Annotated in this window: 42 protein-coding genes (2 of these 42 running past the window's edge); 23 read left to right on the top strand and 19 right to left on the bottom strand. The window is 71.8% G+C overall.

Annotated features, from left to right (window positions below):
- Positions 1-315 carry the 3' portion of a phosphatase domain-containing protein gene (locus AMK10_RS32850; protein ID WP_073752688.1) on the top strand. 174 nt of this gene lie to the left of the window's left edge, so 315 of the gene's 489 nt are visible here — the last part of the coding sequence; the start codon falls outside the window, past its left edge; its stop codon occupies positions 313-315.
- Positions 316-405: 90 nt separating this feature from the next.
- On the opposite strand, the gene AMK10_RS32845 is transcribed toward AMK10_RS32850, so the two are convergent.
- The gene (locus tag AMK10_RS32845) at positions 406-621 is read right to left on the bottom strand and encodes a dodecin (protein WP_073752687.1); all 216 of its coding nucleotides are present in this window, start codon (positions 619-621) and stop codon (positions 406-408) included.
- 204 nt (positions 622-825) lie between these two features.
- Here AMK10_RS32845 and AMK10_RS32840 point away from each other — a divergent pair, with 204 nt between their 5' ends.
- From AMK10_RS32840 to AMK10_RS32830, 3 genes are all read left to right on the top strand, one after another.
- Positions 826-2,079, top strand: a complete 1,254-nt coding sequence (locus AMK10_RS32840; protein ID WP_073752686.1) for an extracellular solute-binding protein — start codon at positions 826-828, stop codon at positions 2,077-2,079.
- Between the two features lie 265 nt (positions 2,080-2,344).
- Positions 2,345-3,154 (top strand): GNAT family N-acetyltransferase, encoded by an 810-nt coding sequence (locus AMK10_RS32835; protein WP_073752685.1) that lies wholly within the window; start codon positions 2,345-2,347, stop codon positions 3,152-3,154.
- Positions 3,151-3,990, top strand: a complete 840-nt coding sequence (locus tag AMK10_RS32830) for a lysophospholipid acyltransferase family protein (RefSeq protein WP_073752684.1) — start codon at positions 3,151-3,153, stop codon at positions 3,988-3,990. The genes AMK10_RS32835 and AMK10_RS32830 overlap by 4 nt, the downstream gene beginning before the upstream one ends.
- Here AMK10_RS32830 and egtD read toward each other — a convergent pair.
- Genes egtD through egtA form a run of 4 tightly spaced genes read right to left on the bottom strand, consistent with a single transcriptional unit; the run spans position 3,933 to position 8,285 of the window.
- Positions 3,933-4,895, bottom strand: coding sequence for an L-histidine N(alpha)-methyltransferase (egtD, locus tag AMK10_RS32825; RefSeq protein ID WP_073752683.1), 963 nt, complete (start codon positions 4,893-4,895; stop codon positions 3,933-3,935). The two genes, AMK10_RS32830 and egtD, sit on opposite strands and share 58 nt — an antisense overlap.
- Entirely contained in the window at positions 4,892-5,647 is a 756-nt protein-coding gene (gene egtC / locus AMK10_RS32820) for an ergothioneine biosynthesis protein EgtC (RefSeq protein WP_073752682.1), read from the bottom strand. The genes egtD and egtC overlap by 4 nt, the downstream gene beginning before the upstream one ends.
- Entirely contained in the window at positions 5,647-6,987 is a 1,341-nt protein-coding gene (egtB, locus tag AMK10_RS32815; RefSeq protein WP_073752681.1) for an ergothioneine biosynthesis protein EgtB, read from the bottom strand. Before egtB ends, egtC begins: the two co-directional genes overlap by 1 nt.
- A complete protein-coding gene (gene egtA / locus AMK10_RS32810; protein WP_073752680.1) occupies positions 6,984-8,285 on the bottom strand; it encodes an ergothioneine biosynthesis glutamate--cysteine ligase EgtA in 1,302 nt (433 codons plus the stop codon). Before egtA ends, egtB begins: the two co-directional genes overlap by 4 nt.
- Positions 8,286-8,432: 147 nt before the next feature.
- Between egtA and AMK10_RS32805 the strand changes: the two genes are divergently transcribed.
- Positions 8,433-9,269 (top strand): TIGR02452 family protein, encoded by an 837-nt coding sequence (locus AMK10_RS32805; RefSeq protein ID WP_073752679.1) that lies wholly within the window; start codon positions 8,433-8,435, stop codon positions 9,267-9,269.
- On the opposite strand, the gene AMK10_RS32800 is transcribed toward AMK10_RS32805, so the two are convergent.
- On the bottom strand, positions 9,254-9,721 hold the full coding sequence (locus tag AMK10_RS32800) for a type II toxin-antitoxin system PemK/MazF family toxin (protein ID WP_073752678.1): 468 nt from the start codon (positions 9,719-9,721) through the stop codon (positions 9,254-9,256). The two genes, AMK10_RS32805 and AMK10_RS32800, sit on opposite strands and share 16 nt — an antisense overlap.
- A gap of 71 nt (positions 9,722-9,792) precedes the next feature.
- On the opposite strand from AMK10_RS32800, the gene AMK10_RS32795 reads away from it, so the two are divergent.
- The 3 genes from AMK10_RS32795 to AMK10_RS38810 all read left to right on the top strand — a co-directional run bounded on the left by AMK10_RS32795 (position 9,793) and on the right by AMK10_RS38810 (position 12,550).
- On the top strand, positions 9,793-10,905 hold the full coding sequence (locus tag AMK10_RS32795) for a glycosyl hydrolase family 18 protein (protein ID WP_073752677.1): 1,113 nt from the start codon (positions 9,793-9,795) through the stop codon (positions 10,903-10,905).
- Between the two features lie 91 nt (positions 10,906-10,996).
- On the top strand, positions 10,997-12,025 hold the full coding sequence (locus AMK10_RS32790) for a LacI family DNA-binding transcriptional regulator (RefSeq protein WP_073752676.1): 1,029 nt from the start codon (positions 10,997-10,999) through the stop codon (positions 12,023-12,025).
- Positions 12,026-12,097: 72 nt separating this feature from the next.
- Positions 12,098-12,550, top strand: coding sequence for a hypothetical protein (locus tag AMK10_RS38810; RefSeq protein WP_382563760.1), 453 nt, complete (start codon positions 12,098-12,100; stop codon positions 12,548-12,550).
- A gap of 109 nt (positions 12,551-12,659) precedes the next feature.
- On the opposite strand, the gene trxA is transcribed toward AMK10_RS38810, so the two are convergent.
- Positions 12,660-13,049: a thioredoxin gene (gene trxA, locus AMK10_RS32780; RefSeq protein ID WP_073752675.1), complete on the bottom strand. Its 390-nt coding sequence runs from the start codon at positions 13,047-13,049 to the stop codon at positions 12,660-12,662.
- A 115-nt stretch (positions 13,050-13,164) separates the two neighbouring features.
- Between trxA and AMK10_RS32775 the strand changes: the two genes are divergently transcribed.
- Positions 13,165-14,610, top strand: a complete 1,446-nt coding sequence (locus AMK10_RS32775; RefSeq protein WP_073752674.1) for a dihydrolipoyl dehydrogenase family protein — start codon at positions 13,165-13,167, stop codon at positions 14,608-14,610.
- Positions 14,611-14,790: 180 nt separating this feature from the next.
- On the opposite strand, the gene AMK10_RS32770 is transcribed toward AMK10_RS32775, so the two are convergent.
- Genes AMK10_RS32770 through AMK10_RS32755 form a run of 4 tightly spaced genes read right to left on the bottom strand, consistent with a single transcriptional unit; the run spans position 14,791 to position 30,414 of the window.
- Entirely contained in the window at positions 14,791-21,507 is a 6,717-nt protein-coding gene (locus tag AMK10_RS32770) for a type I polyketide synthase (protein WP_073752673.1), read from the bottom strand.
- A 43-nt stretch (positions 21,508-21,550) separates the two neighbouring features.
- On the bottom strand, positions 21,551-27,598 hold the full coding sequence (locus tag AMK10_RS32765) for a type I polyketide synthase (protein WP_073752672.1): 6,048 nt from the start codon (positions 27,596-27,598) through the stop codon (positions 21,551-21,553).
- 56 nt (positions 27,599-27,654) lie between these two features.
- Positions 27,655-29,238, bottom strand: a complete 1,584-nt coding sequence (locus tag AMK10_RS32760) for a PfaD family polyunsaturated fatty acid/polyketide biosynthesis protein (protein WP_073752671.1) — start codon at positions 29,236-29,238, stop codon at positions 27,655-27,657.
- Between the two features lie 33 nt (positions 29,239-29,271).
- A complete protein-coding gene (locus AMK10_RS32755) occupies positions 29,272-30,414 on the bottom strand; it encodes an SDR family oxidoreductase (RefSeq protein WP_079180964.1) in 1,143 nt (380 codons plus the stop codon).
- A gap of 839 nt (positions 30,415-31,253) precedes the next feature.
- Here AMK10_RS32755 and AMK10_RS32750 point away from each other — a divergent pair.
- The 7 genes from AMK10_RS32750 to AMK10_RS32720 all read left to right on the top strand — a co-directional run bounded on the left by AMK10_RS32750 (position 31,254) and on the right by AMK10_RS32720 (position 38,219).
- Positions 31,254-32,603, top strand: a complete 1,350-nt coding sequence (locus AMK10_RS32750; protein ID WP_073752670.1) for a WS/DGAT domain-containing protein — start codon at positions 31,254-31,256, stop codon at positions 32,601-32,603.
- 285 nt (positions 32,604-32,888) lie between these two features.
- Entirely contained in the window at positions 32,889-33,503 is a 615-nt protein-coding gene (locus AMK10_RS32745) for an ABC transporter ATP-binding protein (protein ID WP_073752669.1), read from the top strand.
- The gene (locus AMK10_RS32740) at positions 33,500-34,360 is read left to right on the top strand and encodes a hypothetical protein (RefSeq protein ID WP_073752668.1); all 861 of its coding nucleotides are present in this window, start codon (positions 33,500-33,502) and stop codon (positions 34,358-34,360) included. The genes AMK10_RS32745 and AMK10_RS32740 overlap by 4 nt, the downstream gene beginning before the upstream one ends.
- Positions 34,361-34,431: 71 nt before the next feature.
- Complete coding sequence (locus AMK10_RS32735; RefSeq protein ID WP_073752667.1) at positions 34,432-34,953, top strand: hypothetical protein; 522 nt, start codon at positions 34,432-34,434, stop codon at positions 34,951-34,953.
- 244 nt (positions 34,954-35,197) lie between these two features.
- Positions 35,198-35,686 (top strand): TetR/AcrR family transcriptional regulator, encoded by a 489-nt coding sequence (locus AMK10_RS32730; RefSeq protein ID WP_073752954.1) that lies wholly within the window; start codon positions 35,198-35,200, stop codon positions 35,684-35,686.
- A gap of 118 nt (positions 35,687-35,804) precedes the next feature.
- The gene (locus AMK10_RS32725) at positions 35,805-36,557 is read left to right on the top strand and encodes a dienelactone hydrolase family protein (RefSeq protein WP_073752665.1); all 753 of its coding nucleotides are present in this window, start codon (positions 35,805-35,807) and stop codon (positions 36,555-36,557) included.
- 219 nt (positions 36,558-36,776) lie between these two features.
- Positions 36,777-38,219, top strand: coding sequence for an aldehyde dehydrogenase (locus AMK10_RS32720; RefSeq protein WP_073752663.1), 1,443 nt, complete (start codon positions 36,777-36,779; stop codon positions 38,217-38,219).
- Positions 38,220-38,224: 5 nt separating this feature from the next.
- Here the strand turns inward: AMK10_RS32720 and AMK10_RS32715 are convergent, their stop codons facing one another.
- Positions 38,225-39,424: a PP2C family protein-serine/threonine phosphatase gene (locus tag AMK10_RS32715; protein WP_073752661.1), complete on the bottom strand. Its 1,200-nt coding sequence runs from the start codon at positions 39,422-39,424 to the stop codon at positions 38,225-38,227.
- A gap of 399 nt (positions 39,425-39,823) precedes the next feature.
- Here AMK10_RS32715 and AMK10_RS37550 point away from each other — a divergent pair, with 399 nt between their 5' ends.
- The 3 genes from AMK10_RS37550 to AMK10_RS32700 are packed head-to-tail and all read left to right on the top strand — an operon-like array spanning position 39,824 to position 43,517.
- Positions 39,824-40,249, top strand: a complete 426-nt coding sequence (locus AMK10_RS37550; RefSeq protein ID WP_073752659.1) for an effector-associated constant component EACC1 — start codon at positions 39,824-39,826, stop codon at positions 40,247-40,249.
- A 2-nt stretch (positions 40,250-40,251) separates the two neighbouring features.
- On the top strand, positions 40,252-42,165 hold the full coding sequence (locus AMK10_RS32705; RefSeq protein ID WP_073752657.1) for a caspase, EACC1-associated type: 1,914 nt from the start codon (positions 40,252-40,254) through the stop codon (positions 42,163-42,165).
- Positions 42,162-43,517: a serine/threonine-protein kinase gene (locus AMK10_RS32700; protein WP_274535364.1), complete on the top strand. Its 1,356-nt coding sequence runs from the start codon at positions 42,162-42,164 to the stop codon at positions 43,515-43,517. Before AMK10_RS32705 ends, AMK10_RS32700 begins: the two co-directional genes overlap by 4 nt.
- Before the next feature lie 162 nt (positions 43,518-43,679).
- Here the strand turns inward: AMK10_RS32700 and AMK10_RS32695 are convergent, their stop codons facing one another.
- The 6 genes from AMK10_RS32695 to AMK10_RS32670 all read right to left on the bottom strand — a co-directional run bounded on the left by AMK10_RS32695 (position 43,680) and on the right by AMK10_RS32670 (position 52,405).
- The gene (locus AMK10_RS32695) at positions 43,680-45,107 is read right to left on the bottom strand and encodes an MFS transporter (RefSeq protein ID WP_073752653.1); all 1,428 of its coding nucleotides are present in this window, start codon (positions 45,105-45,107) and stop codon (positions 43,680-43,682) included.
- Between the two features lie 267 nt (positions 45,108-45,374).
- The gene (locus AMK10_RS32690; protein WP_198959848.1) at positions 45,375-46,538 is read right to left on the bottom strand and encodes an amidase family protein; all 1,164 of its coding nucleotides are present in this window, start codon (positions 46,536-46,538) and stop codon (positions 45,375-45,377) included.
- Positions 46,539-46,945: 407 nt separating this feature from the next.
- Positions 46,946-47,350, bottom strand: a complete 405-nt coding sequence (locus AMK10_RS32685; protein WP_073752650.1) for an FKBP-type peptidyl-prolyl cis-trans isomerase — start codon at positions 47,348-47,350, stop codon at positions 46,946-46,948.
- Between the two features lie 296 nt (positions 47,351-47,646).
- Complete coding sequence (locus AMK10_RS32680) at positions 47,647-48,894, bottom strand: DUF6357 family protein (protein ID WP_073752647.1); 1,248 nt, start codon at positions 48,892-48,894, stop codon at positions 47,647-47,649.
- Positions 48,895-49,257: 363 nt separating this feature from the next.
- A complete protein-coding gene (locus tag AMK10_RS32675) occupies positions 49,258-50,358 on the bottom strand; it encodes a Gfo/Idh/MocA family protein (RefSeq protein WP_073752645.1) in 1,101 nt (366 codons plus the stop codon).
- Between the two features lie 784 nt (positions 50,359-51,142).
- Positions 51,143-52,405, bottom strand: a complete 1,263-nt coding sequence (locus AMK10_RS32670) for an MFS transporter (RefSeq protein ID WP_241839745.1) — start codon at positions 52,403-52,405, stop codon at positions 51,143-51,145.
- Positions 52,406-52,727: 322 nt separating this feature from the next.
- On the opposite strand from AMK10_RS32670, the gene AMK10_RS32665 reads away from it, so the two are divergent.
- The 3 genes from AMK10_RS32665 (at position 52,728) to AMK10_RS32660 (ending at position 54,157) form a co-directional block, all read left to right on the top strand.
- Positions 52,728-53,021: a glycosyltransferase gene (locus AMK10_RS32665; protein ID WP_143195001.1), complete on the top strand. Its 294-nt coding sequence runs from the start codon at positions 52,728-52,730 to the stop codon at positions 53,019-53,021.
- A gap of 108 nt (positions 53,022-53,129) precedes the next feature.
- Entirely contained in the window at positions 53,130-53,270 is a 141-nt protein-coding gene (locus AMK10_RS37545; protein ID WP_158070917.1) for a hypothetical protein, read from the top strand.
- A gap of 452 nt (positions 53,271-53,722) precedes the next feature.
- Positions 53,723-54,157 (top strand): VOC family protein, encoded by a 435-nt coding sequence (locus AMK10_RS32660; protein ID WP_073752639.1) that lies wholly within the window; start codon positions 53,723-53,725, stop codon positions 54,155-54,157.
- Positions 54,158-54,230: 73 nt separating this feature from the next.
- On the opposite strand, the gene AMK10_RS32655 is transcribed toward AMK10_RS32660, so the two are convergent.
- Positions 54,231-54,926 carry a 2-phosphosulfolactate phosphatase gene (locus AMK10_RS32655; protein WP_073752637.1) on the bottom strand — a complete coding sequence of 232 codons (696 nt, stop codon included), beginning with the start codon at positions 54,924-54,926 and terminating at the stop codon, positions 54,231-54,233.
- A gap of 364 nt (positions 54,927-55,290) precedes the next feature.
- Between AMK10_RS32655 and rph the strand changes: the two genes are divergently transcribed.
- Positions 55,291-57,671, top strand: the 5' portion of a protein-coding gene (rph, locus tag AMK10_RS32650) for a rifamycin-inactivating phosphotransferase (protein ID WP_073752635.1). 214 nt of this gene lie beyond the right edge of the window; only the first 2,381 of its 2,595 coding nucleotides appear in the window; the start codon lies at positions 55,291-55,293; the stop codon falls past the right edge of the window.

The raw sequence follows: 57,671 nt of genomic DNA, 5'->3' as shown, positions 1-57,671 counted from the left end.
GGGGAGTGCGAGGTCGTCTATCTGACCGGCAGGCCCGAACGATGCCGCAGGGACACCCTGGCCTGGCTGGAGAAGCAGGGTCTGCCGAAGGGCGCGGTCCACATGCGTCGCAACGACGACCGCCGTCCGGCCCGCCGTACCAAGCTGGAGATCCTGCGGCGGCTGAGCCGGACCCGTGAGGTGCGCGTGCTGGTCGATGACGACGAGCTGGTGTGCGACGAGGCCGAGCTGGCCGGTTTCACGGTCGTACGGGCCCGCTGGGCGGTCGCCTCGCCGTCGCTGAAGGACGCGCAGGAGCGCGAGGGCCGCACCTGACCCCTGCCGGCGCCCGTGCCGTCCCGTGACGGTGGCCGCGGGGCTCCTGATGACGGCCGTGCGTTCTCGTGAGGGAGGGGAAGGGCCTGGTCAGGCCTTCTCGTCGAGCCGGAAGCCGACCTTGAGCCCCACCTGGTAGTGGGCGACCCGGCCGTCCTCGATGTGGCCGCGGACCTCCGTCATCTCGAACCAGTCGAGATTGTGCAACGTTTCGGAGGCTCTGGCGACGCCGTTTCGGATCGCCGCGTCGAGGCCCTCCTCGGAGGTTCCTACGATCTCGGTGACCCGGTAGGTGTGATTGGACATCAAATGTCTCCTTTCGTCATTCCGCGGTGCCTCACTCCGGGGAGGAGCGCGAGGCATGCCGCCCGTGATGTGCGAGAGGGTCGGGCTTGACCTGCCCATTGGTCCATACCAAACTCCGACCCAACACGCCCGTGCGAGCGCCGCCCGCAGTCCCCCCACCCGGGTCCTGTCATGTCGTCGTGCCGTTTCGCAGAAGGTGGCCCCGTGAAGATCCGCATACTGGCTGGAGCCCTCGCGCTCGTTTCCTCCGTCGCGCTGAGCGGCTGTGGCGTCCTCCCCGGCGCGGGCGCCGACCGCAGCACCGTGACGGTGTGGCTGATGAAGGGCAGCGCCTCACAGAGCTTCCTGGACCGCTTCAAGGAGTCGTACGAGGCCGAGAACCCCTCGGTCGAACTGGAGTTCATCCTCCAGGAGTGGGGCGGTATCGGCCCCAAGGTGCTGAAGGCGCTGGAGGGCGACGACGCACCGGACATCATCGAGGTCGGCAACACCCAGGTCGCCCAGTACGCCGAGAGCGGCGAACTGCGCGACCTCACCCTGGAATCCATCCGCGACCTGGGCGGCGAGGACTGGCTGCCCGGACTCGCGCAGCCGGGCAAGGTCAACGGCGCGCAGTACGGAATTCCCTGGTACGCGGCCAACCGTGTCGTGATCTACAACAAGGACCTCTTCGCGCAGGCGGGCATCACCGAACTCCCCAGAACCCGCGAGGAGTGGGTGGAGATCAGCGAGCGGCTGAACACCGGGGGGCAGCAGGGCATCTATCTCGCCGGACAGAACTGGTACGTGCTTGCCGGGTTCATCTGGGACGAGGGCGGCGAACTGGCCGAGGAGGGCGGCGGTGAGTGGCAGGGCGCCCTGGACTCGCCCGCCGCACTGCGGGGCATGGACTTCTACAAGACGCTCCAGGCCAACGGCGACGGCCCCAAGGACGCCGACGAGCAGACACCCCCGGAGACCGACGTGTTCGCCGAGGGCGACGTCGCCCAGATCATCTCCGTCCCGGGCAGCGCCGCGCTCATCGAACAGCAGAACCCCGAACTCAAGGGGAAGCTCGGATACTTCCCGATCCCCGGCAAGAGCGCGGCGAAGCCCGGCTCGGTGTTCACCGGGGGATCGGACCTGATCGTGCCGGAGAGCGCCGACCAGCGGAGCGAGGGCATCGAGGTCGTCAAGGCGCTCGCCGGCGAGAAGTGGCAGACCGAGCTCGCCCGGGCCATGAGCTACGTGCCGAACAAGCCGGCTCTCGCGAGCGTGGTGGAGGGCCAGGAAGGGACCTCGGCCATGGCGCAGGGCGCCACCGAGGGCCGGGCCACCCCCAATTCGCCGTACTGGCCCGCCGTCGAGGCGGAGAACCCGATCAAGCCGTACATGACGGCGGTGCTGGAGGGCGGCGACCCGGCGGAGGAGGCCAGGAAGGCGTCGGAGCTCATCAGCTCGAAGCTGATCAGCGGCTGACCGGACGCCGGGGGCGGCCGGGACGGGAAGGCGTCCCGGCCAGAGGCGGCCGGACCGCGGCGGAGGGGCGCCCCGGTCACGGGTGGCGGGCGACGGGACCGGGGGCGGCCGGGGGCCGACCCGGGGGATTCAGCCGTCGCACATCCCCGCGCTTCGCGGCGGTCACGTCGATTCCAGCCGGTCACGGAAGAAGTAGGGGGCCGGGCCTTCGCGCTCCGCGAACGGCCCGGCAGCCGCCCCAGCTGATCCGTCTCCGGAGACTGCCATGACCGTGCTGCCCCTCGCCACTCCCACCCCCGTCGGCGTACCCGCTCCCCGCCGGCCCGCTCTGCCCGCCCCCTCGGGCTACCGTGTCTCCCTGGCCGCCGACGAGGACGACGTACGGGCCGCCCAGCGCCTGCGCCACCTGGTGTTCGCCGGAGAGCTCGGCGCCCGGCTGGAAACCACCGAACCCGGCCTGGACAGCGACGCCTTCGACGCCCACTGCGACCACCTGCTGGTGCGCGAGGAGGCCACCGGCGAGGTCGTCGCCACCTACCGGCTGCTGCCGCCCGCGGGCGCACGGGCGGCCGGCGGGCTCTACGCCGAGGGCGAGTTCGACCTCGGCCGGCTGCATCCGATCCGCGACGACCTCGTCGAGGTCGGCAGGTCCTGCGTCCACCCCGCCCACCGCGACGGCGCCGTCATCGCCCTGATCTGGGCCGGACTGGCCCGCTACATGGAGCGCACGGGCCACAACTGGCTCGCCGGCTGCTGCTCCGTGCCCCTGGCCGACGGGGGCGCCCTGGCCGCCAGGACCTGGGACACCGTACGGACCCACAACCTCGCCCCCGAGGAGTACTGGGTGGCCCCTCACCGCCTCTGGGACACCACGGGCCACCCCGGTGGCGGAGCCGGGGGCCGGGCGGGACTGCCGCCGCTGCTGCGCGGCTATCTGCGCCTCGGGGCCTGGGTGTGCGGAGCGCCCGCCCACGACCCGGACTTCGGCGTCGCCGACCTCTACGTCCTGCTGTCGATGCGGCGCACCGACCCGCGCTACCTGCGCCACTTCCTCTCCCTGGCACCGCTGCGATGAGCGCCTGGCTGCCCGTCGCCCCCTGCACCCCGCGCGACTGCGCCGCGCACGAGGGCGCCAGGCGCGCACCGCTGACCGCCGCCGCCCTGCTGCTCGCCGGGTGCGCGATCACCCTGCTCGGGGTGGCGTGCGTGCCCGGGGTGCGGCTCCTCGCGCCCTCGCTCCGCGACCGGCTGGTACGGGGATGGGCGTACGCGGTGGTGCGGGCCTTCGGCGTACGCGTACGTGTCACCGGGTGCCGGATGGAGCCCGGCCGGCCGGCCACGGGTGAGCTCGTGGTCGCCAACCACGTCTCCTGGCTGGACATCCCGCTCGTGGCGGCCGTGCTCCCGGCCCGGATGGTCGCCAAGAGCGAGATACGGCACTGGCCGGTGGTCGGGCGGTTCGCGGCGCTCGGCGGAACGCTCTTCATCGAGCGGGACCGGCTGCGCGCCCTGCCGGGCGCGGTCCACGGCCTCGCCGGGGCGCTGGCCGCCGGATCGCGGGTGGCGGTCTTCCCGCAGGGGAGCACCTGGTGCGGCCGTGACGGCGGCGGCAGCTTCCGGCCGGCCGCCTTCCAGGCCGCGGTCGACGCGGGCGCCACCGTGCGGCCGCTCCGCATCGCCTACCGGACGGCGGAGAGGGACCCGGCGGGGGCCGCCGCCTTCGTGGGCGACGACCCGCTCGCCGCGTCGCTGTGGCGGGTGGTGACCGCCGCCGGGCTCACCGCCGAGATCCGCGTCCTGCCGTCGATCCCCGCGGGCGGTGAGCCCGACCGGCGTGCTCTGGCGCTGGCCGCTCAGTCGGCCGTCGCCAGCGAGAGCGCGAACCGGCCCGCCGCGTCGGTCCACCACTGATCCAGCCGCAGTCCCGCGGTGGCCAGTTCCTGCCGCACCTTCTCCTCGCGGAACTTCGCCGAGACCTCCGTGCGCAGCTCCTCGCCCTCCTCGAACTGCACCACGAGATCCAGCTCCCGGATCTTGACCGTCAGCGCCCGGCGGGCGCGCAGCCGCATCTCGATCCACTCGTTGTCCGGGTCCCAGAGGGCCACATGGTCGAATTCACCGGCCGGGAAGTCCGCCCCCAGCTCACGGTTCACCACCGTCAGCACGTTCTTGTTGAACGCGGCCGTCACCCCTGCCGCGTCGTCGTACGCGGTGACGAGTGTCGCCTCGTCCTTCACGAGGTCGGTGCCGAGCAGCAGCCCGTCCCCGGGCGCGAGCCGTGCCCGTACGGACTTCAGGAACGCGGCACGCTCGTCCGGGAGCAGATTGCCCAGCGTTCCGCCCAGGAACACCACCAGACGCGGGCCGGGGCTGTCGGGCAGCTCCAGCACATGGGTGAAGTCCGCGACGAGCGCGTGCACGGAGAGCCCATCGCGCTCGGCCAGCAGCGCCTCGGACGCCCCCTTGAGCGCGCTCTCACTCACATCGACCGGGACATAGGTGTGCAGCTCCGGCAGCGCGTCCAGCAGATGCCTGGTCTTCTCCGAGGAGCCCGAACCCAGCTCGATCAGCGTCTTCGCCCCCGACGCCGCCGCGATCTCACCGGCGCGGGCGATCAGGATCTCCCGCTCCGCACGCGTCGGGTAGTACTCGTCCAGCCGGGTGATCTCCTCGAAGAGGTCGCTGCCGTGCGCGTCGTAGAACCACTTGGGCGGCAGCGTCTTCGGCTGCGCGGTCAGACCGCTCAGCACGTCGGCGCGCAGCGCCGCGTCCGTCGCGTCCGCAGGCAGGGTGCGGGTCAGCAGAAAGGGACTCACGCGGTGGGCTCCTTGAGCGGGGTCAGCAGAAGATCGGTGCGTGTCGCGGCCAGCAGGGTGCGGTCCGGGACCTCGCGCCAGTACGGATCGTCGTCGTACGGCTCCGAGGCCACCACCGTGCGGTGACCCGGTTCGTGGAGGTACCAGAGGGAGTCGCCCCAGGTGGTCGCCACGACGGCGGAACCGTCGGTGAGCAGCAGATTGAGGCGGGAACCGGGGGCGGCGGCGCCGACGTCGACGACCGTGTCGGCGACCGCCTGCGCTATCTCGTCGCCCTGCGCCATCCGGTGGAGCACCAGCGCCCAGATCAGCGCCGAGTCGCTCCGCGCCGCCAGGGTCAGCATCCGCTCGGGCGGCAGGGTCCCGGCCAGCGGCGCCAGGGAGCCGGGCCAGCCACGCACCGCGCCGTTGTGGCTGAAGAGCACGGTGCCGTCGGCGAAGGGCGCGGCGGCGGCCTCACCGTCCGCGCCCGCGAAGGTCGCGTCCCGTACGGCGGCGAGCAGCGCGGTGGTGCGCACCACGCGGGCCAGATCGGCGAAGGTCTCGTCGCCCCAGACGGGCCCGCCGCGCCGGTAGCGGCCCGGCACGGGGTCACCCTCGGCGTACCACCCGACGCCGAACCCGTCGGCGTTCACCGTGCCGTGCCGCTGACGCCGGGGTTCCCAGGACTGGCGTACGAGTCCGTGGGCGGGGGTGACGAGCACCTCGCCCAGGGCCACCGGCGGACCCAGGTATGCGATATGACGGCACATCAGGCATCCCTCGCCGTACGGAATCCGGAGAAGATCTGGCGCCGCACCGGAAGGTCCCAGTTGCGGAACGTGCCGCGGCAGGCCACCGGATCGACGCCGAAGGAGCCGCCGCGCAGCACCTTGTGCTCCGGGCCGAAGAACACCTCCGAGTACTCGCGGTACGGGAACGCGACGAAACCGGGATAGGGCAGGAAGTCGCTCGAGGTCCACTCCCACACGTCGCCCATCAGCTGGCCCGCGCCCGAGGGGGCACGGCCCGCCGGGTACGCGCCGGCGGCGGCGGGCCGCAGATGGCGCTGGCCCAGATTGGCGTGCTCGGGCGCCGGGTCCTCGTCGCCCCAGGGGTAGCGGCGGGAACGCCCCGACGCCGGGTCGTGGCGGGCGGCCTTCTCCCACTCGGCCTCGGTCGGCAGACGCCTGCCCGCCCAGCGGGCGTACGCGTCCGCCTCGTACCAGCTGACGTGCAGCACCGGCTCGTCCGCCCGCACCGGCTCCGTCACCCCGAAACGCCGCCGCAGCCACTGGCCCGCGTCGCGGTGCCAGAACAGCGGTGCCACGAGGTCGTGTTCGCGGACCATCGCCCAGCCCTCGGGCGCCCACCAGCGCTCGTCGGTGTATCCGCCGTCCTCGATGAAGCGCGCGTAGGCACCGCAGGTGACCGGGGCGGTGTCGATGTGGAACGGGGCCACCTCGCGCCGGTGCGCGGGCCGTTCGTTGTCCAGGGCCCAGGGCTCGGTGGAGGTCCCCATGGTGAAGGGGCCGCCGGGAACCAGGACGTCGGCGGGCAGCGGGAGGGCGTCCGAGGGCTCCGGGGGCTCCGGAGCGCCGAGCACGGCGGGACCGGACCGCAGCTGATGGGTAATCAGCATGGTCTCGTCGTGCTGCTGTTCGTGCTGGGCGACCATGCCGAAGGCGAAGCCCGCCCGCTCCAGCGGCCGGCCGGAGCCGTGCAGCGGGGCGCCTCCGAGGACGTCGAGTGCCCGGCCGCGTACGTCGGACGCGTAGGCCCGCGCCTCGGCGGGGGCCAGCAGGGGCAGGGAGGGCCGGCTCGCCCGGGAGTGCTCGAAGGCGTCGTACAGCCCGTCGATCTCGGGACGCAGCGCGTCGTGGCCGCCGACGGCGCGGAGCAGCCACAGCTCCTCCTGGTTGCCGATGTGCGCCAGGTCCCAGACCAGGGGTGACATCAGAGGTGAGTGCTGTGCGGTCAGGTCGTGGTCGTCGACGCTGTCGGTGAGCAGAGCGGTCCGCTCGCGGGCGGCGAGGAGTGCGGCCAGGGCGCGCTCGCGCAGCGCCTCGGGATCGTGTTCCTCAGTGGTGTGCGGAGCAGGAGTGTCGGTCATCGGACCAGGCCCTTTCCGTGCAGCGGCGCCGTGTCCGGGTCGAACGGATCGTCGGCCGGACATCGGCCCCGGGCCACATAGCGGTCATGGAAGGCGGCGACCGTGCCGAGGACGTGGTCGCTCGCCCCGATCCTGGGCAGCGCCTCCAGCGCGGCCCTGAAGCAGGCCGCCGCGGCGGTCGCAAGCTCCGGATCGCTCAGCCCGTCCCGGGCGGCGGTGGCCCAGAGCGGGTTACGGGGCGCGGGCGCCGGGCCCGCGGTCTCCGCCAGCGGTTTGACGGCGCGGTACACGGTCTCCGCCGCCTCCGGGTCGTCGAACAGTGCGGTGGTGACGGCGAGCGGGACCAGCCAGCCGTCGGTACCCGACTGGGCGTCGATCATGCGCAGCTCCAGGTGCCCGCGCGGGCGCACCGGCGGGAACAGCGTCGTGACGTGATAGTCGAGATCGGCCCGCACCGGCGGCCTGGGACCGCCGCCGCGGATCCAGTCCCGGAACGACAGACCCACCGGTACCGCCCAGGGCGCGTCGCCGTTCCGTACACACATCACCGAGGTGTCGAGGACATGGGCGGCCCAGGCGTCGCGGGGCGAGAGACGGCTCTGCGGCGCCAGCGACCTGGCAGGATCCAGATCCGCCCACAGCGCCTGCCGGGTCGACTTCCAGCCGGTGCGCCGGCCCTGCCGGTACGGCGAATTGGCGAACGCGGCGACCAGCACCGCGCCCAGCAGATGCCCGAGCTGCCAGCGTCGCCCGTAGCCCAGCGGCCCCGGCTCCTCCTCACCGGCGTCCAGGCAGACCTGGACCGACGCTGAGGTGCACATCATCGCCCGCCCGGCGGAACCCGAGCGGTCGAGCGCGGCCTCCATGGCGTCGTAGCGGGGCTCCTGGAGCAGACGGCGGGGAACCTGCCACGGATCGACCCCGAGCCCGGCCAGGGTGAGCCCCGCCCGGCCGAGGGTCTCGCGTACGGAGACGAGATCGGCGGCCGTGGCGTCGACACAGGCCATCAGGGAGCCCGCGGGCTGGGAGCTGAGCTCCAGCTGGCCTCCGGGCTCGAAGGTCAGGGCAGCGTCCAGCGGGGTCGCGCGCACGGCTTCGGCCGCGGCGCGGAGACGTTCGTGCGAGACAGCGGTCTCGGGGTGTTCACGATCGTGAATGAGCCATTCGAGCTCCACACCGACCGTCCGGGGCGGTCCCGTCTTGAAACATATGCCGCGCAGTAGATCCTCCGCCTCTTCCTCACCGAGTGGTGCCGCCTCGAGGGGCGGGCCGTGCCGGCCGAGAGCGTCCGGGGGCATGCTGGGCCTCCTTTTCGGGTGCTTCCCTACCACCCAAACCCGTACCTGGATTTCGCACAAGGGTGCCCCTGAGCCACGGAAAACCGGTTGCGTCCATGCCGCCGGGGTGCCCAGCATGCCCCGTATGAACCACACGGGGGCACGACCATGAGCGCACGGCTGAGAGGGATCGCGAGAGAGACCGAGGACATCGTGCGGGCCGGGAAGTACCGCACCCCGGCCGGACGCGAGGTCACGATCGGGCGAGCCGTCGCCGCGGCGCTCTCCGGCACCCGACTCCACGGGCCCGAGCCCGTACCCGTCGCCGCCCTGGACACCGGCCGCAGCCCGGTGATCGAAGTGACGGACGAAACGAGCCTGGGCGCCGCACGGCGGATGACCGGCGCGTCCGAGGCCAGGGTCGCCGTGCTGAACTACGCCTCCGCCCGCAACCCCGGCGGCGGTTACCTGAACGGCGCGCAGGCCCAGGAGGAGTCGCTCTGCCGCGGCTCGGCCCTGCACGCCACGCTGCTGCGCGCCCCCGAGTTCTACGCGCACCACCGCGCCGAACGCAGCGTTTTTTACACGGACATGGTCATCCACTCACCCGGTGTGCCGGTCTTCCGCGACGACCGGGGGAGGCTGCTGGACACCCCGTACACCGTCGGGTTCCTCACCTCGCCCGCGCCCAACGCCGGGGTGATCCGCAGCCGCGAGCCCGGCCTGGCCCACCGCATCCCGGCCGCACTGGCCGACCGGGCCGAACGGGTGCTCGAAGTCGCCGCCGTCCATGGCTACCGCCGGCTGGTACTGGGCGCGTGGGGCTGCGGCGTCTTCATGAACGACCCGGCCCAGGTGGCGGGCGCGTTCCGTGCCCTGCTCACCGACGGCGGGCGCTTCGCAGGCCACTTCGAGCAGATCGTCTTCGGCATCCCGGACCGCGACCCCGAATCGGCCACCCGGGCGGCCTTCACCAGCGCGTTCGCCGGTCAGCTCCAGTCGTAGCGCTCCCGCAGACGCCCCACGACCAGGTCGAACCTGTCCCGGTCCAGCGCACAGGCCTCGCGCCGCATCCCGTCCTCGCTGACCCGCAGCACCCGGTCCAGATCCACCCAGGACGGGCGTCCTGAGCTGTCCCACGGTCCGGCACCCAGGGCGACCCACTCGTGGTCCCTGTCGTGCTGCTTGCTGGACAGCTGTACGGCGAGGAGCGTCCCCTCCTGCTCCCGCGCAACGACGAGAACCGGCCGGTCCTTGCCGCGCCCGTCGTTCTCCTCGAAGGGCACCCAGGTCCACACGATCTCCCCGGGGTCGGGATCGCCGTCGCGGTCCGGGGCGTACGAGGTGCGGACGCGGCCCACCTCGCGGGGGTCGGCCTGGGCGGTCGCGGCGGGGCCGCTGCGGCCGGGGAAGTCGGTCGTGCCGTCACTGCTGTGGTTCATCCGCTGGAACGTCATCGCAACACCGTAGAACCTGTACGGCCCAGTCCATGGAGCGGGTCGGGTGAACGACCCTCAGGCTCTACCTCATGGTCACCCCCTTCGCCGGTCCCCGGCTCACCCGTGCCCTCATGGTCACGGCCCTCCTCGCGGCAGCCGTGCTGCCCACGGCTTCTGGCGCGGCGTCAGCACCGCGGCCGGACGCTCCGCCCTCGACCTCGGCCACAGCTCCAGGTCCGCCGGCAGGCCCTCGTACGGTGTCGGCGTGGCTGCCCTACTGGGACCAGGAGGGCGCCTATCAGGACGCCTTGAGTCACGCCGGGCAGCTGCACACCGTCAGCCCCTTCTGGTACCAGGCCGTCTCGGCCGGCCGGATCGACGGACACCCCGGCGCGGGCGAGCGCCGCGTCATCGACGGGCTCCACCGGGCCGGGGTGAAGGTCGTCCCCACGGTCATGGAGACGATGGAGCCCGGCGCCCTCGCGGCGATCCTCACCAGCCCGGCCCGCCGCACGGAACACGCCGACGCGCTGATGCGCACGGTCGCGAGCCGTGCCTACGACGGCCTCGACCTGGACTACGAATCCATCGCCACCACCGGCGACGCGACGTACGCAGCCGTGCGGGACGGATTCACCGCACTGGCCACCGACGTCTGCCACCGTCTGGACCTCCTCGGCAAGCAGTGCGTCGTCACGGTCTTCCCGAAGACCGCCACCACCGGACGGGTCTGGGACTACGCGGCACTCGGGCGTGTCGTGGACCGGCTCCGCATCATGGGCTACAACCTTCACCACGCGGCCGGTGACCCCGGACCTCTCGCCGACACCCGCTGGTACGACGACATCCTGACCCGCGCCACCGCGCTCGTCCCGGCCGCCAAGCTGGAGATGGGCCTCCCGGCGTACGGCTGGAACTGGCCCGCCGACAGCGCGAGCAAGGCACCCACCCAGCACGTCACCTGGAAGGAGGCCGAAGCGCTGCGTGTCCAGGAGGACGCCGCCTACCGCTTCGACGAGGTCTCGGGCACCCCGCACTTCACCTACGACGACGGCACGGAGTCCCGCGAGGTCTGGTACCAGGACGCACGCGGCGTGGCCACCCACCTGCCGCTGCTGCGCGGGCACGGAGTGGCCGGCACGGTGCTCTGGGCGCTCGGCTTCGAGGACCCGGGGATCTGGCCGGTGCTCGCCGGGGACTGACACCCGTCCGCCGGGGCCCGTCCCGTGACGGGCCCGACAACCCCCCCGGGCCGCCGACGGGGCGAGCTGGTCTGGAAGACTGCCGGACGCCATGAGCCAGTTACCCGAGCAGCCCGCAGGCGTCTCCGTTCCGACCAGCGCCGATGTGGCGCGGCTCGCCGGAGTCTCACGGGCCACCGTGTCCTACGTACTGAACAACAACACCACTGTTCGCATCAGCGAACCCACCCGCCTCCGGGTCAAGGAGGCCGCGGCGGACCTCGGCTACGTCCCGCACGCGGCGGCCCGGAGCCTGCGCGCCGGGCACACCAGAATGGTGCTGCTGCCCGCCGCGCACGCGCCCGGAGGGCCCCTGCACCAGCGCTTCTTCACCGGCCTGGAGTCGGACCTGCGCCGTCTCGACTACACCGTCGTGCAGTACGGGAGCGTCGGCCTCGACGCCGACGAGGCCGCGAGGGCATGGGCCGAGCTCCGCCCCGTCGCCGTGGTGTCACCCAGCGGCATCGCCCTCACCCCGCACGGGATCGGCGTGCTCACCCGCTCCGGCGCCAAGGCGGTGATCACCCTCGGCCCGCAGCCCGTCGAAGGGGCGCACGCCCTGGTCATGGACCAGGGGGAGGTCGGGGGCTGTGCCGTGCGGCATCTGCTCTCCCGCGGGCGGCGCGCCATCGGCGTGGTCATGCCCGGGGAACCCGGCCTCGCCCTGTTCGCCGAACCACGCCTGGCCGGCGCGGTCCGCGCGGCCGAGGACGCGGAGGTGGACGCCCGTGTCCAGCCACTGCCGCTGCACTACGACGAGGCGTCGGCCCAGGACCTCGCCTCCCGCTGGCACACGCTCGGCCTGGACGCGGTGTTCGCCTACGACGACGCGTACGCCATGCTCCTGATGAGAGCGCTCCAGGACGCCGGGATCCGCATCCCGTCGGAGGCAGCCGTGATCGGCGCCGACGACCTGATGCTCGGCAGGCTCCTGCGGCCCCGGCTCAGCAGCGTCAGGACGGAACTGGCGACCGAGCAGCCACTGGCCGAGATGATCGACCGGCTGGTGCAGAACCCCGGCGGCGCGCCGGAACGCCACTACCTGCTCCGGGCCCTCGCGGTGCGGCGCGAATCCACCTGACCGGGCGGTCCCGGCGCCCGCGCCCGCCGCCACGACATGCGCCACCGGCGGCGGATGTCTAGCGTCGTCGGCATGAGCCATCCGCAGAGCTACGAGATCCTGGTGTTCCCGGAACCCGAGGAGACCGCGACCGGCGTCCCCGAGCCCAGTACCGCGATCCGCTCCGCGGTCGTGGCGGCCACCGGGCAGACCGGGACCTCGGGCTACCCGCGTTACGCGGGAGACGGCCTGGTGGCGGACATCGACCCGGCCTCGCACACGGTGGAAGCCCTGCTGGTGGACGGGCACGAACTGGACTACGGCCTCACGGTCAGGATCGCCGAGCGGATCGGCGGTACGGAGGAACCGGTACGGCACGACGAGAGCCCTGGAGAGCCGCAGGCGGTGGACCAGGCCACGGGCGGGCCGGAGGCGGACCAGGGCGGGGCAGAGGAGGACACGCGCGACGCGTCGGACGCGGTTGAAGCCCCTGACGCGCCGGGCGCGGTGGAGAAGGGGAGCGGCGGGCTGCCCGCCGCCGGCTGAGCCCGCACACCCTGAGGGCCGGGACAGGCGATCCGGTTCCCGTCCGCGCACGAGGAAGGCCCGGCCGTTCCGGCCGGGCCTCGTCACGTGTGCCGCACGCGCGAAGGGACTACTGCTGCTCCTGCTGTGCTTGCTGAGCCTGCTTCTGCTCCTCGACCGACTTGCGGACCTCATCCATGTCGAGGTTCCGCGCCTGCCCGATGACACCCTCGAGCGCCGCCTCGGGCAGCGCGCCGGGCTGCGAGAAGACCGCCACGTTGTCACGGACGATCATCAGCGTCGGGATCGAACGGATCTCGAAGGCCGCCGCCAGCTCCTGCTGCGCCTCCGTGTCGACCTTGGCGAAGACCAGGTCGGGGTGGCGCTCGGACGCCGAGTCGTAGACCGGGGCGAACTGCCGGCACGGACCACACCAGGAAGCCCAGAAGTCGATCAGAAGGAATTCGTTGTCGCTCACGACCTGATCGAAGTTTTCCTTGGTGAGCTCTACGGTGCTCATACTCTGTTACCTCTTCCTGGGACCGTTCGAACCTGTCCGGCACAACGGTGACGACTCTTGCGGTATTCCGCCTGCCCGTGTGGCCGCGGCGCACACCCATGACCACACTGTTCCCATGACAGATGCTGAGGGTGCACAGACCAACGAATACGACGTGGTGGTCATCGGGGCGGGACCGGTGGGCGAGAACGTCGCGGACCGCGCCAGGGCCGCCGGGCTGAGCACCGCCGTGATCGAGTCCGAACTCATCGGCGGCGAGTGCTCGTACTGGGCGTGCATGCCCAGCAAGGCGCTGCTGCGCCCGGTGGTGGCGCGCGCCGACGCACGCCGTGTGCCGGGGCTGAGCGGCGCGGTGCAGGGCCCGCTCGACGCGGATGCCGTCCTCGCCCACCGCGACGAGCAGACCTCCCACTGGAAGGACGACGGTCAGGTCGCCTGGCTGGAGAGCGTCGGCGCGGACATCTACCGCGGCAAGGGACGGCTGACCGGAGTACGGCAGGTGTCGGTGACGGCCGCCGACGGGTCGGAGCGGCACCTCACCGCACGGCACGCCGTCGCGGTCTGCACCGGCAGCCGCGCCGTGGTCCCCGCACTGCCCGGCGTCGCGGAGGCCCGCCCCTGGAGCAGCCGCGAGGCGACCAGCGCCAAGGAGGTACCCGGCCGGCTCGTCGTCGTCGGCGGGGGAGTGGTCGGCGTGGAGATGGCCACCGTGTGGCAGGGGCTCGGCGCCCAGGTGACGATGCTGATCCGCGGCAAGCGGCTGCTCCCCAAGATGGAGCCCTTCGCGGGCGAACTGGTCGCCGACGCCCTGACCGAGGCCGGCGCGAAGATCCTGACCGGAGTGTCGGCCAGAAGCGTGCACAGGGCGGGGCACGACGGCCCGGTCACAGTCGAGTTGGACAACGGGGAACGGCTGGAGACCGACGAGATCCTCTTCGCCACCGGCCGCGCCCCGCGCACCGACGACCTCGGCCTCGACACCGTGGGACTCAAGCCCGGCTCCTGGCTCACCGTCGACGACAGCTGCCGGGTGGAGGGAAGCGACTGGCTGTACGCGGTCGGAGACGTCAACCACCGCGCGCTCCTGACCCACCAGGGCAAGTACCAGGCACGCATCGCGGGAGCGGCGATCGCCGCCCGCGCGCAGGGGACGCCACTGCTGGAGACGGACCGCTGGGGCGCCCACGCGGCCACCGCCGACCACGCGGCCGTCCCCCAGGTCGTGTTCACCGACCCGGAGGCGGCGTCGGTCGGCCTCACCCTCGCGGAGGCGGAGGCGGCGGGCCACCGCGTACGCGCCGTCGACTACGACCTGGCCTCCGTCGCCGGATCCGGCCTCTACGCGCAGGGGTACACGGGGCGCGCAAGGATGGTCGTCGACCTGGACCGCGAGATCCTGCTCGGCGTCACCTTTGTGGGCCCCGGTATCGGTGAACTGCTGCACTCCGCGACGGTCGCCGTCGCCGGCGAGGTACCGATCGACCGCCTCTGGCACGCGGTGCCGGCCTACCCGACGATCAGCGAGGTCTGGCTGCGGCTGCTGGAGACGTACAGGGGGTGAGGGCGAGCAGGTCCGTGCGAGGAGAGTGGCCGAAGTGCCCGCGACGGGCACGGACGCCAGGCGCGGTCATGACGATCAGGCGGACGCGAGCCGGTTGACGGCGTCCGCCCACCCCGCCGGTCGCGACACCAGGATTCGGACGCCGCGCACGCCGCGACGGCGACACATGCCCGACGGCGTCTACCGGGCCCTGTGCGGTGGACGGTCCGCCCCGGACACCACGCGCATACCCAGCCCACGCACCCGGTAGATGCATGTGTCATCGCCCCAGAGCGACGCGTCGGCCACCGCGTAGGGGCCGCGCTCGTCCGTGCCGCTCTCCACGATGTCCATGTCCACCCGGATCAGCCGCTGGGCGGGGGTGATCTGGCCCCGGTACGTCCAGGCCGTCTCGCGGCCGGGCAGCACGGGCTCGAACCTGGGGTGCGGGAGACCGTCGCCCGCTCCCCGTTCGACGAGGTGGAACTGGAGCAGTTGGCACATGGCCTCCAGGCCCAGGGAGCCCGGCTGCACGGGGTCCTGGAAGAAGTGGGCCCGGAAGAACCAGGCGTCCGGGCGCACGTCCTTCTCCGACCGCAACCGGCCGAGTCCCGCGCTCCCCCCGTCCGGCCAGTAGCCCGTGATCCGGTCCAGCATCAGCAGCATGGGGCCGGGGAGGCACGGCTCCCCGGCGAAGTACCGGGCGGGCCGGGTGGTCAGATCGACCGTACGGCCGCAGCGCTCCTCGAGACGCGCCCGGTCGTCCGCCGCCACCGCGAGGCCCGGCTGGTCGTCGAAGGCTGACGGAGGGAAGTAGCCGAAGGCCGTGGAGAGTTCGAGCAGGGGCACGCCGTCAGCCGTGCACGACACCCGGAACGACTCGATGATCATGTCCCCGCTGCGCGAGACACGCGTCAGTTCGGCACGGGTGCGGACCGTACGCGTCACCGGGGTCACCTCGCCGGTGACCGTCCCCGACCCGTCGAGGTTGCGGAAGAGCAGGTCCATGCCGGTGGTCAGTGCGCTGCCCACGTACGAGGCGAGCCACCCGCACGGCTGCAGCGCGATCTCCGTGAGCACGGCGAAGGGCACGGTGTGACCACCGCTCTGCTCGAAGTACCAGGCCTGCGCCGGTACGTCGTACTCCGCGACGACGGTGCTGCCTTCCCGCATCCCGGCCTGCGGCCCGTCCACCGAGACGATCCGGCTCATGAAGTGGTACGGCGGCCCGGGGAGCCGGGCCACCCTGCGGGTGCCGTCGAAGGGCTCGTACATGGCGCCGAACGCCTCGCTCGGCCTGCCCCAGGCGCACGCCAGCAGTGAGGCGTAGCCGAAGGGGAGTCCGTCGGCCGCCAGAGCCACCGGCTTCTCCTCGCTGTGCCCGGCCAGTCCGCCGAGCCGCGGGAGCGGCACAGGGGCTCCGCCGCCCTGGACGAGGGGCGGGCCAGAGTGCCGCCACTGTGACAGCGGCCAGTCGGGTACCAGCCGCACCGCCATGCCGCGGCCCAGGAACGCCTTCGTCCCGTCGACCGAACCCAGCACGTCCGCGTGGAGCGTGGGTTCCGGCCCGGCCGAGACACCGCGGACGAACACCTCGTAGACGACCCGCCGGTTCTCCGGGGTCGCCTGGCCCCGGCACATGGTCCTGTAGGGGATCCCGCCGACCGGTTCGAAGCGCCAGCCGTCCCGGTCGACGGTGAAGCCCATGGCCGTGAGGTAGAACGCCATCGCCTGGAGGCCGCCCTGGAGCATCAGAGTGCCCGGCATGCAGGGGTCGTTCTTGAAGTGCCCGGCGAAGAACCAGTCGTCCGGCGACAGCGCGGTCTCGGCGCGCAGATAGCCCCGGCCCCATGGGCCGCCGGCCGGGTCGAAGGCGGTCACCTCGTCCAGGAGCCGCAGTCGGCCCTCGTCGAGTCTCGGCGACCTCACATGGGCCGCCGTCGTCTCCCAGCCCGGTCCGAAGCAGTCCGCGGGCCGCCCCTCCCCGAGGGCGCGCACCCGGTCCGGGCCGAAGCGGGTCGCTCCGCAGCGCACGGCAGGCGGGTCGAGCGGCAGGTCGTCGACGGGCGCGTGTTCGGCGGGATCCCACCGGACACCGCCGCTGCCGGCGAGCTCCTCGGGGGTGAAGAACCCGGCCTGGCCCTCACGGACACTCAGCCGGAGTTCGCCGTCCACGTAACAGTCGTAGTGGAAGAAGGCCAGCCGGACGCCCTCCTCCTCCGCGTGGCCGTCGACACGGATCTCGAAGCACAGCGTGTCGCCGGCGCGCGGTGGCTCGCCGTGGAACGTCACCTCGCAGCCCAGCAGCCGGTAGGCGCGCTCGCCCCGGTTGAGGAGGTCGACACCCAGCCAGCTGAGCAGGAGCAGATCGGCCTGGCCCGCCTCGATCAGCAGACCGGCCGGCATGTGTCCCGTGGAGTCCAGGTACCAGCTGTCGCTCAGGACGTCGGTCTCCGTCCAGATCCTTCCGTCCGTGCGCACCGGCTCCGGCAGGGTGAGCGCCGCGGGCACCGCGTCGATGCCGGTGACCCGGTCCGCGAACAGCATGGGTGGCCCGGGCATCCGGGTCTGCACCGCGTATCCGTCCTGCTCGGCGAAGCGCGGGCCGAACAGGGCGGAGATCTCACGGGAGGCGAGGTGCTCCAACTGGGCGCGATCGAAGGCCGGACCGGGCCTCGGGGCCGGTGCGGGAGCCGGTCGGGGCCGGACGGCCGGGGAAGGCATGACGGGGGCGTGCCGCCGTACGGGAACGGGGTTCGGTGGCACCGGGGTTGTCAGCCGTACGGGAACGGAGTCCGGCGGCACCGGGGCCGTCAGTGCGGTGACGGCGAGCGCCGAGACCCGCAGGAACCGCTGATGGGCCTCCGAGTGGGCGGCCATGACCTCCTGGTGCAGCGCGGCGACCCGCAGACTCTGCCGGGCGACCGCGGCCCGTACTCCCACCGTCCCCCACTCCTCCGAGCCTTCGGCAGGCGGCCGGAGTCGCTGTTCCGCGGCACCGGGGGAGAGGGCGGCGGGAGCGGACGTGGCGGTGAGGCCGCCGGAGTCCCGCGCCGGCGGGACGGCCGGTGCGGCGGAGTGCCGAGGGCCACGGTCCGGCGGAGCCGCGGCAGCGGAGGGGCGGCTCCTGCCCGCGTCCGGTACCGGGGCCAGCTCGGGGGCCCGGGGCAGGATCGTCACCCGAGGCACCACGGGTACAGCAGGTGCCACGGCCACCACAGGCTCCGCAGGCGGCAGGCACGGTGACGGGACCATGGGCACGGTGACGGTCGGCCCGGGCCGAGGGAGATCCGTGGCGGCCTGGGCGAGCCGGGCGAACATCTCGTCGGCCCGCACGGGCACTCCGGCGACGACGAGTTCGGCCACGGCCAGGCACAGCTGGCGCAGCCCGGTGTCCTCCGGGGAGTCCAGCGCGACGGCCACATGCTCCCGGTCGCCGAGCACCCGCTTGATCCAGCCGGTGCACAGCCGCCTCGGCCCGTGCTCCACGAACACCCGTACACCGTCGGCCCACGCCTGCTCGACCGTGGCCGCGAAGTCGATCGTGCCCAGCCCTTGAGCGGTGATCGCCTCGGCGGCACGCTCGGCCGTCGGCCGGTACGCCTGTCCGGTGGCCCCGCTGTAGAACCGCACCCCGGGCACGTCGACCGTGGGGCGGTGGTGGGCTTCGCGCCATACCTCCCGGACCTCGGCCAACTCCGGCGCGTGGGCCGCCATGTCGTAGTCCAGCTCGATCGCACGGTCGGCACCGAGCCGTGCCACGACATCCGCGCACGCCCGGGACTCGCCACCGATGACACAGACACCGGGCGCGTTCACCGCCATCAGATGGACCGCGTCCCGAGTGGCGAGCTCCGCGCGGACCACGTCCAGGGGGACGCTGACCAGATAGCTCGACCACCGGGAGCCCTGGATGCCCCGTCGCCGCCAGTGGCGCCGGACGGCCCGGAGCTCACCGGTGAGTTCGGTCGTGAACAGACCGCTGTCCCGGGTGGCTTCGTACAGCCCCGAGGCGTCCGGCCACGCCCCCAGCGCGACCAGGGCGGCCGACTCGCCCGAGGAGTACCCGAGCGCGGCGTCCGGCCGCAGGCCGAGCACCTCTCGGGTGAACACGGTGTGCAGGACGGAGAGTTCGGCGGCGGCCCAGATCTGGCCGAGCACGCCGCGCTCCGGCTCCGGTCCGGACCGCAGCCGCGTGCCCAGCGCCCGGTGGCCGTCCCGGACGGCCTCGCCGAGCGACGGCAGGGCGAGCGTCAGCTCATGGCCCATCCCCGGATACGCGGCCGAGCCGTTGGTGTAGACGAACGCGGTCCGCCCCTCGACCGGCCCGTCCCGGTACAGCACATCGGCGGGACGGCGCCCGCCCTCCGTCAGCCAGCGGCGGGCGGCAGCGGTGCGGTCCGGCAGAGCGGCGCCGCCGCCGACCACGAGCGCCAGCCGGGCCGGCCCCGCGCTGGACTCCGTACCCGCGTCCAGCGCGGCCAGCACCTCCCGGCGGTCGGCCCCGGAGAAGACGTGCAGACGCGGAGCCGGTCCCCGCAGCCACGGCCGGGGATCACCCGTGCGCAGGCGCACGCTCGCCTCGGGGCCCTCCATCGGCGTCACCACGGCCCGCGCCGTGTGGGCGACGGCCGCGGTGTCCGCGGGTGCGGCCGGACGCGGCACGGCACGGTGCTGGAGTGCGAGCGCCGCGACCGCGACGGAGACCAGCCCGGACGCGGCGTGAGCACGCCCGAACGCCGACGCCGGGTCGAACGCCGCACCGGAGACGTCGCCGATGACCATGTCGGGCTCGTCGAGGGCTCCCTCGTCCAGCAGGGCGACGACGGTGTCGCCGTCCCTGCGCGCGGTGTCCAGGGGCTTGAGGACCAGGACCACCGCCGCGTCGCCCGGATCGCCCTCGTGCCCGAGCTCCCGCAGGGCCGAGCGGTGAACCGCCTCGCAGGACAGGTCCGCGGCACCGACGAGTGCCGCATCGGCCTCCCCCGACCGGATGGCCCGCGCCGCGACCTCCAGCGCCACCAGCCCGGACGCCTCCTCCGCCGACACCGCGAACGACGGTCCGGCCAGGTCCAGTTGGGTACTGATCCGGCTCGCCAGGAGGTTCGGCATACTGCCCACCACCCCCTCCGCGGTCATGGGCGGTACGAACGCGTCCCGGGCGGGACCGGCCTGCGGCACCGGCACGCCCCGACCGGTGGCCCGGTCCAGCCAGTACGGAACCCGCCAACGGGCGCCCGCCCGGGCCACCTCTGGGTCCACCCCCATGCCGATGACCACCATGGTCCGCTCGCGGGGCAGGGACACCGCCCGTGCGGCCTCCCGGGCTGCCTCCAGCACCAGAAGCTGGTGGCGTACGGTCCGCTCCAGCCCCGACGGCGGGAAGCACAGCCCCGTGAGCTCCACCGCGATCTCCGTGGCAGGGCCGCGCCGTTCACCGCCCAGCACGGCCCGGCGGAAGTCCTCGGCACAGGTCCCGTCGCCGACCCGGGCGCCGAGAGCGACGATCGCCACCTCCCGGCCGCCGGAAGGCTCGTCGGGCCGCCGTCCGGCAGCCGTCGCGCGGCGCGGCGGCCGTGGCACGGAGGACGGGGGAGCGTCCTCCGCGTGATCCACCACCAGGTGGGCGTTGGTCCCGCCGAACCCGAAGGCGCTCACGGCCGCCCTGCGCGGCCCCGCCCACTCCTCCGGAGCCGTGAGTACCCGCAGCGGCGTGCCCGCCAGCGCGTCCAGCGGCCGGTCCGCGCCCAGCGTCGCCGGACGGACCCCCGCCCGCAGCGCACCGAGCACCTTGAGCAGCCCGGCCACGCCCGCCGAAGCCAGCAGGTGCCCGACGTTCGACTTCGCCGAACCGATGGGCACGTCGTCCCCGGCCCCGAAGACCCGGGCCATGCCCCGCACCTCCACCGCGTCGCCGACCGGGGTTCCCGTCGCATGGCACTCGACGAGCGACACGGACTCGGGAGCGACGCCCGCCATGCCGTAGGCCAGGCGCATGGCCCGTACCTGACCCTCCTCCGACGGGCTGATCAGCCCGGAACCGCGCCCGTCGTTCGACAGCCCCGCACCACGGATCACACCGAACACGGGAAGGCCGGAGGCGCGGGCCTCGGACAGCCGCATCAGGGCGACGAAACCGGCTCCCTCACCGTGCACCAGCCCGTCCGCGTCCCGGTGGAAGGGACGGCTGCGCCCCGTGCGGCTCGTCGCGGACAGGCCGCAGAACCCCACGTGCAGATAGAGGGGATCGGGTCGGCTGACCCCGCCGGCCACCATCAGATCGGCCGTGCCGTCGTGCAGCCGGTCGCATGCGAGCTTGATCGCGTACAACGAGGACGCGCAGGCCGCGTCGAGGGCCCACGCACCCGCGCCGAGTCCGAGCGCACGGGCCGCGAGCCGGGCGGGCAGCCCGGAGGAGAAGCGGTTGCGTGCGTCGGGGCGCGACCGGTGTTCCCCCGTCAGCAGGGCCTCACGGAGCGGGGACCGCTGCGCGGCCAGCCAGACGTGCTCGGAGAACTCCGCCCCGGCCTGCGTGGGGTACGAGAGGTTCCCCATCACCAGGCCACCGCGCGGCAGCGGTCCCTCGCGGCCCGCCTCGGTGAGTGCCTGCCTCACCCCGTACAGGACCCAGTGGAAGAGCGGGTCCAGAGAGGAGATCCGCTCCCCGGGGATCCGGAAGCCGTCCGGATCGAAGACGGACTCGAACCCCTCGACGTAGCCGCCGACATCGGTCCAGGTGCGGTCGAGGTGGTCGTCCACCGAGCCCATGGCCCAGCGGCGCGGCAACCGCCAGCGGCCCGCCGGGGCGGCCGACACCGTGGTACGGCCGGCGGCGATGTTCTCCCAGAACGTGTCCGGGTCGAGCGCGCCGGGCAGCACGCAGCCGCGGCCGACGACGGCGATCGGTTCGAATTCCATACGGGTACTCACTTCACGGGCGGGGCGGAGTCCGGGGACGAGGTCAGGAGGGGCGGCGGACGAGCTCGACACCGATCAGCTCGAGCCGTACGGACCCGTCGGCGTCGATCAGTGCCGCGTCGCAACGCGCCCCCGTGTCGTGCGCCTTGCGTCCCTTTACGACACACCGCACGGTGCCGTCGGGCGTGCCGCGCCGGTGCACCCTGCACTCGGCGACGGCCATCGGCAGCGTCGCCGCACCGAGGACGGCCTCGCCCCAGAGCAGGGCGAGCTGGAGCGCGCCGTCCACGGCGGCCGGGTCGACCGTCCAGCGGGCGCCCGGCCAGTCCAGGGCGCGCACGCCCGCGACGGTCGCCTCGGCACCCTGCTCACCGACGCCGTGCACCGTGTGCAGGGCGTGGAACCGCGGACCGTGGAAGAGGACCTTCCCGTCGTACACATCGGCCCGGCCGAGCGGACTCAGGCCGGCCGGCGTGTCCCACGCCGGGTCCGGCTCCCCGCTCCAGGTGTCCAGCACGGCGCGGAAGTGCGCCAGGCCGTCCTCTCCCCGAAGCTCCGCCTCCAGAGCGGACGGCGCACCGGGTGCGCCCCGGCTGCCGGACAGGGTGATCCGGTGGCCCGCACCTGCCAGGTCGGGCAGGGCGCACGTCCTGTACACCCGCAGATCGCGCAGGACGAGCGGCCCGTGGGCCGGCAGCCACGCTGTGGCGGCGCCCGCGAACCAGTCCAGGACCAGGGCCACGGGCAGCACCGGGGCCTCGGCGGGAGTGTGGTCGGCCAGCTGCGGAAGGCTGTCCGAGCGGACCAGCACCTGTGCCCGGGGCGGACTGCCGGCCGGGGAGAGGGCCGCCGGGCCGTCCCCGGCCGCCAGGACGACCCGGGCCTCACCGGCGGTGCCGTCCAGCTCGGCCGTGAAGGCGGCCGCGCCCTGTTCGAGGGGGATGAGCGGGACCCCGGACCGGCCGAAGTGCGTGGCCAGGGCAGGCGTGACCATGCCGCCCTGCCAGGGTCCCCAGGCGATGCACCGCACCAGGCAGCCGGGGCGGCGGGCCTGTTCGGCCGACGCGACCTGATGGAGGACTTCGTTGGCCATGGCGTAGTCGCTCTGCCCGGTGTTGCCGAACACGGCGGCCACCGAGGAGAACAGACAGATCGTGTCCAGCGGATCGTTCGCCGTCGCGGCCAGCAGCGCCCGCAGACCGTCCACCTTGGTGGACATCACCAGCTCGGCCTGCTCGTCGCTCTTGTCGGCGATCAGCTTGTCGGCCAGTACCCCCGCACCGTGCACGATGCCGGTGACCGGCCCCCATGTGTCGCGTACGTCGCGGAGGGCGGCGGCCAGGGCGTCGGCGTCCCGGGTGTCGACCTGGACGTACCGGACGGCGGACCCCGCCGACTCCAGCGCCGCCAGTGTCGCGCGTACCTCCCGTGCGGCCAGGATCTCCCTGGCCCGCGCGGCGATGAGGGCGGGCGAGGAGACCGCCGCGTCCCTGCCGGAGCGCTCAGCGAGCAGCCGGGTGAGCGCCGGCTCGTCGGACGCCGAGGCCAGCCCGGCGGGTTCGGGGGCGGGGTCGGTCCTGCCCACCAGGACGATCCGGGGGCCGTGGGTCCTGGCCAGGTCCAGCAGGGCGGCGGCGGTCACCCCACGGGCGCCGCCGGTGGCCACGATCACGGACGAGGAGGTGATCCGCCGCGTCCCGCCCGGCGTCACCGGGACGTGCACCGCCCGCAGGAGGGTGCGGGTGCCGTCCGCGCGGAGTCCGACCTCCATGTCGGCTCCGCCTTCGAGCAGTTCCCGCACGATCGCCTCGGCGAGCTCCTCGGCGTCCCGGCCGTCCCGCTCGCAGTCGATGACCCTGACCGAGGCGTCGGGCCACTCCCTGGCCGCGGTCCTGGCCAGCCCCGCGACACCACCCAGCCACGCGCGGCCGGGCGCACGGCCACCGAGCCCGAAGTCGCCCCCGGTGTCCTGCACGGTCACGAACAGCGCACCCCCTGCGGCGGCTCGCGCCGCGACCGTACGCGCCGCTCGGAACGCCGACCGGTGGACCTCCGTCGCCTCCTGCGGTCCGTCGCCCGCCGTCAGCCCGCCGAGATGGACGACACCGCGTGCGGCTGCGGGCACCTCCGCCGACGCGGCGGCGTCCACGCCGCGCTCCGTCAGCTTCCGGGCGACGAGACCGGTCAGCCCGCATCCGTCCGTGCCCTCGCCGGTCACCACGACCGGGCCGTCCAGCAGCCCGGCCGTGGCCAGGCCGGAGGCCGGCGACTCCACCACGCGCGGTACCAGCCTCGTCAGCACCGCCGTCCCACCGACCCCGGTGCGCGTGGCGGTGAGCCCGGTGTCCTCCGGGGTGCCGGAGGGCCCGGAAGCGCTGCGGGGCTCCGGTACGGGGCCGACCGCGTCCCGGGGATCCGGCGCCGGGTCCCCGGAGGGACGGGTGCCGGCGGTGAGCGCGTCGACGATCTCGCGCAGTGTGCGGAGCTTGCCGAGGCGGCCGACGTCTCCCGCCCCCAGGTCGCCCACCTGACGCCGTACGGCCGACAGGATCTCGACGCGCTTGATGGAGTCGACCCCCAGGTCCGCCTCCAGCTCCATGTCCATGTCGAGCATGTCGCCGGGGTAGCCGGTGAGCCGGGCCACCACGGAGAGCAGCAACTCCTTAAGCTCCGACGGTGAGAGAGGCGCGACCTCATCGGCGGGAGCCGGAGCCGGGGCCGAAGCTGTAGCGGGCGAAGGTGCCGCTCCCGCACCGCCGTTCGCGGGGCCTGCCGGAGCGGCGGCCGGGGCGGGCACGGCCGCCGTGACACCGGTCGTGACCGGAGCCGGTGCCATGGACGCCGGCGCGAGCCCCGGTGACGAAGGCCGGGGCAGCGGCAGGGGAACGGGGGGAGCCGCCGCGTCGAGCACCTCTCCCGTGTGGGGCACTCCGAGCATCGCGGCCAGAGTCGTCTCGGTCATCCGCAGAAAGGCCACATGGCTGTCCGTCAGCATGCGCTGGCAGGCCGCGTGGGCCTCCGCGGTGTGCCTCTGGACGCTCTCGACCGCCGCGTACCAGTCGGCGCCGACGCCCGCCGCTGCGTAAGGGGCCTCGTCCACGGGCCCCGGGGACGGGACGACGGCGTGAGCGCTCACCGGATGGTGCGCGGGCTCCGGCGAGGGCGGGGGGACCGCAGGCGTGCCGGATGCGGACGGGTGCACGGGGGCGGTGCGCGGCCGGCCCTCCGGTGCGGGTGACGGCCCGCGCTCCGGTGCGGGCGACGGTGCGCCGGATGCGGCGCGGGGCGGGTGGAGCTGACCGTAGTTGGCTCCGCTGATCTTCACGGTCATTCGGGGCTCGCGTTCCTTCGCTGAGGCTCCGGGCGTGCCGTACGGCGCCCAGAGGCTGTCGAGATCGAGGGGGACGCCGCGCACGGCGAGTTCGCCGAGCGCGGTGTGCAGGGTGCTGACCCCGGACCGGCCCGGACGGTCCAGGGCAACGGCCGCGTGCTCGCGTTCGCCGAGAATCTGTCCGACCAGCCCGGTCAGCGTGGCGCCCGCACCGACTTCGACGAACGTCCGGACCCCCGCCGCGTACATCGCCTCGATCTGGTCCTGGAAGAGGACCGGTGAGGCGAGATGACCGGCGATCCGGCGGCGCACCTCGTCGGGGTGCGACGGATACGGTTCCGCGTCGGCGTTGCCGTAGACCTCGATCCCGGGCTCCGCGAGCGGCACCGTGCGCAGGTGGGTGGCGAGCGGCTCCGCGGCCGAGGCGACCAGCGGGCAGTGGAAGGCGGTCGACGTCGCCAGCCGGCGGGTGCCCGCGACCTCGGCCGCGAACGCCTCCTCGGCGCGCAGGACAGCCTCCCGGGACCCCGAAAGCACCACCTGGCGAGGGGAGTTGTGATTGGCGGTCCAGATCTCGCCGAATCCTCCGGCGGCCAGCACCTCCGCCACGTGCGCGCGGTCCGCCGTCACGGCCAGCATCGCGCCCGGCCGCACCGCCGCGTCCCGCATCAGCTCGCCGCGGAGGCGGGCCAGACCCACCAGCGCCTCCGCCTCAAGCACACCCGCGCAGTGCAGAGCCACCAGCTCACCGAAGCTGTGGCCCGCCACGCAGTCCGGTCGCAGCCCCAGCTCCCGCACCACCTCCAGCAGGGCGAGCGCGTGCACGGCGAGGGCGGGCTGCGCCCACTCGGTGGCGTCCAGGAGGGCCCGCCGGTCCGCGCGTTCCTCATCGGTGAAGGCAGGCGGCGGGAACACCACCCGGTGCAGCGGCCGTCCGTCGAAGCGGGTGCCGCCGAGCCGGTCCCACGCGGCCTGGGCGGCCGGCGCCAGCATGGCGAGGTCGGCCCCCATCCCGACGTACTGGGACCCCTGACCCGGGAACAGGAAACCGATACGGCCCGGAGCGGGCTCCCCGGACGCGTACCGGACGCCGGTGGGTGTGGAGAACGCCGTGCCGGGTCGCTGCCGGATCGACGCGACCGCCTGGGCGTACTTCTTCCGCAGGTCCTCACCGTCGGTGGCGATGACGGCAAGCCGCACCCGGTCGGCGGAGGAGAAGGAGGCGTGGCTCTCCCGGGCCAGTGCGGCCAGCGGACGGCCGTCGTCCGTCCGTGGCGGCACCAGGTCCGACACGGAGGCGCCGCTGAACAGGACGAGTTCGCTCGGCGCCGAGCGGTGGCGCAGGGCCGCCCGGCCCTGCGCCGAGGGCACGTACTCCTCCAGCGTGACGTGGAAGTTGCTGCCGCCGAAGCCGAAGCTCGACACCGAGGCCCGGCGCGGATGCCCGGCGGGCCGTACCCACGGGCGGGTCTCCGTGTTGACGTAGAACGGGCCGTCGGGAGCGGCGGCCGCCGGATTCGGCTGGTCGACCTTGACGGTCGGCGGCAGCACCTTGTGGTGCAGGGCCATCACCGCCTTGAGCAGCCCGGCCGCGCCCGCCGCGCACTTGGTGTGGCCGATCTGCGACTTGACCGAGCCGATCGCGCACCACTGCCCGTCCGGACGGCCCGAGGCTCCGAACACCTCGCCGAGAGCGGCCAGTTCGGCGGTGTCCCCGGCCTTCGTGCCCGTGCCGTGCGCCTCGACCAGCTCCACCGTCTCCGGCCCGTAACCCGCCTCCTCGTAGGCGCGTCGCAGGGCGCGCGCCTGGCCGTCCGGCAGTGGGGCGTAGATCGCCGTGCTCCTGCCGTCGGACGAGGTGCCGATGCCCCGGATCACCGCGTGGATCCGGTCGCCGTCGCGCTCCGCGTCGGACAGCCGCTTCAGCGCGTACATCACGACCGCTTCGCCGAGCATGGTGCCGTCGGCCGAGGCCGAGAACGGCCGGCAGTCACCGCTGGGCGACAGCGCGGGGGTCTTGGAGAAGCACAGGAACATGCCGATGTCGTTCCCGGTGTCCACGCCCCCGCTGATCACCAGGTCGGCCCGGCCGAGGGCAAGCTCACCGACGGCCGTGGACAGGGCGGCCAGTGAACTGGCACAGGCGGCGTCGGTGGTGTGGTTGACGCCGTGCAGATCGAACCGGTTGGCGATCCGGCCCGCGACGACGTTCCCGAGCAGCCCGGGGAAGGTGGACTCCCGCCACGGCTCGAAACGGGCCGAGATGCGGTCGCACACGGCCTCCGCCTCCGCCTCCCCGAGACCGCTCTCCCGCAGGCCCGCGAGCCACAGCGGGCGCTGGGTGCGCCCGTACATGTGCGGCAGGAGTTCCAGGGCGGCGGCGCCCAGGACGACGCCGGTCCGCTCCCGGTCCAGTCCGGCCGTTCCTCCGGCATCTGCCAGCACCTGGTCGGCGACCATCAGGGCGAGCAGCTGGGAGGTGTCCGTCGCCGGCAGATTGGCGGGCGGCACCCCGTAGGCCATCGGCTCGAAGTCCACCTCCGGCAGGAAGGCGCCCCGACGGGCGTACGTCTTGTCGGGGGCGGCCGGGTCCGGGTCGTAGTGGTCCTCCACCCGCCAGCGGGACGGGGGCACCTCGGTCATCAGGTCCCGGCCGCCGGTCACGATCCGCCAGTAGCCGGCCGCGTCCGTCGCGCCGGGCACCACTGCGCCCACGCCGACCACGGCGACGGGAATCCGGTGGGACGGGGACTCGTGCACGGTCTCTCCTCCGAGTGGGGCCGGCGTGGTGGGCGCCTCCGGGGCGCCGGACGCGCTCACGCCAGCTCGCACGGTGTGTACGTGAAAGCCTCCGGAGTCAACGGGACCCCGTAGGTGCGCAGTTGGTGGGCCCGGGTCAGCACGGCGGCCCCTTCGAGCAGGTTGAGCGCGATCTGCACCACCGACCGGTTCGCCGGTTCGGCCAGCACGGTGCCCTCGACCCACCGGTTGAACGCGCCCATCGCCGGCCCGCACCAGATCTGGTAGTCGACGCGCCGTGACCCGTCGCCGGTGATCGCCCACCGGCTCGAACTACCCAGGTACCAGCGGAAGACCAGTGCCATGCGGTGCTTCGGGTCGGCCTCCGCGCGGGTGATCTCCGCGGGATCGCGCTGCTCCCAGAAGGCGCGCGTCCGCTCCCAGATCTCGTCGAACGGGGCGCGCAGCACATCACGTTCGATCGGGACGCGCAGCGCGGACGGGATCTCCTCGAGCGAGCCGTGCGCCCGGTACGCCGAGTGGAGCCGCCCGGCCCGCTGGGAGAACATCGTTCCCCGGGAGAGGACCTGCAGCTTCACCCCGAGCTCGAACATGTCGGCCGCCGGCGCCATGGCGACATCCGCGATGTCCGCGTCGCAGAGCATCGACTTGGCCTCACCGGACAGACCGGCCTCGACGGCCGTCTGGTTCACCGACCCGACGACCACGTACGACGCGCCGAGAGCGAACGCGGCGGCCACCGCATCCGGTGTGCCGAGACCGCCGGCCGCCCCGATGCGGACCGGCCGGCGGTAGCCGAACCGCCTGCACAGGGTGTCGCGCAGCAGGGCGATCCTCGGCAACAGGACCGACAGCGGCCGGTTGTCGGTGTGCCCGCCGCTGTCCGCCTCCACGGTGATGTCCTCGGCCACCGGCACCCGTGCCGCCAGCTCCGCCTCATCCCGGCTCAGTTCGCCCCGGGCGACGAGGGAGCTCAGGAGTGCGGCGGGGGCGGGGGAGAGGAACTTCTCGGCCACCTCGGGGCGGGAGACCTTCGCGAGCAGCGTCGTGGCCCGGACTACGCCGCCGTCCACGCCCCGGCGCAGCCCCCGGGCCGCGCACAGCACGACGGCCGGGGTCAGCTCCATGAACGCCGAAGCGGAGATCCGGGGGACACCGTGGCGCAGCAGCAGCTCGGCGACGCGCCACTCCAGCTCCGGTTCGGTCGGGGAGTGGATGAGGTTCACGCCCCAGTTCGGGCGCGGTCCCAGCTCCTGCACCAGCGTGTGCACGGCACGCTCCACGTCGGGGTACGCCAGGCCTCCCGCGCCGAAGAAGCCGAGCATGTCCGCCCGGGCCATCGCCGTCACCATCCCCGTGGTCGAGATGCCGTTCGCCATCTCACCCGCGACATAGGGGAAGCGGACGCCGTGCCCCTCGCAGAAGGTGCGGCCGCCGAGCCACTCCGGATACAGCGGCGGCAGCGTCCCGAGCACCGTTCCGCCCGGTACGGGACCGGTCGCGAGCCCCAGCTCGCGGCCGTCCGGTCCGCTCACCACATGGACGGGTTCCCGGATCCGCCGGGCGCGGGCCGCGATCCCTTCGGGCGAGAAGACCGGCGGGGACGCGGCCGGGGAACCGGGATCTGCGAGGACGGACACGGAGAGGCTCCAACGGGAGAGGACGTCTGCTGGTCAGGCGTGACGGGAGGACGAGAGGGCGGCGTGCGCGTCGGGCGAGCCGGTGCGTGTCCGGCCGGGCGGGGCCAGACCGGACCAGAGGTAGTCGAGGCCCACGGGGGCGGACGCGCCCGAGGGCCCCAGCAGTGACCTGACCCGGGTGTCGTCGAAGCGCCGCCGGTGGGCGAGGTAGGCCGTCATGCCCGGATAGAAGTCCAGCAGCGCCTCCAGCGCCGACGGGGCCTCCGGCTTGACGGGGACCAGTTCGACCGAGAGCGGGCCGAGCTGTTCGAGCAAGGTCACGACGGTGGGCACGGGCACGTCGCGGTCATGGACGACGTGGTACGTGTCGACCCCGCCCGAGGGCCTTCGGCCGGCCAGCCGCACCATGACCTCGGCCGCGTGGTCCACCTGCAACAGGTTCAGGTGGCCGTGCGGATGCCCCACCATGCGGACGCGGGGCCGGTCGGGGTCCCGGAGGCCCGCGGCACCTCGCGCGTCACGCAGGATCCGCTCGACGACCAGCAGCGGATGCGCGGGCAGTTCGGGGTGCGGCGGCAGGTCGGAGACCAGGATGCTCGGCCGCATGACCAGGGCCGGGCGGCCGTGCTCCCTGGACCACGCGTGGACGAGCAGCTCCGCCTCGTACTTGGAGCGTTCGTAGGCGTTCTCGAAACCCGAGGCATCGTCCAGCTCGTCCTCGTACGCTACTCCTTCGCGCCGTGCTCCGGCCACGAAGGCGGTGCTCACATGGTGCAGCACGGGCCGGCCGCGGCCGGCTCCGGCCAGCTCCAGCAGGTGCCGGGTCCCTTCGACATTGGTCCGGCGCAGCTCGGGGAGGTCCCCCTCCAGGTTGATGCTGCCCGCACTGTGCCAGATCGTGCCGAGGCCGTCGGCGAGCTCCCGGAACGCCCGCGCGGGCAGTCCCAGCCGGGGCTGTGCGAGGTCGGTCTCCACCACCCGCAGACGGCCGGGGAGCGCGGCGACGAACGCCTCCGTGGCACCTGTCAGTTCGAAGAACCGGATGATGCGGCGCAGAGCGTCTCCCGACCCAGCGTGGGCCAGGACGGTGAGCGACCGGTTCGTGTCGAGCAGGCGACGCAACAGGCGCAGTCCGAGAAATCCGGTGGCGCCGGTGAGGGCGACATGCACGACCATGACTCCAAGGCTTCGAAAGGGATGGATCCGCGACCGGGTGCGGAGGGACGTCGTGCCGCGGCCACCGGGAGCCGCGGCACGGGGCGCCGCCGGCCGTCCCACGGCGCGGAGTGTCACCCCCCGGCGGTCGTGGTGCGGGCGGCTCGACCCGCCCGGCTGTGCCGATGCGACGCGTGCCCGTCGGCCCCCCGACGCCCCCAGCTTCGCCGAGGGCTTCTCGGACCCTCCAGGGCCCGGTGATCTCCGGCGCACGGCACACGATGTCAGACCGTGAGCAGGGCGGGACCTCCGATTCGATCCGCTCACCCGAACGAAGTACGGCGGGCCGTGGCGGTGCCGACCTGCGGGAACGGGAGGATTCCCGCCGCGCACCGGGGAGCCGGGCGCACGGGGGTGACGCGGCGGAGCGGAGGCGCGCGGAGCCCCGTCCCTCCTTCGAGGGATCTTGCGGACGGCGTTCAGGGACCGCCCCGCCGAGCGCGCCGGCGCGCTCGGCGGCGGGCAGCGGGCGGCGGCACGCCAGTCACCGCACGGCGTACGGGACGCCCGTGAGCCCGCCGGCGCGTACGGCGGTCGACCGCGACGGGTGGCAACGGGGCCACCGGGGGACGGGAGCGGCCTTCCGGTGCCGGACAGCTCCGCCGTGGCCGGTGGTCATCCTGGACGGCCGGACGGGGGCGGCCGGGCCGTCCGGTGCGGTGCTCGGCCTGCCGGTGGCTCCGGCAGCGATCCGTCCTCGACGGCGTCGAGCACGGCCGGGCACGGCCTCGTCCGTCGATCCGCCCGTCCCTCTTCCCGTCGGCCCGCTCGCTGTTGGCACGAATCAGGAGCCCTGCCCCATGCCCGTATCCGATCAGTCCGCCCCGTCCCTTCCGTCGGACACGTCCGTCCGGCCCGGTCGGTCCGTTCCCTCTCCCCGCCACCCGACCCACTCCGTCGACCGCGCCTTCCTCAACCTGGAACGCCGTCGGCCCGACGTCCGTTGGGACGCCGGCGGCGTCGCGTACCTCAGCGGTCCGGCCCCGGCCCTGGCGGACCTCCGCGCGTACGTGGGCTTCCGGCTGGGCGAACTGCCCCTGCTCACCAGCCGGGTCGAGGGCGGACGGCGGCTCCGGTGGCAGCCGGACGCGGACTTCGCCGTGGACCGGCATGTGCACGAGGTGGTCGCCGACGGCCCCGACGGGTGGGACGCCGCCCTGCACACCGCGCTCAACGCCCCGTTCGCGCTTGGCGCGTTCTGGGGTGTCTGGCTGGTTCACGGCCACGCACCCGACGCGTACGCCGTGTGCTACCGCTTCCGTCACGCCTGCCAGGACGGTTCTGCCGCCGCCATGACCTTCCGCACGATGCTGGGCGGGGGCGAGCCCTCGGCCCGCCCGGTGCCGGGCGGGGGTCATGGGCCCGGGGTGCCGCGGCGCGTGGGCGCGGCCGTCGGGCTGGCCACGAGATTCGTCGCCGGATCGCTGGCGTTCCGCCGGTACCGTCCCGGCGCCGCGTTCGTCCCCTCGGGGGAGCAACGGCTCTGGCGGGGGCGCGTAGCGGTGGACACCCTCCGCCGGATCGGTGCGCCGCGCGGCGGCTCGGCCCACGACGTACATCTCGCCGCGCTCGCGGGGGCGTTGTCGGTCTGGTCGGACCGCTCCGGCGTACCGCTCCCACGGGTGACCGCCGTGCTGCCCGTCGACGCGCGCCGTACCGACGAGGACCAGACCTGGGGGAACCGATGCTTCGCCCTGCCGCTGGAGCTGCCCGTGCGGATCGCCTCGCGGCGCCCGGACGGGTCCCAGGACGGCGCGGCGTCCCTGCGGCGACTGGACGAGGTCATGAAGGCGACCCGGAAGCTGCGCGGCGAGGCGTGGCGGCAGGCCATTCAGGACCTGGTCCGCTTCATGCCGGGACGCCCCACCGACTGGTACATGCGAAGGATGCTCTCCCCGCGCGTCACCAACGTCATGGCCACCTCCATGCCGCTCGCCGACAAGGGGAGCCTGGGGGAGACGCAGGTGACGGGCACCGCCCTGCTGCCCCTGCTCGTACCCGGGCACCTCTTCGGGGTGGGGCTGTCGTTCTTCGGCGACTGGGCCGAGGTGTCCTTCGTCGCCGACCGCGCGCTTCCGTCGGGGGAACTGCTGCCGGAGCTCTGGGAGCAGGCCGTGGGGGAACTGGAGGAGAGCTCGGCGCCCGCCTGAGCTCGTGCCCGGCTCGGCGGGCCCTGTGACGGCGACGACCGGGCAGCGCCGGCCGCCGCAGCAGGCCGGCCCCCCCGCCGGGCAGCGTCAGGAGCGTGCCGCGTGCTCGGCGCCTGCCCGTCCGGAGTCGCCGTTTCCCCTGCGTGGCCCGCTCGTTGACCCTGTGCGGACCGGCCGAGCCGCCGAGCGGCAGGCCGGGCGAACCCGCCGACTGGAAGACGCCGACCGGAGGACGCGGAGCGGTTCCGCGGCCATCGGCAAGACCTGGCACGACGGAGCAGCGCGATGGACGTCAGAGATGTGCACCACTCCTACCGGCAGCACGCCGTTCTCCGGGGCGTCGACCTCCGGTTGCGCCCCGGCACCCTCGCCGGGATCGTCGGCGAGAACGGCGCCGGCAAGACGACTCTGCTGAAGGCCCTCGCCGGTGAACTCAGACCGGACCGGGGAACGGTGCACCACGCCGGCAGGTTCGGCTACTGCCCGCAGTCCGTGGTCCTGGACGATTCCTTCACCGTCCGCCAGCATCTCGACTTCTTCCGGAGCGCGTTCGGGCTCCCGGACCTGCGACGGGCCGAAGAAGTGATGGAGACCCTGGCCTTCACCGAGTACCTCGACCGGCGCGCCGGCCAGCTCAGCGGGGGCTCACGGCAGAAGCTGAACCTGACCCTGGCGCTCATGCACGATCCGGACGTGCTGCTGCTGGACGAGCCCTACCAAGGGTTCGACTGGGAGACGTATCTCCGTTTCTGGGAGCTGGCGACGAGTCTGCGCGACGCCGGACGCTCGGTGCTCGTCGTCTCGCATCTCGCGTACGACATCGACCGGCTGGACGTGCTGTGGCGGCTGGACGGCGGGCGCCTCACCCTTCAGGAACGGCGTGCGGGGGCGACGGCATGAGGCGGCACTGGTCCCTCTTCACCACGGCGTCCCGGTACGCGCTGATCGGGCATGCCCGCAACCGCTTCGCGATGCTGCTGGTGGTCGTGTACATCCCCGTGTGGATCGGGCTCGCCTATGTGACCATCCCCGACGAACGCGCGCCGTTCCGGCTGCGGGCCACGGGGGAGATCCTGTCCCCTCCGGGGAACCACCTCACCCAGATCACCGGTGCGCTCAACGCGGTCACCCTGATCGCGGGGTTCATGATGTTCGCCGCAACCTTCACGGGCGGGGCGTTCGACCGCCGCCTGGCCATGGCGGGATACCCGCGGTATCACCTCGTCCTCGCCAAGCTCTCCGCGCTCACGTTGGTCTGCGCCGCCGTCGCCGTGTACGCGACGGCCGCCGCCGGTTTCGCGTGGGCCCCCCGGCAGCCCTTCATGCTCGCCACCGCGCTGTTCTGCGCCGCCCTCACCTACGGCGCGTTCGGCGTGGTCCTCGGATCGGTGCTCCGTCGTGAGGTGGAGGGCATGTTCGCCATCCTGATGATCAGCATCCTCGACGTCGCCCTGCAGAACCCCCTCTCCAGCTCCGGATCGGACAGCGCCGTCGTGCACTTCCTGCCGACGTACGGAGCCGTGCAGGCGAGCATGTCCGCGGCCTTCTCCGACGCCTCGGTGCGCGAGGGCCTCGCGATCCAGGTCCTCTGGCTCACCGGCGCCGCGTCCGCCGGATTCCTGGTCTTCCGCCGTCGCACCCGCGACGCGCTGCCACGGGAACGGAAGCGCCGAGTCCCGGCTCCTGCCGGCCCCGCCGCGGCCGAGAGCGCCCAAGCGGCCCTGCCCGCAAGGGCCGTGACCAAGGGAAGCCGTTGATCGTTCTGTAGCCGCGGGTGCTGACGCGGTGCCCGGACCGACACGTTCCTCGTGCAAGGAGCACCACCCTCATGACCCTTTCGCGTACCGTCCGGCGCAGCGTTCTCACCGTCGCCCTCCTGTCTGCCTCCGCCCTGGCCGTCCCCTCTCCCGCACAGGCCGCCCCGCTGCCCCCGGCCTGTCAGGAGGCGCTGCTCGAGACCCTCGACAAGTTCCCCGTGGTCGACTTCACGGTCCCCGACAAGGTCCAGAACACGATGCTGGCCGAGGTCCTGGGGCTGAGCGAGGCCGACCAGGCGGTCCTCACCGAGACGGCGTGCGCGGCCTGGAACACCTGGGCGACCCGGAACGGCCAGGCGGTCGCGACGGACCTGGACACCCGCTACCGGAGCGCGACCGGGCCCGCGTGCAACAAGTTCGCCAAGTCCTCCATGGCCACGATCAAGAAGTACGCCCCGAACGTGCCCGCCGCGACGAGGGAGCTGGAGAAGCTGGCCAAGAAGGTCTGGAGGAACTCCATGGAGAAGCTGGCTGCGGAGGCCACGAACGCCGACTGCCGTACCGCCTACACCGGGGTGAAGGCCGGCTGGTAGCGAGACCGGGCGGCGAGGCGTCAAAGCGGCCCGCGCCCACGGGGCGACGTGTGGGCGCGGGCCGCCCGGTGCCGGGATGACGTCGGCGGCTCGGCCGTCCGCCACCTGGATGTGGCGTCCAGGGCGTGATGCTCGCCCCTGGTGAGGCAGATCCGGTCGCAGGGTCCTCCGGCGACGGTAAACTCCGGGCGTGAGAGCCGACGCCGTACGCAACGTGGAAGCGGTCCTGACGACCGGGGCGCGCATGCTGGCCGCCGATCCGGGCGCCAGCATCGCGAGCATCGCCGCCGAGGCCGGGGTGGACCGGCGCACGGTCTACCGTCGGTTCGCCTCCCGTGAGGACCTCCTCGCGGCCGTCTACGCCGCCCGGCTGGAGGCCATCGAGCGGGCCATCGAGGACGCGCGACTGCGTGAGGCCCCGGTAGCCGTGGCACTGCACCGGTACGTCGAGAACATCATCGGCGTGAACCGGACCTGGCCCGTGGACCTGGCCCGCATGCTCGCCGACGACGAGATCCGCGCCCGGAGGGACGCTTCGATCCGCGAAGTCGACGCCTTCCTCCGACGCGCCACCGACGAGGGCCTGCTCCGCCCCGACGCACCGGCGGGGTGGGCCGGCGCTCTGCTGCCCCAGCTCATGCATCTGGCGTCGCGTCAGTTGCCGGACCTGTCGGCCGCCCGGGCGGCCGACCTCGTCGTCGACACGCTGTTGCGGGGGCTGGGAAGGACCTGACGTACGGCGGATCCACCCGCCCTGGGGGCCGGGATCTGCGTCGGAGGGGCACCCCGCGCTGTTCTGCCCGCAGTTAACTTCGGCCCGAACGGGCTCGGCGATCACTAACGTCCCGTTCATGACGACGACAACGCGCACGGTCGAGTACCCGGCCGACGGCCTGACGATGATCGGGCACCTCGCACTCCCGGCCGGTGTGGACCGCCGGCCCGCGGTGCTGCTCGGGCCCGAGGGCACGGGGCTCAGCGACGTCGAGCGCCGCCGGGCCGAAGCTCTCGCCGAGCTGGGATACGTGGTGCTGGCCTTCGACCTCCACGGCGGGCGCTATCTGGGTGACCCCGAGGAGATGCTGGCCCGTTGCCTGCCGCTCCTCGCCGACCCCGACCGGATGCGGGGCATCGGCCACGCGGCACTCGACGTGCTGCGTGCCGAACCGCGGACCGATCCCGACCGGATCGCCGCCGTCGGCTACGGCACCGGGGGCGCCGTCGGGCTGGAACTCGGGCGCGACGGCGTCGACCTGCGCGCGATCGGGACGGTCAACGCGCTGACCACGGGCCGCCCCGGCGAGGCGGCGCGTATCCGCTGCCCGGTGTGGGCCGGTGTCGGGTCGGAGGACCCGATCATGTCGCCCGCACAACGGGACGCGTTCACCGCCGAGATGCAGGCCGCGGGCGTCGACTGGCGCCTCGCGGTCTACGGCGGCGCCCTGCACGCCTTCCACCACCCGCCGGTCGACCACCCCGTGGTCCCAGGCGTCGGCTACCACCCACGGCACGCACAACGAGCCTGGCAGGACGTCGTCGACCTGCTCTCCGAGTGCATGCCCATGACGGAGGATCCGGTCGGTCCGGGCTCGGTCACTCGCTGACCAGTGCTCATCGGTCGCCACGGCATGTTCCACGCGGTCATGTCCGGCGCGGAGCGCGCGTACACCCCGCGACCGTCGAGTGTCACGGGGTCCGGCCGAAGTGCACGAACAGGTCGTGTACGCCGCGCTCAGCACTCCGCGCAGCGCGAGAGTGTGGCACCAACTTAGCGAAGTGCTACATTGATGGGACACTTAACGATGCCTTGGAGGCGGGAGCGAATGATCACCTACGACCGGCTCTTCATTGCCGGTTCCTGGACGGACCCGAGCGACGGAGAGCTGCTGGAGATCCGCTCCCCGCACGACGGGACCGTCATCGGCCGCGCGGCGCAGGCCCTGCCCGCCGATGTGGACCGGGCGGTGGCAGCGGCGCGCGCGGCATTCGACGCAGGGGTGTGGCAAGGGACGGCGCCTGCTGAACGGATCGCCGTACTGCGTGAGTTCAACGCCCTGCGCGAAGCGGGCGCGGAGCGGATCGCCGCGCTGATCTCGGCGGAGAACGGATCCGCGAAGTGGTTCACGCTGGCCGGCCAGCCCGGCCTCACGCGGCAGGCGAACGCGTACCTGAAGGCGGCGGAGGAGTTCGGGTGGGAGGAGACCGTGGAGCCCTCCGACCCGGCTTCGCCGGTGCGCAGCGTGGTGCGCCGGGAGGCGGTGGGCGTGGTGGCCGCGGTGATTCCCTGGAACTCACCGTTCTCATCGGCGACGGCGAAGATCATCCCGGCCCTGCTGGCGGGAAACTCCGTGGTGCTGAAGGTCTCGCCGGAGAACTCGCTGAGCATGGGGCTGCTGGCCGAACTGCTGGAGCGGGCGGGTCTGCCGGAGGGCGTGATCAGCGTTCTGCCGGCGGACCGGGAGACCAGTGAATACCTGGTGTCGCACCCGGGAGTCGACAAGATCGCGTTCACCGGATCGACGCGGGCGGGACGCCGGATCGCCTCGATCGCGGGTGAACAGCTGAAGCGGGTCAGCCTGGAGCTGGGCGGCAAGTCGGCGGCGCTCGTCCTTCCGGACGCCGATGTGGCCGAGGCGGTTCAAGGGCTGAAGTTCAGCTCGCTGCTCAACAACGGCGAGTCCTGCATCGCCCAGACCCGCATCCTCGTCCCGCGCTCGCGTCATGACGAGATCGTGGGCGCACTGAAGGAGCTCGTGGAGTCCCTGAAGGTGGGTGACCCCGAGGAGCCGGACACCTTCATCGGCCCGATGATCCGCCGGGACCAGCAGCAGCGGGTGCGCGACTACATCGCGCTGGGCATCGAGGAAGGGGCCCGCCTGGTGACCGGAGGCCCACAGGTCCCCGAGGGCCTGGAAGCGGGCAACTACGTCACCCCGACCGTGTTCGCCGACGTCGACAATTCGATGCGGATCGCGCAGGAGGAGATCTTCGGCCCCGTCCTGGTCGTCATCGCGTACGACGACGAGGACGACGCCGTACGCATCGCCAACGACTCCGAGTACGGCCTCTCCGGCGGCGTGTGGTCCTCCGACGAGGCCCACGCCCTGGCCGTGGCGCGCCGGATCCGCACCGGGACCGTGACCGTCAACGGCGCCTCCGTCGGCTTCGACGGTCCGTTCGGTGGGTTCAAGGCCAGCGGCATCGGTCGCGAGTACGGGGCTGCCGGCCTCTCGCAGTACATCGAGTACAAGACCATCACCGTCTGAACGGCTCAGTGCGCCGCGAGCGCGCCTCGCCGAGCGGTCTCCTCGTTGCCGTGCCAGTCCAGTATGAGGACGGTCGCGTCGTCCTTGAGATTGCCCTTGCAGGCGTCCAGCACCGTGGTCGTCAGGGTGCGGACGGCCTCCCTGGGGTGCGAGGAGCCGGTCTCGCCCACGAGAGCGGCCAGGTCGACAGCCGCAGCCCCTCGTTCCTGCATCCCGTCGGTGAGCAGGACGAGGCGGTCGCCCGGGTGCAGCTGAAGCGTCTGGAGCTCGTGGGAGGTGGGCGCCGCGACGCCGAACGGCAGGTTGACGGCGAGCTTGACCTCCTCGGCCCGTGTGGCACCTTCCCGCAGGCGAAGCGGCCAGGGGTGCCCCGCGTTGACGAGTTCGCAGGTGCCCGTCTCGAGCTGGACGCACAGCAGTTGCCCGGTCGCCAGCCCACGGCTGTGGCTCAGCAGGGCCTCCTGGGCGCGATGGGCCTGGTGCAGCGCGTCGCAGCCGGCACGGCGGGCGCCGCGCAGCGCGCCCGTGACCAGTGTGGCCAGCAGGGCGGACTCGGTGTCATGGCCCATGGCATCGGTGATGGACAGGTGCAGAGTGTCCTGATCCAGGGTGTAGTCGTAGGTGTCGCCGCCGATGTCGTCGGCCGGGACAAGACCTGCGGCGAGGGTGAACTGGGGAGCCTCGCAGCAGGAAGCCGAAGGAAGCAGCTGATGCTGGATCTCTGCGGCCAGGCTGGTCCGGGTGGTGCGCCGGCCGGCGTGGTACAGGTCGGTGAAGCGGCGGTCCGTCACGATGATGTAGGCCAGTGCGTGGGCCGCTTCGCTGATCTGCCCGAGCACCGCCTCGTCGGCGTACTGCAGCGTCACCTCCAGCACACCGATGCAGTCGCCCCTGTTGCTCACCGGCGAGATCACGCGCTGTCCGCCCTGGCCGTCCGGCCCCACGTGCTGGCGCTGGCTGCGGAGCACCGAGTCGTAGACGCTGCCCCGCAGGCCGATCCGCTCCGGAACATCAGCCATGTCACCCTCGACGGGCGCCCTCAGCCGTAGCAGCCGCTCCCCCAACAGGTCGACGAACAGGAACGACACACTCTCCGCCCCGAAGCGCTTGCGCAGATCGTGCGCCACCACGCCGACGGACGCCCCGGGCGGGGCGGACTCCGCGGCGGCCAGAAGCTCGCCAAGTTCCAGATCTCTGCCATCCATGGCAACCTCCCATCGTCTGTCGCCCTTGTTCCCCGGGAATCGCCGACCTCACCTCGCGGCTCCTCGGCAGCCCTCGCCACCTCCGCCACGTCACAGGCGCTCAGGTGCGGGTCCGGGCGCCGGAGGGGCTCCCGTCCGGAGCGGGTGCAGGCACTGCGGCATTCCGGAGTGGGCTCAGTCGATCGTCTGATACACGGGCCGGTGGGCTGAGCGAAACGGAAGCCGTACAAGTACCCCTCGTATGCGATCAAGGGGGCGAATCCCAGCGCGGATGCCGTGGCGCTTTCTTTCGCCTCCGCCAGGACTTCGAAGTGGCACACTGATGCAAGGAACGGAACACGGGGGGACCGCTCATCCGCGGGCCCATGAGATATGTGCGGTGGAGAGGCGGTCTGCCACATGCGGTCACTGCTGGTGATGGACGATTCCGGAGGACCCGATTCCCTTGCGGACCTCAGAGATTGGCTCAGCGGCGAAGCAGAATTGCGCGGGCGGGTATTCGTGCAGCCGTGCGCGCCCGGCACGGGCGAACTGGGCGCCTGGAGCGACACACTCATCGTGGCGGTTGGCGCCGGGGGCGCTCTGACGGCTTTGGCCAGGTCGCTCGCGGTCTACTTTCGCCAGCCGCGCCGCAGCACCGTGCGGGTCAAAGTGGTCGCCCCCGACGGGACGCGTACGGAACTGACGGTCCAGCACGCGAAGAACCTCGACGCGGTCGAGACCTTGCTGCGCACGGCGCTGCATCCGGACCCGGACACGGGCAGAGGAGCGATCCCGGACGGATCCGCCCCCGCTCTCGGCGAGGCCTCCGAAACGGAGGGCTGAGGATGCTGCGCCCACCCGACCCGGCTCGTTCACGCGCCGTCCTGGTCGGCACGGCCGACTACTCCGAGGACGAACTACTGCCCGGAGTACCGGCAGTACGTAACAACGTCCGCGACCTCCAGAGACTGCTCACCGAAGGCCGGCCAGGGGCCTTCTCCGTGGATTCCACCCGTACCGTGTTCGACCCGGCCACGCCGAGGGATCTCGGGCTACCGCTGCTCGAGGCCGCACGCCAGGCCGAGGACGTCTTTCTCGTCTATTACGCGGGGCACGGGCTGATCGGTTACGAGCGGCGCGAGTTGTATCTCGGGCTGTCGAAGTCGGTCAGCGAGGCGCCGTCGTTCACGGCCTTTCCGTTCCAGGGAATCCGCGAGGCATTCCTGGCCACCCCGGCGCGCAACCGGGTTCTTATCCTCGACTGCTGTTTTTCCGGACGTGCCATCACCGGCGATCTGTCCGGAACTCACGTGCCGCTCATCGAACAGATGGAAATCACGGGTACGTACACGCTGACCTCGGCAGCCGCCAATGAGCCGGCCAGGTTCCAGGAGGGCGATCGGCACACCGCTTTCACCGGGGAGCTGTTGTTGACTCTGCGGGACGGCATCCCCGCCGCGTCCTCGCCCGAGGTCACACTGGGCGCATTGTTCCGGCACCTCAAGCGGGTGCTGCCGGCCAGGGGTCTGCCGGAACCCCAGCAATGCGGAACGGACACAGCGGAGTTCCTGGTCCTGGCCCGGCCCCGCTTGCGTGCCCGGGCCGTACCAGTCACCGATGCGGGCGGGCCTCCTGGTCCCCGCGAGGGGCTGCTGGCCCGCTGGGACCTCGGCCGCCGCCGAGGGGAGGAGGGGCAGACGGGTGAGGCCATTCGTCTTTTGAATGAAGTGGTGCCCGACCTCACCCGGGTGCTGGGGCCGGACGATCCGGCCACGCTCGTCGGGCGGATCAACCTCGCCTACTGGACCGGGCGTGAGGGGGACACCGACGAGGCCCTCAGGCTGTCCACCACCGTCGTCGGCGACATGACGCGCGTGCTTGGACCGCGCCATCGGGCCACACTCGTGGGGAAGAGCCAACTCGCTTACTGGACAGGTGAGTCAGGCAGGCATCACGAGGCTCTGAGCCTCACCGCTTCCGTCCTCATGGACCTTGTGCACGTATTGGGTCCTGATGACCGCGAGACACTCATCAGCCGTGCCCGGCACGCTCGTTGGACCGGGGAGGCCAGCGACCCGGCGGCAGCGGCGCGGCTGACCGGTGAACTCGTACCGGATCTGTCTCGCGTCCTGGGGGCGGAGGACCGCGAGACCTTCACCGGGCGTATGAACCTGGCGCAGTGGACAGGCCGAGCGGGTGGCAGCAAGCGGGCCGTGCGGCTGCTCACGGACTTGGTGCCGGACGTCTCCTGGGCTCTGGGACCCGATGACAGGAATGCTCTTCTCAGTCGCTCGCGACTGGCTCACTGGTCGGGCGCCGCAGGACGGCGGCGCCGGGCGCGGCTGCTGTTCGCCGCCGCGGTACCGGATCTCGAACGAGTGTTGGGCCCCGATGATCGCGAGACCCTGATCGCCCGCAGCCAGCTCGCTCACTGGACCGGAGAGACCGGGCAGCCCGCAGAAGCGGTTCGGATCTTCAGCCTGCTGGCGAGCGACATCGCTTGGGTCCTCGGCTCCGACGACAGAGCCACGCTGGTCACCAGGGCGCGGCTGGCCCACTGGACGGCGGTACAGGGCGAGGTGGGTGATGCCATCCGCCAGTTCCACGCTGTCCTGCCGGATCTGAACCGCGTTCTGGGGCCGGATGCTCCCGAATCCGTCGAGAACCGCTTTTTGCTGGCTTTCTGGCGGAAGAAGGCGGATCGGCGGCTCAAGAAGCAGATCTTCTACGGCACCGGGCCCTACGGAGGCTCGCCGTGAACCGACGGGAAAGGGATGGCGCATGGGACGGTGGGGAAAAGCGCCCCGGGGTCGGCTCTGCCTTGGAGCCGTCGGATCCTAGGCGTATCGGGCCCTACCAACTGCTCGGTCGCCTCGGTGCCGGCGGCATGGGCAAGGTCTATCTCGGCCGCTCGCGCACCGGGCACCTGGCCGCGGTGAAGGTGCTGCACGACGCGTTCGCACAGGACCCTGAGTTCCGTAGGCGGTTCGTGCGTGAATTGGCCGCAGTGTCGCGGGTCAGCGGCCGTTTCACCGCCGCTGTTCTGGCGTCGTCCGGCGATACGGACGAAGAGCGTCTGTGGATGGCGACCGAATACGTTCCAGGCCCGTCCCTGGACCAGGCCGTCTCCAAGTTCGGCCCGCTGGCCCTGCCGACCCTGCTGGCACTGTGGCTGGGGCTGCTCGGAGCACTGGAGTCGATCCATGCGGCGGGTGTCGTGCACCGCGACCTGAAACCGTCGAACGTACTGCTCGCGGAAGACGGCCCGCGGCTGATCGACTTCGGTATCTCGGTTCTCGCCGACTCGACCAGACTCACGAATACGGGAATGGTCATTGGAACCCCCGGGTACATGGCGCCGGAGGCGATCAGTGGCAACGAGTCCGTGCCCGCGAGCGATGTGTTCTCCCTGGCTTGCATGATGTCGTACGCCGCCACAGGCACCAGCCCGTTCAATGGCGGGAACGTCATGGGGGTGCTGTATCGGATCATCCATGACGAACCAGATCTCAGTCTTCTGCCGGACCGGATCGCGTCACTGATCCGTCCCTGTCTCGAGAAGGATCCACCGTCCCGGCCCTCGGTCCCCGAGCTGATCAATATGCTGCCGACGGCGGAGTCGGACGAGGTGTCCCGGCTACTGGCGCATGGCAAATGGCTGCCCGAGGCCATCCGTCGCCAGACGCGGGAACACGCCGGAAAAGTCTTCGAACGGGACGGCGCGCACGCGTCCCTGCCGGCGCCGCCATTGGGTAACCACGGCGATGACGAGTCCACCCTTCACACCGGGACATTCGATGAGGAACCGCAGTCGGATCCGGAGCCGAGATTGGACCGGACCGTCACTGTGCATGTCAAACGCCCTGAACGTGAGCCGGCCTCCGGGCCACCTTCGGCGCCCCCGGGGCGTGTTGCCGCACCTTCGGACAGCAACCCCCAGCCCCCGGGCCTCGGCGAAACCGGCGCACCCGCTGGTCCCCAGCCCGATCCGACGAACGAGACGTACTTGCGCACTCACTCGGTCCCCCTGCCTGCGGACCTGCCACCGCTGCCACGGATTCCGCGGCGCACCTGGCGCCTCTGGCTGCCAAATCGACGTGGGACGCGTTGACGATCGCGAAGCTCGCGACAACATCGGAACCGCGGCTGTCAGCGGTCCAGGAGAACGCGCGGCGATGGTGAGCCGACCAATGGGGAGTCTCCGTGGCGTCGGGCACATCGAGGTATCCGGACCCGCGACGGCCACCGCCGCGGGTCCGGGTCCGGGTCCGGGTCAGGCTGACGGGGCCCCGGTCCTGGCGGGGGTTGCCGGGACCTCGCCCTCGTCCAGGGCGATGTCCTTCGTCTCCTTGCCGATGAGGAGGGCGGTCAGAGTGAGGACAGCCATCACGGAGAGGTAGACACCGACCAGCCACGGTGAGCCGTCGCCGGCCTCCCAGAGGGCGACCGCGACGAACGGGGCGACGGCCGCGCCGAGGATGGAACTGACGTTGTAGGCGATGCCGGAGCCTGTGTAGCGGACGCTGGTCGGGAAGAGTTCCGGGAGCATCGCGCCCATCGGGCCGAACGTCGTGCCCATCAGAGTGAAGCCGAGGACCAGCCACAGAACCACACCGAGCGTGCCCAGGTTGATCAGCGGCACCCAGACCAGGCCGAAGACGATGATGCCGGCGGTGACCCAGGCGAGGGTCCTGCGGCGGCCGTACTTGTCCGCGAGCGGGCCGGAGATCAGGGTGAACGCGGCGAAGAACAGCACGCCGAAGATCATCATCAGGACGAACGTGGTGTAGCTGTAGCCGAGGCCCGGGACGTCCGCGTCTTCGGCCGTGCGGCCGTAGCTCAGCGAGAACGTCGTCATCAGATAGAAGAGGACGTACGTCGCCAGCATCGCGAAGCTGCCCAGGATCAGCTGCTTCCAGTGGTGACGGAAGACGGTGGCCAGCGGCAGTTTGCGGACCTTGCCTGTCTCCTGCGTCTTCGCGAAGACCTGCGACTCGACCAGACGCATGCGCACCCACAGCCCGATCGCGACCATGACGGCCGAGAACAGGAAGGGGATCCGCCACCCCCAGCTCTGGAAGGCGTCGGAGGGCTGCGAGGGGTCGGCGCCCGCTGCCGAGGGCAGCAGTGCGGCGATGATCAGGAACAGACCGTTGCCGATGATGAACCCGAGCGGGGCGCCCAGCTGGGGGAAGGTCCCCCACAGTGCGCGCTTCCCGGCAGGTGCGTTCTCGGTGGCGACCAGGGCCGCGCCGCTCCACTCACCGCCGAGCGCGAAGCCCTGGGCGAGTCGCATCAGCACCAGCAGCGCCGTGGCGACCCAGCCGGCTTGTGCGTACGTCGGCAGAACGCCGATCAGGAAGGTGGCGATGCCCATCGTGAGCAGCGAGGCCACCAGGGTGCCCTTGCGGCCGAGACGGTCGCCGAGGTGCCCGAAGACGATCGCACCGATGGGGCGGGCGACCATCGCCGCGCCGAACACCGCGAAGGAGGAGAGCAGGGCCGTGGTCGGGTCGCTGCTCGGGAAGAAGAGTTTCGGGAAGACCAGGACCGCGGCGGTCGCGTAGACGTAGAAGTCGTAGAACTCGATCGTCGTGCCGATGAGGCTGGCGATCAGGACGCGGGAGCGGGAGTTGACGGGCGCGGCGTCGGCCTGGGACTGCGACGGGGCCTGAGCGGGCCCGGTGGTGGGAACGTACATCTCTGGGCTTTCCCACGAGGGCGTAGTGCGGCCGTCGGCGTAGGGGGCGCCGGCGGTCCCGCACGGCGGTGCGGGTCCCCCTCGTGGCAAGGCCGCGCGACCCGTGCGGGCCCCGGAACGATCTCATGTATCTCACGGACCGGTTACGCGTTGTCCAGATTATGAGATATCGGAACCCGTTGCCGAGCGGCGCCGGCCCGCCGACCGTGCCCCCTCACCGCGCGCCCCGGGAGTCGGGAGACGGCGCCCGCGAGCGGCTATTACGGCTCACACGCGGGCCGCCTCCAGGCGGACGGCGAGGTCCAGGAGGTGGCGGTCGCTTCCGCGCGGGCCCACCAGACACAGGCCCACAGGGGCGGTGCGGCTGCGGACGGGGATGCTGACAGCGCAGCGGCCCGTGAGGCCGGCGAGGCAGGTGAGCTGGAAGGTCTGGGCCCTGGCCTGCTCGATGACGGGGCCGCCGAGTGCGGCCTCCTCACGGGTGGGAGCCACCGAGGACGCGGACGGCAGGATGAGGACCCGGTTGCCGAGCAGATCGTCGACACGGGCGCGTGCCTCGCGCAGGACCCGCTCGGCCGCCGCGAGATCGTCCGGGGTGTACTTCGACGCGGTCTCGAACCGGGACCTGACGTCCGGGTTGAGCGAGTCCCAGTGCCGCGAGACCCACGGCCCCCACTGGCGCCAGGCCTCCACGCCCTGCTTGGTCTGGAAGGCGCGCACCCAGCCGGGCAGGACACCGGCGTCGAACCGTACGCCCCGGATGCGCGGCAGCCCGGCGGCGCGCCAGCCGCCCACCGCCCGGCGCACGGAGGCGGCGACCTCCGGTGAGGCCACATCGATGATCTCCTGCGCGAGTACGGCACCCGACGGCGCCGGGCCGCCGTCGCGGGGCAGCAGAACCCGCCCCGCGGCGCGCAGTGCCCTGGCGTCACGCGTGATCCAGCCGACCGTGTCGAAGGACCGCGCGAGCGGCAGCAGCCCTTCGGTGGACACCGCGCCGTGGCTCGGGCGGATTCCGTACAGGCCCTGGTAGGAGGAGGGGATGCGGATCGAGCCTCCGGTGTCGGTGCCGAGACCGATGTCGGCCTGTCCCAGCGCTACCGCACTGGCGGGCCCGGAGGTCGAGCCGCCCGAAATGCGCTCCGGAGCGGCCGGGTTGGGCGGCGTACCGTAATGTCCGTTCGTGCCCGCCAGGCTGTACGCGAACTCATCGGTACGGGCGATTCCGGCGACGGCCGCGCCCGCCGCGAGCAACGCCGCCACGGCCGGAGCGGTGGTGGCTTCCGGGCGGCTCCCGGCCAGCCACTCAGGGTTGCCCGCGCCCACCCGATGACCCTCGACGGCGAACAGATCCTTGACGGCCACGGTCAGTCCGGCCAGCGGACCGAATCCCGTCGCGGGCACCAGCGGGTCGCCGAGCTCCCTCCACACCGTGGGATCGGGCTCCCCTGGTGTACGGGCGTCCGGTGCCGGCAACCTGTCGGCTCGTGCCGCCGCGAACGCCGGCTGTCCCGCGGAAGAGACCAGTGCCCCTGCCCCTGCCGCCGCCGCGAGTCCCAGAATCGACCGCCGGTTCGTCCACATCTGGCGCACCCCTCATCTCGTATGCCGGTGATGGACGCTAGGCGGGGTGTGTATCGGCGCGGTTTCACCGTCGTGGGTGACAGGTAAACGGCAGGCCGGACAGGAAAGGCAACCTGTCCCATCGGCGGAACCGGTATACGACACCGGCCTGCGCCCATGACCGGCCCTGGTGCGCCGGGAAGACACGAACGGGCGGGGAATCGGAGGAGGAATCGGGCGCGGCGACATCCGCACCAGCTTCCGGTCGAGGGCGGTCAGGCCGGGCGTCGCTCCGGAGGGCCGCCCGCGACCGTGAGCAGGTCGACGACGAAGATCAGCGTCGAGTTCGCCGGGATCGAGGCAGTGGGGGACTGCTTGCCGTAACCGAGGCGCGGAGGAACGATGATCTGGCGCCGGCCGCCGACCCTCATTCCCCTCACTCCACGGTCCCAGCCCTTGATGACCTTGCCGCCGCCCACGGCGAACTTGAACGGCCGGTCCCGCTCCCAGGAGGAGTCGAACTCCCTTCCGGACGCGAAGGTGACTCCTACGTAGTGAACCTGGACGACCCTGCCCGGCTGAGCCTCGGGCCCTTCCCCGACCACGATGTCCCGGATCGTCAGCTCGGTGGGCGCCTCACCCTCCGGAATCTCGATGCCGGGTTTCTCCAGTTCGCTCATCACGGTCCCATCGTTCGCCACCGGATTCCCCGCACGGGACGGCCGGACACACGGACATTCCATGCGGCAGGACGATCACGGTACGGGAACGAGCGAGCCGAGGGGCGTACCCGTGCCACGGGGTTGCTCTTCCGCCAGGGCGAGCCGGCACCGGAGGAGGCCGAAGAGGTCGCCCTGGGATCAGCGAGTGGCAGCCACACGGACGAACTGGAGCGGTGGAGCGAACTCACGCGCGCCCGACCAGCCGTTCGGCGGAGTTGGCGCGGTCTGCGGTGCGTGCGCGTGTGCCGGTGGGGCTACCCGGCCTTGCGTTCCCGGCGCGCGCGCTCGAACTCGTCGACATCCGCCATCCAGGGGCCGTGCTGGTCCAGTGCGGCGCAGCCACCGCGGACGAAGGCGCTCACCAGACTCCGGTAGCCGCGCATCCCGTCGACCAGGCTGTACTTGACCCGGTACTCCGGATCCGACCCGCCACCGCCCTCGCGTTCCGTCGTGATCCGGGCGGCGGAGTCCGCGTAGAAGTGGAGCTGGATCCCTTCACCCAGCGTCTCGTCCTCGATGGTGAACACTTCGTTGTCCGAGGCGGAGCGATCGCCGACGAACTCCCAGAAATCCGCTGTCGCAGTGCGAGGACTGCCGGGGAGCCACTTCCTTTCGACATCCTTGTCGTCGGTGAACGACAGGGGCGTCCTCCTCGTACCTCCGCCGGAGCCATCGGCTTCCTCGTCGTCCACGGGCGCTTTCCTGGAGCGGTCCGCGGCCTCCGAGCACATCAGGAAGCTCACGGTTCGCACCGCGTCATCGACGAGGCCGGGGTGTGCGCGGCGCACGGCCGCGTCGACGGTCGTGGCCATCCGGTCCCAGTCGCCCTTGTCCGTGGCACGCTTGCCCCGTCGCGGATCGCGGCCGATCCGCATGCCGGCGCACGCCTGCTCCGCGGTGGCGATCACACGTATGACCTCGGGCAGCAGCGCGGGCTCGACGGCAGCAGGCGTCCGCCTCGGAATCGTCGCGCCGTGCAGGTACTGGCCCGTGTACATCAGAAGCGCGGCGTCGAGCGGACCGAGTACCACTCCGCGTTCGGCGCGACGGCGGTCCGCGCCGTACTTCTGAGCGCGTTTCCCGTCGGACGCCTCCGTCGCCGTGCGCATCGCCGCGCAGACCTGACCGCGTTCGAGCAGATCGATGTCAGCCCCGTGGGCGATGAGCCGGCTCCTGTCCCACCGGATGCGCCGGAAGAGCGCGTCGACGTCGGCGGGCGCGGAGAGAAGGATCGGGTCCAGGAGCGCGGCGGCGGCGTTCTCGTCGAGACTGCCCCGGGTTCCGGCGGCGTCGCACAGTGGAAGGACCGCACTCCACAGCAGGAGGTGTCTGCCCAGGTCCTCCTGGATCACCGCAAGATGGGCATCCCCGATCGGGAAAGTGAACGTGCGAGGCTCATGGTTGGCGTCGGCACCGGCGCCGAGCATCAGCCTCAACTCACCGTCCTCGAGGATCACGTTCGGGATCCAGCCGCTCCTGCGCGTGAAAACGATGTCTCTCATGGCCTCAGTCTTCCCCATCGGATGAGACCAGGGCCGACCGGCAACGTCGAAGGGCCACCGCTCGTACGGTGGCCGACTGGAGGGGAGTCGGGCCTGGTCACCCCTCCAGTGCCGTCGAATGCGCCGCGCGCACTCCGGCCCCGGTCAAGGCCCGCGTCCGTGACGGGACGACGCGTGGGCCTCCCCGCCAAGGGCCCGGCCCGGAGACAGGCCTGGCCCCGGGCGGAGATCGGCGCGACCGGCAGGCTCAGCCGTCCCTGCGGACTTCCAGGTGGCACCGGCACACCCTCTTGTCCGCAGGTGTGCCTCCGAACCGGGCTCCGCGGCTCGCACGCCACGCAGGCGTCGCGAACGGTCCGTGTCTCACACGGCCCAGGGCATCGGCGGGACGGGGGCGAACGTGGTCTCGGGGTGAGCGACCACGCCCTCCGTCGCGTTCGCCATGGTCAGGGTCAGTTCCAGCACGTGCAGGGCGTGATCCGTCGGCAGGTGCGACTTGTCCTTTCCGGCCACAGCCGCCGCGAAGTCCGCCACGCCCCGGGCGAAGTCGTAGTTGTGGTGATCGCCCAGGCCCGCGAGGCGCCCGGTGTCCCGGACGAGGGGAAGCCCGACGGGGTCGCCCTCCGGCTCGTAGGTCACGGACACGGGTGATCCGAAGTGCCCGCCGTCCGCCACTTCCAGGACACCTTCATCGCCGATGATGCGCAACGACTGGTTATTGGGCGCGGAAATGCCCGTGGTCACCCGGCCCACCACGCCGTCGGCGAACGTCATGCAGGCTACGGAGAAGTCGGGAGCCAGTTCGGACTCGTCCGCCACGAGATGGCCCTTGGGCACGATCGAGCCGGCGAACGCGGTGAGCTGGGTGGCCGGCCCGAAGAATGCCGTGAGCCAGGTCAGGTAATAGCCGGCGTGCTCGATGGTGCAGCCGGTGACGAGTTCGTCGTGATAAGGCCACGGTGCGCCCGATGAGCTCACCCACGACTGGAAGGGCAACCGCAGGAGCGGGCCGGCGTCGAGTTCGGCGTAGGCCAGGCGCGGTGTGCCGATGGTGCCGCGCCGTATGGCCTGCCAAACGGTCTGAGCCGTTTCGCTGAGCAGGTTGCAGGGCGCCGATCCAAGCTCCAGACCGCGTGCTTTCGCGAGCTCCACCAGGCTCTTCGCCTCACCGAGGTCCAGCGCGAAAGGCTTTTCCGAATAGACGTGCTTACCCGCCATCAGGGCTGCTCGGGTCACGGCGGCGTGGCTGGTCGGATTGGTCACGTTGACCACGATCTCCACTGCCGGATCATTCAGTAACGCGTCGAGGGACTCATACCCCTTGAACCCGTGATAATCCGCGAATGCCTGCTGCCGCTCGGGGACCCGATCGTACACACCTATGATTTCGAGCAGAGGATGGTTGGGTGCTGTGATGGCGTAGAAGTCGGCCGCGTATCCGCAGCCGACTATGGCGATTCGCACTGATATCTCCTGTATCTGCCTGCTGCCCGATCTGCGGTTCGGTGCGTTCCGAGTCGGCAGTGGGGTGAGCTCTCCGAAATCTGTCTGCTCATTGCCACGCATCAGAAGGGGTGAATGGTGGCCAGGTGGTCGTCGAAGCGTTTCGATGCTAAGGAGCGAACTCGTGCGGCGTCAAGGTCTTTGCGATCTGTTTCCATGTGTAGCGCAATGGTGTCTTCGACGCATTTAAGATGTCGCTGACTGATATGTGACGGCACCTGGCCCGTTCGGCGCATGATCGCCGGGAGGGCGATATTTCTCCCTGAATGGCATCGCTGCCGTCGTGACCAGCCAGTATCTCGTTGCGCCCGGCGGCTACGGCCGTCGGTGCGGCCGGCTCCACCCTGCCACCGCGGTGGCCACTCGCCTTGAGGGCGAGGGCGGCTCGTGCACTGCGTAAACGGAATGTGCCGTTGACGCCGACCTCCGGCTGCCTTGGAGTCGCCCTGTTTTCGAAGCGATTCGATTCAGGTCTGCCGGAATTTTTTTCTCTGCTCAGTTTCATGCGGAACGGGTTGCGTGTACGGGAAGCGGAGTGGAATTGTCCGGGCCGAAACGGCGAGTGGTGGGATCGGCCGACAACCCTCGATCGGTCGGGCTCAGCAGCCACCCGAAAGGGCCGACCCGCGTTCGGGCGGCGTCGCCTGGCCCCACGTCCGCCTCGTCCGCCTCGCGGGCCATCGATGGTCCGCCGTGGTAACCGCCCGGTCGGCATGCGGGGGCCGGAAGCCGCTCCGACCCGTGTTCAGCCCTCGGCCCGGCACTCCCCGGTCCGGGGGCTTCCGCCGGGAGCTCTCCTCGGCAGCGCGGGTTCGATCAGGGCCAGCGTGAGCGCCGCGGCCGCAAGCACCGCGCCCACGAGGGCGACGCTGCGCACATCGGCGGTCTCGACGAGTACGCCGCCGATCAGTGCCCCGGAGGCGATGCCCAGATTGAAAGCGGCCGAGTTCCCCGCCGATGCCACATCGGTGCTCCCGGGGGCCACCTGCATGATCCGGTTCTGGGTGGCGATGGGGACGCACGCACAGGCGAAGCCCGCGAGGCTGACGCAGGCGATGACCGCGCCCTTGTCCTCTCCGAATGCGTAGAGCCCTCCCAGCGCACCGACCAGCACGGCACTCGGCGCGGTGAAGGCCAGTCGCGGGTACCGGTCCGATGCCGCACCCGCCGCGAGGCCGCCCAGCACTCCCGCGGCTCCGTAGACGAGCAGCATCGGCGTGATCGACCGAGCGGCGAAACCGCTCACCTCGTCCAGAAACGCGACGAGATAGGTGTACGTGGTGAACACGCCGGCCACCATCAAGGCGTTCGCGGAGACCACCAGGGCGTACACCCGGCGGTCGGGATCGGTACCCCTGGAGGCGTGATTGTGCTCGGGATCGGTGTCCGGGAGCCGAAGGATCACCACGACGAGAGCAAGGGCGGTAAGTCCGCTCAACGCCATGAACGCGATCCGCCAGCCCGAGCTCTGACCGATCCAGGTGGCAGCCGGAACGCCCAGGACGCCGCCCAGCGAGGCCCCCGAGAACGTCAGCGCGAGGATTCGCCCCCGCACTGCGGGCTGGAAGAGGCCGGCGACGGTGGGAGCGACCACAGCCCAGAAGACCGCCTGGCTCAGAGAGGTGAGCAGCCGGGCGAGGAGCAGTACCCAGTACGACGGCGCTGCGGCGGAGATCCACGTCGCCACCAGGAAGATCCCGAGGATTCGGATGAGGAGAATCCGCCGGGGGATGCCGAGTGTCAGCTTTGCCGCCGGAACGGATACCACGGCGACCGTGAGGCCGTAGCAGGTGACGAGTAGACCGACCGACGAGACGGATGTGTTCAGGTCGCCGGCGATCAATGAGAGAAGGCCGATGGGAAGGTTCTCGGTAGTCACGAAGGAGAACGCGGCCACCGCCATGGAAGCGACGATTCCGGCGGCGGCCAGCGGAGTTATTTCTCCGACGGGGCTGAGTAATTTACCGCTCCTGCGGACGGAGTGATGCATTTCTTCCGGACGGGACACGCAATTCGCCCTCCTTAAATATCGTGCACCGTACACAGTGCCTCACTCCGACGTCAAGATCGCATGATTGGGTGCTTTCTTCGAAAGTTTCGATGTGCGGCCCGTCGGGATTTTGTCCGACTTGTGCACCACGGTGAGGTAATTGGGGGGATGTGTGTGACTTTTCCGGCGACCATCGTCCGTCATCGGTGTCCATCGCATATGCCCACGGCCTGATCGACCGTGACGACACCCTTGCGCCGGCGATCACGGTGACGTAACTTTCTGCGCTGCACTCGAACGGTTCGGACCATCGTTCAGCTGCCCGGAAAGGGGTAAGCGCGTGGCAACGAACAGGGTGAACGAGACATTGATTTCGGTGGTAATGCCCACCTATAACCGCGCGGAATTCTTACGCATGGGGCTACTCGGACTGTCCCGCCAGAGCATTTCGAATGAGCTGTTCGAGGTCATCGTCGCGGATGACGGTTCATCCGACGGAACGGCCGAGGTCGTCGCGTCGTTCGCGGACAGCCTGCGCCTCACGTACTACTTCCAGGAGGACAAGGGATTCCGGGTGGCAAAGGCCCGGAACGAGGGTGCGCGGCTGGCCCGGACGAGATACCCATGGTGCTGATGGACTCCGACTGCGCTCCCGTACGCAGGACCGCAGGCTCCCCGCCCCCCTGACCGCAGTCCTCGTCGACGTGGTGATGACCGCGCTGGAAACCGTCAAGGAGACCTGGTGACCCCCGACAGGACCGACGAGGAACCTCGGCCGAGCAGCGCGGTGGCGGAATGGACCTGGGAGGCGGAAGAGGCCGACAGGCCGATCCGCTGCCGCTCCCTAGTCGAGTCGTCGGGCCGCGCGTTCGGCCGGGAGTAACTGCGCACTCTGGGGCTGGAGGGCATCCAGTTCGGATCATGGGGCGAGAGATCCACAGTGTGCCTGAACACCGACCGGGTAGGGCTGGCTTCCTTCGACACCGCCACCGAGCCCGGACGCTTGTACCGCGTCGACGACGAGTGCTATTTCATCGGTCTGGATGTGCGAGACCCTCTGCCGTTGGCCGACCGTACGTTCTGGACCGGGCTGTGCACGACGACGAGACCTTGTACGTGGAGGCCCGCAGCGATCCTGCGTGAAAGCACGCCCGTGGCATGCCGAGCTCCGCAGGGCCGTGCGGGCGTGAGGTGTTCCGGACAGGCCTCGCGGTGTCCCTCCGCCGCGGCTGCCGGAGACGTGCCGCCACCGACGGGGCTCGCCGGGCGCGGCACCTCGGCCGCCTCGGGCGATATTCGAGGGACCGGTCGAGGCCGCGCCACTATGGTGTGCCGATGACGTCGATCAGGCAGGTCCAAGTCACCTTCGACTGCGCGGTACCCGAGCGCGTCGCCCGGTTCTGGTGCGAGGTGCTGGGGTACGTCGTACCGCCGCCGCCCGAGGGGTTCGACACCTGGGCCGATTACGATCGCTCGCTGGTGCCCGAGCGTCAGGGGGCGTCGTTCGCCTGCGTCGATCCCTCCGGTGCCGGTCCGCGCCTGTACTTCCAGCGTGTTCCCGAAGGGAAGGTCGTCAAGAACCGGGTGCATCTCGACGTGCGCGTCGGCACCGGGCTCGTGGGCGACGAGCGCCTCGCCGCGCTCGAGAAGGAGTGCGCGCGGCTGACGGCGCTCGGCGCGGTGCGTGAGCGCACACTGCTCGCCGACGGCGTCGACGAGTCCTGCATCCTGATGCGGGACGTCGAGGGCAACGAGTTCTGTCTCGACTGAGGCACCGCGAACGTCCTGACGGCGGTGGAACGCCCCCACGACCCCGCCGCGTTCCACCGTGAACGACGAGGTGTCAGTGTCCCGCCGAGGGCATGGCGTACGGGCGGAGGACCATGAGCGGGTCCTCCGAGGTCGCCACCATGGCGAAGGGGAACCGGTCGAGTTCCAGGCAGAGCGCGATGTCGTCGGGATGGACACCCTGGCGCACACCCTCCGCCAGCTCGGACGCGGCGCGCGACTCGCCCGCGCGGCGGAGGTACCCGGCCGCGTCCGTCCCGGCCCCGGTGGCCCGCCCGGCGATGTACTGAGCGCACGCCAGGTCTTCATCGGCGCGCCCGTCCTCGCCGGTGACCACGTACGTGACGCTGTCGCACGCGCGGGTCCGCAGGAGCCGTGCCGTCGCCTCCGCCACCACGAAGCTCGCGCACAGCACCAGCTTCGCTTCCTTGACCGCGAGCGCGCCGACCGTCCCCGCCGTGGTCTTCTGTACGACGGTCCTTCCGCCGAGGTCGAGGGAGCGCAGCAGGCCGGGCGAGTTGACGGTGTCGAACCCGGGCGCGGGAGCACCGTCCTTGAGCGCCACCCACTCCGGGTGGCGAGCCTTGAGAGCCAGGGCATCGTCCAGCGACTCGGCGAGAACGATCTTCTCCGCGCCCTGGGCGAAGGCCCAGGCGGCCACCGTGAACGCACGCATGACATCGACGACGACCGCCACGGGCGGCACCTCTGCGTCGGCCAGTTCGGGAATGCCGAGGAAACGTGTGTCCATGTGGCCATGATCGCGCATGTCAGAACCCGGGCACCCGGATGGTGGCGCGCATCACACCGACGGGTGGAAACAGCGAAGGCAAGGAGAACCCTCTCCTTGCCTCTCCCAAGTTATAGCGCGCCGGGGGGCTTGCCGCAAGGCCCGGGTCACGGCGCAGAATCGTCGGCCGATGCCACAATCCGCGGAGATGGAGGAACGACGTGCGTGAGTTGCCGTCGACGTACGAACCGGTGGTGGGACCGGCCACGCCGGTGCCGGTGAGCCCGCCGTCCGGCCCGTCGCAGGGAAGGCGGCCGGAGGGGGAGGCGCCGGTGGCACGACCGGCCCCCGCAGCACGACGAAGCACGACCTCGGAGGTATCGCGGTGACCGAGCAGTACGTGCTCGACCTTCAGGACGTCGACGGGACGCAGGTGGCGGTCGTCGGCGGCAAGGCAGCGCACCTGGGCGGGCTGGCGCGGATCGAAGGCGTCGGCGTGCCGGGGGGATTCTGCGTGACGACGTCTGCCTTCCGCCGGATCATGTCCGAAGAGCCGTCGATCCAGGACCGGCTCGACCGGCTGGCGGGAGTGGACCCGGACGACCGGGAGACGACCCGCACGCTCAGCGCGGAGATCCGCCGGGCCATCGAAGGGATCGCCGTCCCCGACGACCTCTCGGCGGAGATCACCCGTGCGCTCAGCGGCCTCGGCGAACAGGCCGCCTGTGCCGTCCGGTCCAGTGCGACGGCGGAGGACCTGCCGACGGCCTCGTTCGCCGGCCAGCAGGACACGTACCTCAACGTCCTGGGGCCGACGGCCGTCCTCCAGCACATCAGCCGGTGCTGGGCCTCGCTGTTCACCGAGCGGGCCGTGACCTACCGCCGGCACAACGGCATCGACCACCGTACGGTCCACATGGCCGTGGTCGTGCAGCGGATGGTGTTCCCGGACGCGTCCGGCGTCCTGTTCACCGCCGACCCCGTCACCGGCAACCGCAAGGTCGCCACGGTGGACGCGGGCTTCGGCCTCGGGGAAGCCCTGGTCTCCGGCATCGTGAACCCGGACGTGTTCAAGGTACGGGACGGTGAGGTCGTCGCCAGGACGATCGCCGCCAAGCAGCGTGCGGTGCTGGCGCTTCCCACCGGTGGCACCCGGGAAGTGGCGATCGACGGGCAGCGGCAGAGGCAAGCCGCGCTGACGGACGACCAGGCCGTGCGGCTCGTGCGGCTCGGGCGCCGGATCGAGGCGCACTTCGGCTGCCCGCAGGACATCGAGTGGTGCCTGACAGGCGACGACTTCAGGATCGTCCAGAGCCGGCCGGTCACGACACTGTTCCCCGTACCGGAGGCGGGCGACCAGGAGAACCACGTCTATGTGTCCGTCGGTCACCAGCAGATGATGACCGATCCCATGAGGCCTCTCGGGTACTCCATGTGGCAGCTGACGGCCATGGTGCCCATGACCGAGGCCGGCGGGAGGCTGTTCGTCGACGTCACCCCGCGCCTGGCCTCGTCAGCGAGCCGCGCCGGCCTCCTGGAGGCCATGGGGAAGGGCGATCCACTGGTCAGGGACGCACTGGAGACGGTCCTCGACCGTGGCGACTTCGTCCCGTCGGTCCCCGACGCGGCTCCCGGCGGGCGGGCGGGCGGTGCGCCGACCTCGATCGAGAACGATCCGGCCGTCGTCACCGAGCTGATCGAACGCAGCCGGGAGTCCATCGCGGCCCTTGAGCGCGGCATCCGCGCGAAGACCGGAACAGAGCTGTTCGACTTCCTGCTCGAGGCGTTCGAGGAGCACAGGAAGGTCCTCGGGGATCCCCTGAGCCACCAGGCGATCATGGCGGGGATGGAGTCCACCTGGTGGCTCAACGACAAGCTGGGGGAGTGGCTGGGCGAGAAGAACCCGGCCGACACCCTGACGCTCTCCGCCCCCGACAACATCACCTCGGAGATGGGTCTCGACCTGCTCGACGTCGCGGACGTGATCCGTTCCCGGCCGGAGGTGGTGGCGTTCCTTCGGGGGGTCCAGGACGAGGACTTCCTGGACGAGCTGGCGGAGCTCGAGGGCGGGACCGAAGCACGTGACGCCATCGAGGCCTACCTCGACCGCTACGGCATGCGCTGCGTCGGCGAGATCGACATCACGAGGCCGCGTTGGCGCGAGCGTCCCACCACGCTCGTGCCCGTGATCCTCGACAACGTCAGGAACTTCGGGCCGGGCGCCGCCGAACGGCGCTTCGAGGAGGGGAAGCAGAAGGCGCGCCAGAAGGAGCACGACGTGCTGTCGAGCCTACGGAAACTGCCGGACGGGGACAGCAAGGCCGACGAGGCCAAGTGGATGATCGACCGGGTGAGAACCTTCATCGGATACCGGGAGTACCCCAAGTACGGCATCGTCAGCCGCTACTTCGTCTACAAGCAGGCCCTGATGGGGGAGGCCGAGCGCCTCGTACAGGCCGGTGTGGTCCCCGAGGCGGAGGACATCTTCTACCTCACGTTCCAGGAACTCCACGAAGTCGTGCGCTCGAAGCGGGCGGACAGCCGGCTCATCCAGCAGCGCAAGGAGGCGTTCCGGTCGTACCACGCGCTCACGCCGCCGCGGGTGCTCACCTCGGACGGTGAGGCCGTCACCGGGTCGTACCGGCGCGACGACGTGCCTGCCGGCGCCCTGGCCGGCCTGCCGGTCTCCACGGGGGTGGTCGAGGGGAGGGCACGCGTCGTCCTCAACATGGCGGACGCCGATCTCGAAGCGGGCGACATCCTCGT

The sequence above is a fragment of the Streptomyces sp. CB02058 genome (genome assembly GCF_001905505.1).
Lineage (GTDB): Bacteria > Actinomycetota > Actinomycetes > Streptomycetales > Streptomycetaceae > Streptomyces.
The sequence above is the reverse complement of the archived record's forward strand: the minus strand, read 5'-3'. Positions and strand labels throughout refer to the sequence as shown.

What these genes read in the sequence shown, in the direction of transcription:
- AMK10_RS32845 (WP_073752687.1), bottom strand. Translation starts at nt 621, where the DNA reads ATGTCCAATCACACCTACCGGGTCACCGAGATCGTAGGAACCTCCGAG.
- AMK10_RS32835 (WP_073752685.1), top strand. Translation starts at nt 2,345, where the DNA reads ATGACCGTGCTGCCCCTCGCCACTCCCACCCCCGTCGGCGTACCCGCT.
- AMK10_RS32830 (WP_073752684.1), top strand. Translation starts at nt 3,151, where the DNA reads ATGAGCGCCTGGCTGCCCGTCGCCCCCTGCACCCCGCGCGACTGCGCC.
- egtC (WP_073752682.1), bottom strand. Translation starts at nt 5,647, where the DNA reads ATGTGCCGTCATATCGCATACCTGGGTCCGCCGGTGGCCCTGGGCGAG.
- egtB (WP_073752681.1), bottom strand. Translation starts at nt 6,987, where the DNA reads ATGACCGACACTCCTGCTCCGCACACCACTGAGGAACACGATCCCGAG.
- egtA (WP_073752680.1), bottom strand. Translation starts at nt 8,285, where the DNA reads ATGCCCCCGGACGCTCTCGGCCGGCACGGCCCGCCCCTCGAGGCGGCA.
- AMK10_RS32805 (WP_073752679.1), top strand. Translation starts at nt 8,433, where the DNA reads ATGAGCGCACGGCTGAGAGGGATCGCGAGAGAGACCGAGGACATCGTG.
- AMK10_RS32800 (WP_073752678.1), bottom strand. Translation starts at nt 9,721, where the DNA reads ATGACGTTCCAGCGGATGAACCACAGCAGTGACGGCACGACCGACTTC.
- AMK10_RS32795 (WP_073752677.1), top strand. Translation starts at nt 9,793, where the DNA reads ATGGTCACCCCCTTCGCCGGTCCCCGGCTCACCCGTGCCCTCATGGTC.
- AMK10_RS32790 (WP_073752676.1), top strand. Translation starts at nt 10,997, where the DNA reads ATGAGCCAGTTACCCGAGCAGCCCGCAGGCGTCTCCGTTCCGACCAGC.
- AMK10_RS38810 (WP_382563760.1), top strand. Translation starts at nt 12,098, where the DNA reads ATGAGCCATCCGCAGAGCTACGAGATCCTGGTGTTCCCGGAACCCGAG.
- trxA (WP_073752675.1), bottom strand. Translation starts at nt 13,049, where the DNA reads ATGAGCACCGTAGAGCTCACCAAGGAAAACTTCGATCAGGTCGTGAGC.
- AMK10_RS32775 (WP_073752674.1), top strand. Translation starts at nt 13,165, where the DNA reads ATGACAGATGCTGAGGGTGCACAGACCAACGAATACGACGTGGTGGTC.
- AMK10_RS32770 (WP_073752673.1), bottom strand. Translation starts at nt 21,507, where the DNA reads ATGGAATTCGAACCGATCGCCGTCGTCGGCCGCGGCTGCGTGCTGCCC.
- AMK10_RS32755 (WP_079180964.1), bottom strand. Translation starts at nt 30,414, where the DNA reads ATGGTCGTGCATGTCGCCCTCACCGGCGCCACCGGATTTCTCGGACTG.
- AMK10_RS32750 (WP_073752670.1), top strand. Translation starts at nt 31,254, where the DNA reads ATGCCCGTATCCGATCAGTCCGCCCCGTCCCTTCCGTCGGACACGTCC.
- AMK10_RS32745 (WP_073752669.1), top strand. Translation starts at nt 32,889, where the DNA reads ATGGACGTCAGAGATGTGCACCACTCCTACCGGCAGCACGCCGTTCTC.
- AMK10_RS32740 (WP_073752668.1), top strand. Translation starts at nt 33,500, where the DNA reads ATGAGGCGGCACTGGTCCCTCTTCACCACGGCGTCCCGGTACGCGCTG.
- AMK10_RS32735 (WP_073752667.1), top strand. Translation starts at nt 34,432, where the DNA reads ATGACCCTTTCGCGTACCGTCCGGCGCAGCGTTCTCACCGTCGCCCTC.
- AMK10_RS32730 (WP_073752954.1), top strand. Translation starts at nt 35,198, where the DNA reads ATGCTGGCCGCCGATCCGGGCGCCAGCATCGCGAGCATCGCCGCCGAG.
- AMK10_RS32725 (WP_073752665.1), top strand. Translation starts at nt 35,805, where the DNA reads ATGACGACGACAACGCGCACGGTCGAGTACCCGGCCGACGGCCTGACG.
- AMK10_RS32720 (WP_073752663.1), top strand. Translation starts at nt 36,777, where the DNA reads ATGATCACCTACGACCGGCTCTTCATTGCCGGTTCCTGGACGGACCCG.
- AMK10_RS32715 (WP_073752661.1), bottom strand. Translation starts at nt 39,424, where the DNA reads ATGGATGGCAGAGATCTGGAACTTGGCGAGCTTCTGGCCGCCGCGGAG.
- AMK10_RS37550 (WP_073752659.1), top strand. Translation starts at nt 39,824, where the DNA reads ATGCGGTCACTGCTGGTGATGGACGATTCCGGAGGACCCGATTCCCTT.
- AMK10_RS32705 (WP_073752657.1), top strand. Translation starts at nt 40,252, where the DNA reads ATGCTGCGCCCACCCGACCCGGCTCGTTCACGCGCCGTCCTGGTCGGC.
- AMK10_RS32695 (WP_073752653.1), bottom strand. Translation starts at nt 45,107, where the DNA reads ATGTACGTTCCCACCACCGGGCCCGCTCAGGCCCCGTCGCAGTCCCAG.
- AMK10_RS32685 (WP_073752650.1), bottom strand. Translation starts at nt 47,350, where the DNA reads ATGAGCGAACTGGAGAAACCCGGCATCGAGATTCCGGAGGGTGAGGCG.
- AMK10_RS32680 (WP_073752647.1), bottom strand. Translation starts at nt 48,894, where the DNA reads ATGAGAGACATCGTTTTCACGCGCAGGAGCGGCTGGATCCCGAACGTG.
- AMK10_RS32660 (WP_073752639.1), top strand. Translation starts at nt 53,723, where the DNA reads ATGACGTCGATCAGGCAGGTCCAAGTCACCTTCGACTGCGCGGTACCC.
- AMK10_RS32655 (WP_073752637.1), bottom strand. Translation starts at nt 54,926, where the DNA reads ATGGACACACGTTTCCTCGGCATTCCCGAACTGGCCGACGCAGAGGTG.